We start from the raw sequence: 56,287 nt of genomic DNA, 5'->3' as shown, positions 1-56,287 counted from the left end.
GATGTCGGCGAGCGCACGATGTCCACCGTCTTTAGGCGGCGCGTTGAAGTAGACGCGCGGGTACCAACGGCGGGCGAGTTCCTTGATGGAGGACACGTCGACGTTGCGGTAGTGCAGTCGAGTGTCGAGGCGCGGCATGTAGCGAGCCAGGAATCCGCGGTCCGTGCCGATCGAGTTGCCGGCGAGCGGAGCCTTATGCTCGGCCGGAATGAACCTCAGCAGGTACTCGAGCACCTGGAACTCGGCCTCCGCGGTGCTGACACCGTTCGGAAGCTCGTCGAGGAGTCCCGACGTCGTGTGCATGTTGAGCACGAAGTCGTTCATGTTTTCAAGAGCGGATGCGCTGGGCTTAATGATGATGTCGAGCCCGGGGTCGATGATGTTGAGGTCGAAGTCCGTCACCACGACGGCGATTTCGACCAATTCATCGACTTCCACGTTCAACCCGGTCATCTCGCAGTCAATCCACACCAACCGGTCAGTGCTATTTATCATGCTCCGAGTCTAACCGCGGGCACCGACGGTGGCGTCGGTCGGGGCTTTCGGCGGTGTTGCAGCTGAACCGTAGACTTGCTGCATGGAATTCTTGTTCTTCTCCTCCGCATTCTGCGAACCGTGCATGCAGACCCGTGCCGTATTGGCCCAGGTGAGCGCGCTCGTGCCGCAGGCGATCGTGCGCGAGCTCGACGTGGCGCACGACACGGAAGAGGCCGAGGCCAACGGCATCCGCAACACACCCACGGTCATTGTCAAGAATGCCGAGGGCACCGAGGTCTTTCGTGCCGCCGGTGTGCCGTCTGTGGCCCAGGTTCTCGTCGCGGCCGCCAAGGCGCTGTAGCCCCGCGGCGCAACGCGTCGCACGATTGCGGTGCCAGCGCCCGGGTTTGCTATCCTTGACGAGCGCCGTGAGCCCCCGTAGCTCAGTGGATAGAGCAGCGGCCTTCTAATCCGCTTGTCGTAGGTTCGATTCCTACCGGGGGCACCTGCGCAATTGCTACGCTGCAGTATGCGAGAACAACAGGCGCGAATCATCGCGGAACTCAATGTCTCACCCTCCATCGAACCGGCCGCAGAGATCCGCCGCCGGGTGCAGTTCCTCAAGGATTACCTGATCCGCACCGGGTCGAGTGGTCTGGTACTGGGTATCAGCGGTGGTCAGGATTCGTCCCTCGCCGGTCGGTTGTGCCAACTTGCGATCGACGAACTCGCCGCCGACGGACGCGCTCTGACCTTCATCGCGGTGCGGCTTCCGTATGCCGTGCAGCGGGACGAAGACGATGCCCAGCTCGCGCTGGGCTTCATCGCCCCACAGTCCTCCGTCGTGTTCAACATTGAGCGCGCGGTGCTCGGCTTCGAGGCCGAGTATGCGGACAGTGCGCACGAGCCCCTCAGCGATTTCACCAAGGGCAACGTGAAAGCGCGCTCACGCATGATCGCGCAGTATGCCCTCGCCGGTCAGAAGAATCTGCTGGTCGTGGGCACCGATCATGCCGCAGAGGCCGTGACCGGGTTTTTCACGAAGTATGGCGACGGCGGAACGGACATTCTTCCGCTGACCGGGCTCACCAAACGCCAGGGGCGGGCGCTGCTGATCGAACTCGGCGCCCCGGAACGGCTCTACCTCAAGGCCCCTACGGCCGACCTGCTCGACAACGATCCGGGCCAGACCGACGAAACCAACCTCGGGCTGTTCTACCAGCACATCGACGATTACCTCGAGGGGCTGCCGGTTGACGAGGCCATCGCCGAGACCATTGAAACTCGGTATCTGAACACCGAGCACAAACGCCGGGTACCGGCGTCGCTCTTCGACGACTGGTGGCAGTCAGCGCCCGTCACGGTCTGATCTGCCGCTGTGCACACAAGGGGCGATACTCCGGCGTGAACCGGGTATCGCCCCTGGGGTCGAGCGTGACGCAGAGGTTAGGGGCGCGTGAGTGGCTCCGAGCCGCGCACCTCGAGGGCGTTCACGTCATCGAGCAGCTGTTGGGTCTCCGTCGACGGGTTAGACGGGTTTGCCGGGTACGTCGACGGCAGCTGGCGCGCCGGAGTCGGCGCGAGCGGCGTGAACTCGGGGGCGGCGACAGGGGCGGTGTACTTGTCGTGGTGCTGCTGTGCGACCCAGGCGTCTTGTTCCGCGAGCACGGCCTTGTCCGAGCTGGAACTCTGCAGCTTCCACCGGTCGAGGTCGGCCTGAAAGACCTTGCGGGCTCGGTTCGGCTTGTTCTGCCAGTCGATGAGACGGTCACGAAACTCAATCAGCGCCGGCTCCAGCTGGTAGCCGAAGGTGGCCGAGGTGCGCTTGAGTTCGGCGAGCTGATTAGCCGCCCAGTTCGCCGCGATGCCGGAGCTCTTGACCGGCAGCAGGCGCAGTTGAATGTCGGCCTGTCCCACGGCACGGTCGCTCAGCACCTGTTCGGCCGGCGTCAGGGAGTTCCAGACGGATGCCTCGGTCGCCGCATCGATGAGTGTTCCGATCGCGGCAGCCTTGGTCTCGTGGTCACGCTGAGCCAGCACGCTCCGAACGGTTCCGCGGGAGATCCATGCGGCCAGCACGCTGCCCACGATGATCGCACAGATGAATACGACCGCGCTAAAGATCACGGGCTGGGCGTCGGCTCCAAAGAGCCAGTCTACGAAGTTCGTCAACGACTGCATGAGCGGCACATTACCTGCCCGTTCGGGCGATTCTTGGTACATTCTCGGCGTGCCATGACTTGTCCTCGCGAATCGTGATGCCGAGCCGCCAGCGCGCCACCGTCAGCGTGCTCTCGCCCGAGCGTTCAGCGAAAACAGTCACTCGCGTCTGAGAGGTGCCAGAATTCGCCGACTTCGCGCGTCAGGGTTCCGAAGACCAGCCGCCTGGCGGTAAAGCGGTCACCATTCGAGGTTGAGCGCCGTTCGACGTGCCCGAGGACCGTGCCGCTGCGGGCGGTCACCCGCCAGAGTCCGTCACGCACGGGAATGAGACTGATGCTGTGGGTCAGTTTCGTGGTCATGATTCCTCCGTCAATGGTCGGTGCGGGTGGTGGTTCTGTTTGTCTGCACGGTATCGGCACCCACCGACATTCTCAGCGCCCGACCGGTTGGGGCGGTTACGCTGAAACAATGCAAACTTTTGTGATCGCAGGTGGATGTTTCTGGTGTCTCGATGCCGTCTATCGGGTCTTGCGGGGGGTGAGCGACGTCGTCTCGGGGTACACCGGGGGCACGACGCCCAATCCGAACTACGAGTCGGTCTGCACCGGGCGTACCGGACACGCGGAGGCCGTCGCTGTCACCTTTGACCCCGAGGTCATTCCGGCGAGCGTGATTCTCGATGTGTTCTTCACCCTGCACGACCCGACGCAGCTGAACCGTCAGGGCGCCGACGTGGGCACCCAGTACCGTTCGGCCATGTACTACGCCGACGAGGAGCAGAGAAATCTGTTCGAGACCGCCCGCACCCGCGCCACCGAGTGGTGGGGCGCCGGTATCGTGACCACGATCGAACCACTCGGCGTCTACCACGATGCCGAGGACTACCACCAGGATTTCTTTGCCAAGAACCCCGGCCAGGGTTACTGCATGGCCGTCGCTCTGCCCAAGGTGAACAAAATTCGCAAGTCCTACTCGGAATACCTGATCAGCCAGTAATCGCCCTCCAGCGTTCGCGTGGAGGGACGATCCCTCCACAGGGCGCCCCGGCGAGCAACTCTGCCACCAAGCGGATGTTGCCCGCCCGGTGGGCTCGCGGCTGGTCGACACTCGAAGTGCGCAGCACATCGCCTGCGCACACCGCGAGTGTGGGGAGAGAACGATGATTGACAGCATCACCCTGACCGGGATTGTGGCCACTGACCCGCGCCACATTGTCACGACCGACGGCCTGGCTATCACAACCTTCCGGCTGGCCTCCGGACAGCGACGCTTCGACCGCGCCACGAACTCTTGGGTCGACGCCGGCACCAACTGGTACACCGTGTCGACCTTTCGACTGCTCGCGCGCAATGTGGCGCGGTCGGTTCAGAAGGGGCAGCACGTGATGCTGACGGGCAGGCTGCGGCTGCGGGACTGGAAAAGCGGCGACCGGTCGGGCATGACGATCGAGGTCGCGGCGGAGTCGCTCGGCCACGACCTCAACTGGTGCATGACGACCGCGATCCGCACGGGGATGACCGCGCAGACGCCGCCGAACTCCGGTACCGCCCTCAACCCGGGCCGGGTCGTGGATTCTGATTCCGGTTCAGAGTCCGACGAAGCGGTCGACCGTGCACCGGAACCCGCTGTGCCGGCACCCTTCGGTGCTTCGGCGCTGGCCCCCGTAGACTTCTAGGGTCGGCACGACTGTGCCCACGGGGAGGAACTACGCGTGCGTCGGAACGTTTCCAGCAGGCCAGTGGCCGCGGTCGGCAGCGATCCCGGAAAGATGGTGCGGGCCGTCACCACCACTCTCAGCGTGGGCGTCGCCCTGGGGCTGAGTCTGACACTCGCCGCGTGCACGAACAGCGCGCCGGCCCCGACCGAGGCGCCCGCGGTGACCGAGTCTGCGAGCCCGACCGCGACAGCCGCCCCGGCGCTCGTGCTGGATCCCGACGCCAGCGCCGCCGCTAACTTGGCGTACTTCGATTCGGTTGCGTCGGCCGTGACCGCGATCGACGGGCGGTCGTATGTTGACGCACTCACCGCGGCCGGTTTCGACAAGACCCAGATGGAGGTCACCTTTGATCGCACCGAGGTCGACCTGGCCGCGGACACGATTCAATTCGCCGTGCGCTTCAACGGGGAATGCCTGCTCGGACAGAACGGACCGGCAAGCGGCGGCTATCACAGCGCGGTCACCGCCCCCCTCGCTTCGGGCACGTGTCTCGTGGGCACCACCCGTTCAATAGACTGGTAAGCACTATGGCCGAATTTATTTACTCAATGGTCCGTGCCCGCAAGGCAATCGGCGAAAAACTCATCCTCGACGACGTCACCATGTCGTTCTTCCCCGGCGCCAAGATTGGCGTTGTCGGGCCGAACGGCGCGGGAAAATCCACGATCCTCAAGATCATGGCCGGCCTCGATACACCGAGCAACGGTGAAGCCCGCCTGTCGCCCGGCTACAGCGTCGGCATCCTCATGCAGGAACCGCAGCTCGACGAGACCAAGACGGTGCTGGAAAACGTGCAGGAGGGCGTCGGCCCGATCAAGGCCAAGGTCGATCGTTTCAATGAGATCAGCCTCGCCCTGGCCGAGCCCGACGCCGACTTCGATGCTCTGCTCGAAGAGATGGGTGTTCTTCAGGAGGCCATTGACGCCGCCGATGCCTGGGACCTCGACTCCCAGCTTGAGCAGGCGATGGACGCGCTGCGCACACCGCCGGGAGACTACTCCGTCGCCAACCTGTCGGGTGGTGAGAAGCGCCGCGTGGCGCTGACCAAGCTGCTGCTGCAGAAGCCCGACCTGCTGCTGCTCGACGAGCCCACTAACCACCTCGATGCCGAGAGCGTGCTGTGGCTCGAGCAGCACCTCGCCAAGTACCCGGGCGCCGTGCTCGCCGTCACCCACGACCGGTACTTTCTCGATCACGTCGCCGAGTGGATCGCCGAAATCGACCGAGGTCACCTGTACCCCTACGAGGGCAACTACTCGACCTACCTCGAGAAGAAGCAGGAGCGTCTGCTCGTGCAGGGCAAGAAAGACGCCAAGCTCAGCCGTCGGCTCGCCGACGAGCTCGAGTGGGTGCGCTCCAACGCCAAGGGCCGTCAGGTCAAGTCGAAGGCGCGCCTGGCCCGTTACGAAGAGATGGTCACCGCGGCCGAAAGTACGCGCAAGCTCGACTTCGAAGAGATTCAGATTCCGGTCGGCCCGCGCCTCGGAGCCCAGGTCATCGACGCCACGAAGCTCGAGAAGGGCTTCGACGGTCGCCTGCTGATCAACAACCTGAGCTTCACCCTGCCCCGCAACGGTATCGTCGGCATCATCGGCCCGAACGGTGTCGGTAAGACGACACTGTTCAAGACGATTGTCGGCAAGGAGCCGCTTGACGGCGGCGAGCTGCGCATCGGTGAGACGGTCGACATCTCCTACGTCGACCAAGACCGCGGCGGCATCGACCCGAACAAGACCCTCTGGGAAGTCGTGTCCGACGGGCAGGACTACATTCAGGTCGGCCGCACCGAGATTCCCTCGCGCGCGTACGTGTCGACGTTCGGCTTCAAGGGCCCCGACCAGCAGAAGAAGGCTGGCGTGCTCTCCGGTGGAGAGCGCAACCGCCTCAACCTCGCGCTCACGCTGAAGCAGGGCGGCAACCTGTTGCTGCTCGACGAGCCCACTAACGACCTCGACGTCGAAACCCTGGGTTCGCTCGAAAATGCCCTGCTCGAGTTTCCCGGCTGTGCCGTGGTCATCACTCACGACCGGTGGTTTCTCGACCGCGTCGCCACGCACATCCTCTCCTACGAGGGAACGGATGCCGACCCGGCCAACTGGTACTGGTTTGAGGGCAACTTCGAGTCGTACGAGCAGAACAAGATCGAGCGCCTCGGCCCCGACGCGGCGAAGCCGCACCGGTCCGCGTATCGCAAGCTCACCCGGGACTAGGCCAGCGTGAAGCTGCACGTACCGATCAGCCTGCGCTGGTCAGACCTCGATGCCTACGGGCACGTGAACAACGCCGAGATGCTGCGCCTGCTCGAAGAGGCGCGCATCCAGGCGTTCTGGGTGACCGACGAAGCTGATGCTCCGGCGGTCGGCGCGAGCACGACCGTCGTGAGCACCGCGGTGCTCGATGGGCGACCGGGGGCGGCGACGCTCAGCCTCATCGCACGTCAGGAGATCGAGTACCTGGCGCCGGTGCCGTACCTGCGCCAGCCGCTGGATGTGCGGCTCTGGCTGGGCAAGCTCGGCGGCGCGAGCCTCGATGTCTGCTACGAGGTGTGGAGTCCGGTCGGGGTAGCGCCCGAGCTGCTGTTTGCTCGTGCCAGTACAACGATCGTGCTCGTCGACGCGCACAGCGAGCGCCCCCGCAGGATCAACGATGTCGAGCGTGCCGCCTGGACGCCCTACCTCGATGAACCGGTGGTCTTCGCCCGACGCTGACCGTGACGAAAAGCGGATGGCTTGAGCGTTCGTGAGCGTCGTATCCGCTTGTCGTGACGGGGCCGCGCGAGCGGCTAACCGACGAGCACGGCCTCACCGTCGACCGTCACGGTCACGGCGTCGAGCGCGCGCGGAGCCGGCCCGCCGAGCACGTCACCGGTCGTGCCGTCAAACTTCGACTCGTGGCACGGGCAGTCGAACTCGGCTCCGACCGGGGCGACGACACAGCCCTGGTGCGTGCAGATCGCGCTGAAACCCACGACCGTTCCAGCGGTCGGCTGGGAGAGCACGACGGGCTGCCCGGCAACCATGACCGCGATGCCGCCGCCGACGGGGATCTCCGCGAGCGTGGCGACCTGCTCGGGGGCGCTCGAGGCGCTCGCGTCGGGGGTCTCGGCATCCGTTTCTGAGCCGGAGGGAGCGCACGCCGCCAGGGCGAGGGCTGAACCGGCCCCGCCGAGAACGAGCAGGGATCGGCGGGACAGGTCGGACGTGTTCGTCATGGTGCTCCTCGGGGTCAGCGGATCGGGGGGAAAGCGTACGGCAACACGGTCTCCACGCTATTCAAGAACGATGGGAACGCGCAACATGCCCTCCTGGGCGACGGTCGCCAGCAGCACGCCCTCGCGGCTGAAGATGCTGCCGGTGGCCAGCCCGCGGCCGCCCTGAGCCGAGGGGGAGTCCTGCACGTACAGCAGCCATTCGTCGACCCGGCCGAAACGGTGCCACCACATGGCGTGGTCGAGGCTCGCGACCTTGAGGCCGGGGGAGGACCACGCCACGCCGTGGCGGCGCAGGATCGGCTCCATGATCGAGTAGTCGCTCGCGTAGGCGAGTGCCGCACGGTGCAGGTCGGGATCGTCGGGCATCGGCAGGAACGTCTTCATCCACACGGCCTGCCGTGAGGTGTGTTCCCCGTCGACCTTGAGGTAGATCGGTGACGGCACATGCCGCATGTCGAACGGGCGCTCCGTCGACCAAAAACGGGCCACGCCGTGGTCGATGTGCTTCAGGGACTCCTGTGCGGTCGGCAGCGATTCCGGGTCGGGGACGTCAGCCGGCATCTCGATGTGGTGCTCGAGCCCCTCGTCGGAGTCCTGGAACGACGCGATCATCGACAGAATCGGCACGCCGTTCTGGTAGCACTGGGTGCGCCGCGTGGAAAACGACCGACCGTCGTGGATGCGCTCGACCGAGAAGGTGATCGGGTGGTTGACGTCGCCGGGCCGCAGGAAATAGCCGTGCATCGAGTGCACGTGCCGATCGTCCGGCACGGTGCGCATTGCGGCGACGAGGGACTGTGCGAGTACCTGCCCGCCGAAAACACGGCCGAGCGGCATCCACTGTGAGGGACCCGTGAAAATGTCTTCGTCGGTGCGGGCGCCGGTGTCGGTCAGGTCGAGGGCGGTCAAAAAACCCTGCATTGGAATGTGCATGGAGCCTCCTCAGGCGGGGAATGATCGCGGCCGACAAGAACAGTCACCCTACCTTGGTAGTTTAGATTGCAGATGAGCACCACAATTTCTCTCAGCGATTCCCATGCCCTCAGCGACCTGCAGGTGTACCTCGCCCGCGCCGCCCGCGTCGAGGACGGTTCGGTGCGCCTGATCGCCGCCGACACCGTGCTGCTCGTGTACAGCGCTGTGCTCTACCGGCGTGGGCTGCTCGATTCGAGCCCGACGGTGCTGGGCCTGCGCACCTTCGGGCTCACCGAACCGGTCGTACTCAATACCGTCGTGACCGTGCGCGCGGTGCTCGATCGCATCGCGCACCTGCCGGTGTCGGACCGAGTGACGGATGCCCCGGTGCCCGTTCCGGTGCCGTTCGAGACCACCACGGTCAGCTGGGCGGGTATTTCCCCGCCGCGCTCGGGCTGGGAGCCGCGTGGGCACGCGGATGCCGCCGCCCTCGAGGCCGCCGCCCGTGCTGGAATCGATGAGGTTGCCGCGGTGATCCCCACCGGAACCGGCGAACAGATCGTGCAGCGGGTGCGCTCCGAGGTCTGGGGCCGACCGCTTGAGGGCCTCGGCGACCTGACCGGAGTGCCCGCGGGTGCCGCCTTCGCCGCCTTCAGCCTGGGTTTTCTGAGCGCGGATGAACCCGTGCGGCTCTTTCAGGCCGGGTCCTGGATGCGCCTCAGCACCTCCCGCGGACACGTCCTCGTGAAAAGCTAGGCGGGTTCGGCCGGATCAGTCGTCGAAGGTATTGAGCAGCGACTGCGCGGCGCGGTCGAGGTAGTCCCAGAGCGTCTCCCGCTGAAGCGGCGGTAGGTCGCAGGAATCCACGGCGACGCGCATGTGGGCGAGCCAGTGGTCACGGGCCTTCGGGCTGACCTTGAACCCCTGGTGGCGCTGGCGTAGCCGCGGGTGGCCGCGCTGTTCGCTGTAGGTTCCGGGGCCGCCCCAGTACTGCTCGAGGAACATCACGAGCCGGTTCTCGGCGGGGCCGAGGTCCGCGTCGGGGTACATCGGCCTCAACAGTTCGTCGGTGGCGACGCCCTTGTAGAACTCGTGCACGAGCTTCTCGAAGAACGCCCGCCCGCCGACCTGCTCGTAGAACGTGGTGCCGAGCACGGCGCCGTTCTTGCCGTCGCGGATACGGATCTCGGAAGGTCCGACCGGCGACGCCGGGCTGGTGCTGGGTTCAGGGTTCGATGAAGTCACTCGTCAAGTCTGCCACGCGCAACCTCTAGTCGCCGTCGTCGCCTCTTGTCTGCGGGTCCGGAGCGGACTTGACGACCGGCAGCGGCTTCGCCGGGGTCTTCGGGGCTGGGGTCTTCGGGGCGGGCGCCTCGGCCGGCGCCGTCTTGGACTTGCGCGGGGCACGCGGCTGGCGGCGCACGGGAACCGGCGCGGTGCGTACGTGCGCCACGGCGTCGGGAACGGCCGCGGCGGCCTCTTCGGCGGCGTCGATCGTGCTCGCATCCGGATCGAACTCGGTGCCGGACTCGATGGCGCCGTCGGCGCCGGTCATGATGACGCTGTTGAGCGGGGTGAGCGAGACGCCAACGCCGTCGAGGGCCTTCTTCATGTGCAGGCGCAGGTCTCGAGCGAAGTCCCACTTGGCCGAGACTCGCGTCTTGACGACCAGGCGGGTGACGAGGGCCTCGGCGCTGATTGACTCGAGGCCCCAGATCTCAGGCTTCTCGAGAATGACCGAACGCCACTTGCGGCTCGACGCGAGGGCCGTCGCGACGCGCAGCAGTTCGGTCTGCACGGCCTCCACGTCGGAGCTGTAGGGAATCGCGAGGTCGATGATGACCCGCGCCCAGCCCTGCGACATGTTGCCCACGCGCAGGATCTCGCCGTTGCGCACAAACCAGAGGGTTCCGTCGACATCACGCACCTGGGTGATGCGAATTCCCACGGTCTCGACGACACCGGATGCGAATCCCACGTCGACGATGTCGCCCACGCCGATCTGGTCTTCCACGACCATGAACAGGCCGTTGAGAATGTCCTTGACGATGTTCTGGGCGCCGAAACCGAGACCGGCACCGATCGCCGCCGTCAGCAGCGCGAACGAGCCGAGGATGTCCGGGCTGATGCGCTGCACGATCAGCAGGATCGCGGTGATCAGAATGAAGACGTTGACGATGTTGGCGAGCACCGACCCGAGGGTGCGGGAGCGCTGTACGACCCGTACGGCGGCGAGGGGGGAGACGTTGAGGGCCTGGGTGTCGTCGACCTTTTGGTTCTTCTTGACGCCAGACACGATCTGCTGGACGACGCGCCGAATGACGAACTGCAGCACCCACCGCAGCGCGAAGGCCAGCACGATGATGGCGACAATCGAGAAGAGCGTCTCCCAGATGCCGATCCAGTTGATTTTGGCCAGGTAGGCCTCGAAGTCGGTCCACACGGTATCCCAGTTCATAGTGCTGCCAGTTTAGGCAGACGCTTTCGGTGAAGTCTGGGACAGCACCGGCCGAGGCCCCGCATCCGTTAGGGATGCGGGGCCTCGGCTGTCAGGAAAAGCGGTTCTGGGCTACTGGGCGTCGCGGGCCTGCACGGCGAGCGATCGTTCCACGCCGGCCAGGTTCTCGATCACCAGGCGACGCAGCGCGACCGGCTGGTCGTTCGCGGCCAGCCAGGCCCGGGTCGCGTCAACCAGGGCCTGATTCGACAGCGGTGACGGGTACAGGCCGATCACGAGTGCCTCGGCGATCGAGAAGCTGCGGGCCTCCCACACAGTCTGCAGGGCATCGAAGTACTGGGCGACGAAGGGTTCGAGCAGCGTCTTGTCGTGTGCCCGCAGAAACCCGGCGGCGGTGGTGCGCACGATCGTGTTCGGCGCCGTGTCGACGACGACCAGCGAGTCCCAGGCGGCCTGCTTGCCGGCGGCCGTGGGCAGTGACGCCCGCGCGTTGGCGGCCGACTGGGCACCGGTCGCGGTGTTGTCCGCCGCGAGGGCCGCGTCGATCTGCGCGGTGCCGGCCTGGCCGCCGGCGACGAGGGCGATCAGCAGTTCCCAGGCCAGGTCCGTGTCGATCTCGAGGCCCGCGAGCGGCGCCGAGCCGTCACGCAGGGCCGCGACCGCGGCAAGGTGCGCGTCGGTCGAGGCGACGGAGGCGAAGAACTTCACGAACTGGAACTGGGCGTCGCTGCCGGCCTCCGCCGACGTCGCGAGCGCCCAGAGGGCATCCGCTACCTGCTCGAGGGTGCCGGTGCTGCGCTCCGGGGCCACGTAATAGCTGGCCGTGAGAATGACCTGGCCGAGTACCGTGCGCAGGATCGTCGATTCGGTTTCGGTGCCGATGTTGCCGAGCACGAGCGACACGAAATCGCGCGCCGGGGTTTCGGCGTCGCGGGTCGCGTCCCAGACCGAGCCCCAGACCAGGGCGCGGGTCAGCGGGCTCTCGATCGCGGCGAGGTGCGCGATTGCCGTGGCCTGCGAGACCTCGTCGAGACGGATCTTCGCGTACGCGAGGTCGTCATCGTTGAGCAGCACGAGGGCCGGGCGAGCGCGGCCGACGAGCTCGGGGACATCCGTCGCCGCTCCGTCGACGTCGAGCTCGACGCGGTGGGTGCGCACGAGCTTGTCGCCGTCGAAGTCGTAGAAGCCGATCGCGAGGCGGTGCGGGCGAATCGTGGGGTAGTCCGCCGCGGCGGTCTGCAGCACGGTGAACGCGGTGATGTCACCGAGGTCGTCGACGGTGATCGAGGGGCGCAGTGTGTTGACGCCGGCCGTCTCGAGCCAGAGTGCCGCCCAGTCGCCGAGTTCACGGCCGCTGGCGATCTCCAGTTCCGCGAGCAGGTCGCGCAGTTCGGTGTTGCCCCACTGGTGCTTCTGAAAGTAGGAGCCGACGCCGGTGAAGAAGGCATCGATGCCGACCCAGGCGACGAGCTGCTTGAGCACCGACCCGCCCTTGGCGTAGGTGATGCCGTCGAAGTTGACGAGCACATCGTCGAGGTCGGTGATCGTGGCGACGACCGGGTGGGTCGAGGGCAGCTGGTCCTGCTTGTAGGCCCAGCTCTTCTCCATCACGGCGAAGGTGGTCCAGGCCTCGTGCCATTCGGTGGCCTCGGCGGTCGCGATCGTCGACGCCCACTCGGCGAAGCTCTCGTTGAGCCACAGGTCGTTCCACCACTTCATGGTCACCAGATCGCCGAACCACATGTGGGCCAGCTCGTGCAGAATCGTGACGACGCGGCGCTCGCGCACGGCGTCGGTGACCTTGGAGCGGAAGATGTAGCTCTCGGTGAAGGTGACCGCGCCGGCGTTTTCCATGGCGCCCGCGTTGAACTCGGGCACGAACATCTGGTCGTACTTGTCGAAGGGGTACGCGTACTGAAACTTCTCCTCGTAGTACGCGAAGCCCTGGCGGGTCTTCTCGAGGATGTAGTCGGCGTCGAGGTACTCCGAGAGGCTCTTGCGGCTGAAGACGCCGAGCGGAATGATGCGGCCGTCGCTCGAGGTGAGTTCGCTGCGCACGACGGCGTACGGGCCGGCGACGAGAGCGGTGATGTAGCTCGAGATGGTGTGCGTGGGCGCGAAGGCCCAGGTGCCGCGGGCTTCGCCGGCGGGGCCGGCCGGGGCATCCGTCGGTTCGGGGGTGACGGAGTTGGAGATGACTTCCCACTCGCGCGGTGCGGTCACCGTGAACTGGAAGGTGGCTTTGAGGTCGGGCTGTTCGAAGACCGCGAAGACGCGGCGGGAATCGGGCACCTCGAACTGGCTGTACAGGTATACCTCGTTGTCGACCGGGTCGACGAAACGGTGCAGACCCTCGCCGGTGTTCGTGTACACGGCGTCGGCCACGACGGTCAACTCGTTCTCGGCACTGAGATTCTCGAGCTGAATTCGGATGCCGTCGCTCACGACGGATGCGTCGAGTTCGGTTCCGTTGAGGGTGACGCTGTGCACGTTGCGCGTGATGGCATCGATGAAGGTGGAGGAGCCGACGGTCGCCGCGAACTTCACGGTGGTCGTGCTGGCGAAGAGCTCTGGTCCCGTGGTGAGGTCAAGGTTCACGGCATAGGAGTGAACGCTGACGAGCGCGGCGCGCTCCTGAGCTTCGATCCGGGTGAGGTTTTCTCCTGGCAATAGGTTCTCCATTTCGGTTTCGGTGAGGGGGCGAAACGAGGCGCTTGTGGCGTCTTCGCCCCGGTTTCCAGCCTAACCGGCAAATTGCGGGCACAAGATGAGCGGGCCCCGACACGGGGGAGGTGACAGCGCGCTGATTCTGCCTACGCTGGGCGCATGAGGCTGAACCGATGAGAGCCAGCACCGATCCGAGTGCCGCGACCGGCGAGCGTTACCGCCAGTTCGCCGATGTCGAGGCGCGGGGCCTGAGCGCCTGCTACGAGGAGTGGGCGCGCGGAGTCGCCGATGACCCCGCGACCGTCGCCCTTATCGATCGTCTGCCGCCCACCCAACGTCAACCGAACCTCGTCTTCACCTCGGCGCGCTTCCTCGGGGCGCCGGTGGCGCCTTTTCCCTCCTTCGCGCACTGGCTGGCGGAGCACTGGGAGGCGGTGGAGGGCGTCGCCCTGACGCATGCGACGCAGACGAACGAGGCAGGGCGCTGTGCGGTGCTGCTGCCGGCCCTGGCCGCGCTCGCTGCGGAAAACGGGCCGCTCGCGCTCATCGAGGTCGGGGCATCCGCCGGTCTGTGCCTGCACCCTGACCGCTACAGCTACCGGTATCGGCTGCCCAGCGGTGAGCGGATGCTGCACCCCGCCGACGGTCCCAGCCCGGTCGTGCTCGACTGCGTGGTGACCGGGCGGGCCCCGATCCCCGAACGGCTGCCCGAGGTTCTCTGGCGGGCCGGTATCGACCTGAACCCGCTCGATGTCAACCGCCCCGCGGATGTCGACTGGCTCGACGCCCTGATCTGGCCCGAACACGATGACCGGAGAGCTCGGCTGCAGGCCGCGGTGGGAGTGGCGCGGCGGCATCCGGTGGAGATCGTGCAGGGTGACCTCAGCGTGCAGATCGAGGCACTCGTGGCGCGCGCCCGGGCAGAAACCCCGGTCGGTACGACGATCGTGGTCTTTCATACCGCCGTGCTGCTCTACCTCGACCCGGCCTCGAAAGAACGGTTCGCGGCCCAGATGGAGCGGCTGCCGGTGTGCTGGCTGTCAAACGAAGCACAGGGTGTGGTGCCCGGAGTGCTGCAGCGGCTGTCGGTGACGCCACCCGAAACATCCGCCTTCATACTTGCCCGTGACGGCGAACCCCTCGCGTTCACCCAGCCCCATGGGCGCAGCATCCGCTGGCTGCCCGACAGCGTCAGCTCGCCGCGACCGGCCGGGTGATCGTCGTCAGAAGCCAGGTCACACTGCCGAGCATCACGAGGCCGAGGACGCCGATCGGGGCCAGCAGAATCCAGGCTGGGGTCTGGCCGATCACGGCCTGCACGAATGGCGTCAGCAGGATCGGTATGGCGGTAAAGACCATGAAGACCAGAAAAGCGGCAGTGGCCGGGTACGCGAATGAGCGCCCTCGCAGCAGCCCGGTGCCCACGATGATCGCCGAGGGCAGAAAGAAGATGTAGTCGAGGGTGTGCACCGGGTTCGTGGGAACGTCCATATCGACCGAGCTTGGCTGAGGAGTTCCGGCGAATAAAGCGGGCACATCTTCGGACAACCAGATCACGGCGAACAGCGCTGCGACGACCAGCAACACCCACGCGGCGACCCGGGCCGCGCGTTCGCTGCGGAATCGCGACGCGATCGACTCGCCGGGCCGGGTTCCGGGCACGGGGAGGGTGCGGAGCCCGCCGATGAACGCGAACAGGCTCAGGCCCAGCACGGCCGTCCAGAGCGGATACAGCTCACCGAACGGAATCGAGAACACGTAGATCACGTAGTTGTAGACCGTGAACGCGAGCACTCCGAGCCAGATCAGATGAGCACGGGCCGACCCGCGCAGAGCCAGGATCGCACAGACAATAAGTGTGGGAGCGGCGAGAGCCAGGTTGGCCACGTCCTGGGCGATGGCCTGGGGGAGAAAGGCCTGGGTGAGGGCGCCGTAGGTGCCCTCGACGGCAAGTGCGAGCACGCTCCCTGCCCCGGCCAGCACGGCGGCGGCGATCGACAGCCACAGCCAGCGGCGGGCCGGGATCGGCTGAACGGCTCGGGCCGCGGTCAGGGCCGGAGCCACGGACAAATCGACGGACGAATCGACGGACATGGGGTCTCCTCCGGGGCCCGAGAAAAGTTCGCCCCGGCGCTCCTGCAACCCATTATTCTGCGGGTGAGGGTGGATCGTCAGGGCCGTTGGACCCCCGTTACACCCTGGGCCCCTACGCGGTGTTCGCCTCCAAGGCGGGTGCGCCCACGAACCCGCCGCACCAGAAGCGTGACCTCTCACTCCGATATCTCACTTGAGTCATTTACCAGTAACGTCAGGAACCGTCCGATAACGCGCTGGTGAGCGTGTGCCGGAGCAGCACCCTGTCCGTCACAGCGCAGCAGACGGTGCCCGCTGGACGTTAGCGGGCTTGGGCGATGATGGCCTCGGCGACGGCTGCCGCGTCGGTTCGCGAGTCGACCTGGTAGGCAGACTGGCCGAGCGAGAAGATCACCGTGCAATACGACGAGGTGTCGGTGCAGATCTGCACGGCGGCTTCACCGTCGATGGCTCCCTCCAGCGCGATCTGCCGCAGGGCAGTCGACGTATCCGGCTGGGAGACCATGGTGTCGACGATCCCGGCCAGGTCGTAGCCGACCGTGATCGAGGCGCCAGCCCCGTCTGCGCTCTGGGCGGAGCAGGTGAACAGTCCGGCGCGCTGAGCAACGAATTTGTCAAACCAGATCGGGCCGTCGCTTGACGAGTCGAAGACTTCATACTCGATGGAGTCGACGCCGAGCGCCGAGGCAATGCCCTGCGACTTCAGCGCGCCGGTGCAGGCCGGTTCTCGCGGGGTCAGGTCCACCCCGGTCCAGACCAATTGGCCGGGTTCGGCCTTGGTCAGGGCGGTGAAAACGGATGCCGCGAACGGCTCCATCTGCGCCAGGATCGCGTCGCTCGTCATGCCGCCGAAATGGCCTTCACTGATGCCGAAGAAGATGGTACTCATCGTGATTTCGACCCAGGCATCACCGACCGGTGCCGAGATGAAGCAGCCCGGGTCGCCGCATCCGGTAGCGGATTCGATTCCGCCGATCGTCGTGAGCGTGTCGGCGGGGCCATCGCCGAGGGCGTGCGGCGCCCACGAATCGGCGCCGCCCGGCACGACCTTGACGCTCAGGTAGGCCCAGTCGGAATCTGCCGGGTAGTCCAGCGGGCTGCCGGCCGCCTTTCCTACCCGCCAGGAGCAGTCCAGACCTCCGAGCGCGGTCACGGCGTAGTCGGAGAGGGTCATCGCCGGCTGCGTCGCGACCACCGGTATCGGCATCGGGCCGTCAGCGGGGGCCAACGCGCCGGCCACGGCATCGAGGGTCGCCAGGTGAGGACAGGTGTAGGTGCTGCCCTCAACCGAAGCCTGACCGGTCGGCGTAGCGCTGGCTGACCCGGACGGCCCGGCGACGGGTTCGATCGCGCACCCGCTGAGGGCAACGAGGGCGAGAAAAATGGTCGGCGTGATCAGGCTTCGGCGCAACATGCGGTCAGCCTAGCAGGGGGCGTTTTTACCCTTTGACCTGTGCTTTCCTCGACAACCACGCCATCCAGGCCGACGAAGGCACTACCAGGCGCCGGGAACGTAGTCCTTGAGGAACACGCCGCAGAGGTCTTCGCCGGCCTCGCCGCGAACGATCGGGTCGTAGACGCGCGCGGCGCCGTCGACGAGGTCGAGCGGGGCGTGAAAACCCTCCTCGGCGAGGCGCACCTTGGTCGGGTGCGGGCGCTCATCGGTGATCCAGCCGGTGTCGACGCTCGTCATGAGAATGCCGTCGCCGAGCATCTCCTTCGCGCTCGTGCGGGTCAGCATGTTGAGCGCTGCCTTGGCCATATTGGTATGCGGGTGGCCGGGGCCCTTATAGCCGCGGCCGAACACGCCCTCCATCGCCGACACGTTGACGATATACGTGCGCCGGGCAGCGGATGTTGCGAGCGACTCCCGCAGGCGGCTGACCAGCAAAAACGGTGCGGTCGTGTTGCACAACTGCACCTCGAGCATCTCGAGCGGATCGACGTCTTCAACGTTGGCAGTCCAGCTGTTCACGTCATGCAGGTCGGGCACCAGCCCACCGGCGTCGATCGCGGTGCCGGCGGCGAGCTTCGTAAGCGACGAGGAGCCGGCGGCCAGGGCAAGGCGGGTGAGGTCATCCGCTGTCAGACTGCCCGCACCAGCGGCTGACGCCAGCAGCGGATGCCCGGATACCGACGCCGCGAGGGCCAGCGGATGCGCGTCGTTGGTGTGCCCGAACGAGACGATCTCGGGCAGCGGGCCGTCGGGCAGGGGAGAGTCCTCGGCCTCGACGAGGGGCGAGTACGAGCCGCGCGACCGTCGCACGGTCTGCGCCGCGTTGTTGATGAGAATGTCGAGAGGGCCCTGGGCCGCGACGGAATCCGCGAGGGCGATGACCTGGGCCGGATCCCGCAGGTCGATGCCGACGATGCGCAGACGGTGCAGCCAGTCCTTCGAGTCGTCCATCGCGGCGAATCGGCGCACCGCGTCGCGGGGAAAACGTGTCGTGACCGTGGTGTGGGCGCCGTCGCGCAGCAGGCGCAGCGCAATGTACATGCCGATCTTGGCCCGGCCGCCGGTGAGCAGCGCGCGCTTACCGGTGAGGTCGGTGCGGGCATCCCGTTTCGCATGGCTCATCAGCGCGCAGCTCGGGCAGAGCTGGTGGTAGAAGGCGTCGACGACGGTGTACTTCTGCTTGCAGATGTAGCAGGCGCGGGGCACGAGCAGCTCGCCTGCGCTCGCCGCGGTCGTTCCGATTGAGAGCTGCGCGCCCCTGGTTTCGTCGTCGATGCGGGTGGGGGCGCCCGTCGCGGTCGCGGCGATCACGGTGCGGTCTGCTTCGGCGATGATCTGCCGCTTCTCGGTGCGGCGCACCATCTTGACCGACTTGAACATTTTGGCCGTCGCCTGGCGCACGGTGACGAAGTTGGGGTCGTTGGGGTCGATGTCGCTCAGGGAGGCGAGCACGCGCAGTGTGACCTCGAGATCGTGCGGGTCAATGCTCGGTGCGGGCGCGGTAGTCATCCGTAAATTCTACGCGGGCCACCTGAGGCCGCACTGCTGCCGCCGAACCGTGAGTTGAGCATCCGTTTCAGCCGAAAATGGATGCTCAACTCACGGTTCGACGGACTCTAGCGGTTTACCTGAATCGGGATGGACGATGTCGGAAGCTCATAGGAGCTGTCGAAGGGCATCTCGTCGTGGTCGAGCAGGGGGTTGTCGTCCTGCGTCTTGACCAGTTCGTGTGCCTCTTCATCGGTGTTCACGCTCGGCATCGACCCCGGGAGCGGGCGGTTCGCCGACTCCTTGAGGAAGAAGATCGCGATCGCACCGATCAGCGAGGTGCCCATCAGGTAGAACGCCGGCATCATGTCGTTACCGGTGCCCACGATGAGCGCGGCAATGATGAACGGCGTGGTGCCGCCGAAGATGGCCACCGCGAAGTTGTACGAGATGCCCATCGCGCCGTACCGGCTCGCCGTCGGAAACAGCGCCGGCAGAGCGGATGCGAGGTTGGAAACGTAGAACGTGACGGGGAACGCGATGAGCGCGAGGCCCAGCAGTGTCGACCAGATGTCGCCGATCCCAATCAGCAGAAAGGCCGGGTAAGACAGTACGACCGTGCTGATCGCGCCGATCCACAGCACCGGGCGACGCCCGATGCGGTCGGACAGCCGACCGGCGAGCGGGATGCACAGGGCCATGACAACGAGGATCGGAATCGTCAGCGCGGTGCCGTGCAGCTCGTCGTAGCCCTTGTTCTCGGTGAGGTAGGTCGGCATATACGAGGTGAGGGCGTAGCCGACCGTGTTCGCGGCGGCGACAAGGATCATTGCGATGATGATGTTGCGCCAGTAGGCCTTGAAGATGGCGATCGGGCCCTTGGGCGTTTCCGCCGTGGCTCCGACCGGGTTCTTCTGTGCTTCCTCCTGCGCGTCGAGGGTGGCCTGGAAGGCCGGTGATTCGTCGATCTTCATGCGGAAGTAGATCGCGACGAGGCCCAGAGGGCCGGCGATCAAAAACGGGATGCGCCAGCCCCAGTCCTCCATGACCTGCTGGCCGAGGGTGAGCTGCAGAACCGAGACGAGCGAGGCACCGATGGCGAAGCCGAGGTAGCTGCCCATGTCCAGAAAGCTCGCGAAATAGCCGCGCTGCTTGTCGGGTGCGTGCTCGCTCACGAACGTCGTGGCGCCGGCGTACTCGCCGCCGGTCGAGAATCCCTGCACGAGCTTGACGAAGACGAGCAGCACCGCTGCCCAGACACCGATCTGCGCGTAGCCGGGCAACAACCCGACCGCGAAGGTCGAGGCGGCCATCAGGATCAGCGTCGTGGCGAGCACCTTTTGGCGGCCGATGCGGTCGCCGAGCCAGCCGAAGAACACTCCGCCCAGGGGGCGGGCGAAGAATGTCGCGGCGAAGGTCCCGAGCAGAAAGAGCGTCTGAACGGATGCATCCGCTTCCGGCAGAAAGACCGGCCCCATGGTCGTGATGAGGTAGCCGAAAATACCTACGTCGTACCATTCCATGGTGTTTCCGACGATGGTGCCGCCGAGGGCGCGCTTCATGATTGGTTTGTCGACGACGTTGACGTCGGAGACCGTGAGGCGGCGCTTCAGCAGCGGCCTTCTGAACTTTCCCGCGGTGCTGGTGGCACTCGGCTGGGAGTTGGACATGCTTCGGTCAGTGGGCATTTGGGTTTCTCCAAGGAGATATTTGCTACGACGAACGTGTCGTACCGCGTGTCGAACTGCGCGAGCAGATTTTTTCAACTTGACTACAATACCCGAACGGGGGGTAGACCGCTAATCACAGGTGGATGTTTTAGTCTGTGAGGCATGCCCAATCCCACTCAATCCGTCGTGTCCACCCCCGTTGATTTCTGGTTCGATCCCTCCTGCCCGTGGGCCTGGATGGCCAGCCGCTGGGTAGACGAGGTCGCCCGGCTGCGTGACCTCGACGTGACCTGGCACGTGATGAGCCTCGCCGTACTCAATGAGCACACCGACGTGTCCGAGGAGTATCGGGCCTTCTTCCCCCGGGCGTTGCGGTATACCCGCCTCGTCGCGGCGGTTCAGCAGTTGCACGGTCAGGCGATGGTCAAGGCGCTCTACGACGCGCTGGGCGAGCGCATCCACCCCGGCGGCAACAGCAACGCCGACGAGGTCATCCCCGAAGCGCTCGCCGAAATCGGTCTGCCCTCCGCGTTCGCCGCCCACGCCGACAGCGACGCGTTCGACCCCCAGATGCGGGCAAGCCACTTCGATGGCATCAACCGGGTCGGCCAGGACGTGGGCACCCCCGTGATCGCGGTCAATGGCATCGCCTTCTTCGGGCCCGTCATCTCGCCCGCACCGATGGGCGATCAGGCCCTCGCCCTGTGGGACGGCGTGCTCGCCGTTGCGGCCTTCGACGGTTTCTTCGAGCTCAAGCGCAGCCGCACCCGCGAACCTGTCTTCGCGGAACGCACCACCGTCTGAGGGTGAGGCTGAGCGTGCCGCCGGGGCGGTGACCGGGCTGTGCCCCATACGGGGCGCGGCCCGTTCGCGCAAATTCGAGTCTGGCCTGCGGCCGATCTAATCTCAGATGAGTATCAGCCAGCGATCAAGGAGCTTCACGACGATGACGTCTGTTCATCCCCCGACCCGCCCGCCCGCGCGCATGTCCTCGACCTCGGACGACACCACGGCACCCGGCCTGCTCGACAGCCCGGAACCACCCCGGGTGGTCACCCGCAAACGACTCGGGCTGCTCGCCGGCCTCGTCATGGGCGGCATCGTGTTTGCGATCATGCCGGCCGACCTCGACCAGACCGCCCGCCTGACCGCGGCGATCGCCGTGCTCATGGCGTTGTGGTGGATGACAGAAGCCATCCCTCTCGCGGCCACCGCCCTCGTACCGCTGGTCGCTTTCCCCATGCTGAACGTGGCGCCCATCGGCGAGGTCGCCCCGCCATACGCAAACCCGATCATCTTCCTCTTCATGGGCGGATTCCTGCTGGCGCTCGCCCTGCAGCGCTGGAACCTGCACCGCCGCATCGCCCTCCTGACCGTGCTGCTGATCGGCACCAAGCCACGGCAGCTCATCGGCGGCTTCATGATCACCACCGGTTTTTTGAGCATGTGGGTCTCCAACACCGCAACCGCCGTCATGATGCTGCCGATCGGCGTGTCGGTGCTCGTGCTCGTGGCCAAGATGGACAAGGGCGGAAAACCGCCCAAGAACTTCGGCATCGCACTCATGCTCGGCATCGCCTACTCGGCCTCGATCGGGTCACTCGGCACCATCATCGGCACCCCACCCAACGCCCTCCTCGTGGGCTACATGGCCGAAACGCACGGCGTGACCATCGGCTTCGGCCAGTGGATGCTCGTCGGCGTGCCGATGGCGATCGTGTTCATGGCGATCACCTGGTTTCTGCTGACGTTCGTGTTCTTCAAGCCCGAGATCACCGAAATTCCGGGTGGCCGGGCCATGATCCAGGAGGAATACAGCAAGCTCGGCAAGGCAAACACCGGCGAGAAGCTCGTGCTGGTGATCTTCATACTGGCCGCCGCGGCCTGGATCAGTGTGCCGCTGCTGTGGCCAGGGTCGAATGTCGCCGACGCCGTGATCGCGATGGCCGTTGCCCTCATCCTGTTTCTCACTCCCGCGAACCTGCGCACGGGTGTGCCGCTGCTGACCTGGGGCAGCGCTCGCGCGCTGCCGTGGGACATTCTCATTCTCTTCGGCGGTGGCCTCTCGCTGTCGGCGCAGTTCACCGCAACCGGGCTCAGCGCCTGGGTCGGCGAACAGGTCACCTCGCTGCAGGTGTTGCCGCTCGTGCTGATCATCGCCGCCATCGCCGCGATCGTGCTGCTGCTGACCGAGCTGACGAGCAACACGGCAACGGCCGCTGCGTTCCTGCCGCTCATCGGCGGTGTGGCCCTCGGGCTCGGTCTCGACCCGATGCTGCTCGTGATTCCGGTTGCGATCGCCGCGACCTGCGCGTTCATGCTGCCGGTGGCGACTCCTCCGAACGCGATCGCCTTTTCGTCGGGCTACATCGAGATCGCCGACATGATCAAGGGTGGTCTCTGGCTCAACCTGATCGCGCTCGTGCTGACCACGATCACCACGATGACACTCGCGGCGTGGGTCTTCGGCCTCGTCTATTAGTCCGCGGAACTAATTAGGATGGGTTCATGCGCATCCATATCGCCACCGACCATGCCGGTCTGGACCTCAGTCACCACCTCATCCGACACCTGCGGGCGAACGGCCATGAGGTCATCGATCACGGGCCGCAGAGTTACGACCCGCTCGACGACTATCCCGCGTTCTGCATCAACGCCGCGCAGGCCACCATCGACGACCGGGACGCCGGCATCGACGCCCTCGGCGTCGTCTTCGGCGGCTCGGGCAACGGCGAGCAGATGGCGGCCAACAAGGTCGTCGGAGCCCGGGCTGCCCTGGTCTGGAACCTCAGCACGGCCAGGCTCGCGCGCGAGCACAACGACGCGAACGTCATCTCGATCGGTGCTCGCGAGCACACGATCGCCGAGGCGACCGAGTTCATCGATGCCTTCATCGCCGAACCGTTCAGCGATGAAGAACGCCACGCCCGTCGCATCAATCAGCTCGCGGAGTACGAGACGACCCGCACGATCGCCGGCCAGAACATCGATCAGTAGTCGTGCCAGAGGGTCATTCGGTCCACCGAATCGCACGTCAGTTCCAGCGCAATTTCGTCGGTAGTCGGGTCGCGGTCTCGAGCCCGCAGGGGCGGTTTGCCGAGGGCGCGGCACGACTCGATGGCCGAGTCATCACCGCGGCTCACGCCGTGGGCAAGCAGATGTTCCTCGAGTTCGACGACGGACTCTGGCTGCGCATCCACCTGGGCCTGTACGGGGCGTGGGAGTTCGCCGGTGACATTCTGATGGGCCTGCCGGAGGCATCCGTTCTCGACTCGGACGGCGAGAATTCGCTGCGCAGCATCGGCGCGCCCCGTCGTGCGCGGCTGCGCATGTCCGAAGAGGAGAAGGTGACGGATGCCCCGGTCGTCTTTCCGGCGCCACCCGTCGGTCAGGTGCGGGTGCGGCTGCTGAGCGACACAGTCGTCGCCGATCTGCGGGGACCGACCGCGTGTGAGGTGCTCGACCCGCAACAGGTCGAGACGGTCATGCTGCGGCTCGGGCCCGATCCGGAACTCGACGGCAGTGAGGCGGCGCGCGACCGGTTCACGAGCGTCGTGCGACGCAAACCCACTCCGATCGGTCGGCTGCTGATGGACCAAAGTGTTGTCAGCGGCATCGGCAACGTCTACCGGGCGGAGATGCTGTTTCGGGCCCGCCTGAATCCGCACACGCCCGGCAAGGCCCTCGGCCTGTCGACGGTTCACGCCCTCTGGGCGGACTGGGCCTACCTGCTGCACATCGGTATCGAAACCGGGCAGATGATGACGCGCGACAACCTCACCGGCCCCGAGCTGGCCCGGGCGATGAAAAACCGGGTCGACCGGCACTGGGTGTATAAGCGTGAGGGGCTGCCGTGCCGGGTGTGCGGCACCCACATCGTGCTCGAGGAAATGGCCGCCCGCAAGCTGTACTGGTGCCCACGGTGTCAGTCGTGACCACGATTCATCGAGAGACGAGTTCCTAATGCGACACACACCGAGTTTTGCCCTGACCGAGGTCGCCGCTATCAAACGCCTCATTCGTGAGAACCCGTGGGCGACTCTCGTCAGTCACACCGATTCGGGCGAACTCGTCGCCTCGCACTATCCGGTGATTCTCGAGGAGAGCGGCGAGGGTGCCTCTGACGGGGCCGCCGAGGACATTGTGCTGGTCAGTCACGTCGGGCGACCCGACGAGCAGTTGCACGAACTCGGCCGGCATGAGTTGCTTCTGATCATCCAGGGGCCGCACGGCTATATCTCACCGGGCTGGTACGACGCCAAGCCTGCCGTTCCGACCTGGAATTTCGTGACCGCGCACCTCACCGGCACCCCCGAACTGCTCAGCGACGACGAGAACCTGCGGGTGCTTGACCGGCTCGTCGACAACTTCGAAGACCGGATGCGCGAACCCCGACGCCTCAACGCAACCGTGGCCAATAGCGAGTACGCGGCCCGGATCGTGCAGGGCACGGTCGGCTTTCGGCTGCGGGTGACCCGGTTCACGGCGAAGAACAAGATGAGCCAGAACCGGCCAGTCGAGACCGTCGAACGCATCATCGGCGAGCTTGAGGGCAGCGGGCCCTACGCGAGCCCGACGCTCGCCGCCGAAATGCGACGCGTGCACGGCGCAGGTCCGGCTGACGGCACTCCGGTCGGCATCCCGGCGCGAGGCGGCGCCGAGTGACTCGTGGTCGGCCGGTCACCGTACCTGCGACCGGGCGTGCGGGCGCGGGTGCGCTCGTGCTGCGCAATGCCCGCTTGCCGGGCAGTGACGATCTCGTCGACGTGCGCATTGATGACGGCGTCATCACCCACCTCGGTTACCTCGACCCCGAATCGCCGAGCGGCCCGCGTGGTGTGCCGGGCGAGCCGATCGAGGTCGTCGACCTCGGGGAACGCTGGCTGATCCCGGGGCTCTGGGACAATCACGTTCATTTCACGCAGTGGGCGCAGACCGCGCGCCGCCTCGATGTGTCGGGGGCGGCATCCGCGGTACACGCCGCTGCGTTCGTCGCTGCTCGTATCGCGGCCAGGGCCACGTTCACCCCCGCCGGCGATACCCTGATCGGCTACGGTTTTCGCGACGCGCTCTGGGCGGATGCCCCCACCCGCGCCGTTCTGGACGCCGCGTCGGCGTCGGCGCTCGGCCCGATTCCCGTGGTGCTCGTGAGCGGTGACCTGCACAGCTGCTGGCTGAACTCCGCTGCCCTCGCCCGCTACGGGCTGCCGGAGCACCCGACCGGTTTACTGCGCGAGACCGACGCGTTTCGTGTCGCCCAGCTGCTGGATACCGTCGCGGACGAGGTCGTCGACGGTTGGGTGGATGACGCCGCTCGCGCCGCCGCGGCCCGCGGAGTGGTCGGGGTCGTCGACATGGAGATGACCTGGAACCTCGACGTCTGGCGGCGGCGCATCGCCGCGGGTACGACCTGCCTGCGGGTGGAATTCGGCGTCTACAGCCAGCACCTGCAGCGCGCGGTCGATCGGGGGCTGCGGGGCGGGGCGCTCATCGACGGCACCGGCGGGCTGCTCACGGTGGGTCCGTTCAAGGTCATCACCGACGGCTCCCTCAACACCCGCACGGCATATTGCCTCGACGCGTACCCGGGGTTGACCGGCGCCGCTGCGCACGGCCAACTCAACGTCGAGCCGGCCGAGCTGCTGCCGCTGTTGCGTCTCGCGGCCGGAGTCGGCATGCGCGCGGCCGTACACGCCATCGGCGACCATGCCAACCGGCTGGCCCTCGACGCCTTCGAACTGCTCGCGGCCGACGGCGAGGCCCCCGGCATGGCCCTCCGGCACAGCATCGAACACGCCCAGCTGCTGAGCGACGACGACGTGCACCGGTTCGCCCGGCTCGGCATCGTGGCGAGCGTGCAGCCCGAGCATGCCCTCGACGATCGCGACGTCGCCGACCGGCTGTGGGCCGGCCGTACCGAGCGGGCTTTTCCTCTCGCGAGCCTCATCGCCGCCGGTGTCGAGCTCGCGTTCGGCTCCGATGCGCCGGTCGCACCGCTTGATCCGTGGGTGGCGATGGCCGCCGCGGTCGGGCGCAGCCGAGACGGCGACGACCCGTGGCATCCCGAACAGTCGGTGCCGCGCCAGGCGGCCCTGGCGGCTTCGGCGCGCGGTCGGCACCGCGTCAGCGTGGGGGATGTCGCTGACCTCGCGGTCTGCGAAATCGACCCGCTCGTGGCATCCGTTGCCGATCTGCGACGGATGCCGGTGGCCGCGACGCTGCTCGCCGGCCGCTTCACGCACCGGGCGCTGTAGGGCGCTTGAGGCCCGTTTCTCATCCCCGCACTGGGGGTGGAGGGGGTCGTGTTGTGCCGGCCGTTTTCTCACCTGCCGAGATTTGCTGACGGCCATCTTGGCAGGGGGGCCGGTTGCTGGCGACCCCCCGTAGGGGGTCTCGGTGAGCATTCCTCAGCGCGCATACACTGCGGGCACCCGATCGGCCTCCCCGGCTGGTTTCTCACAGAACGGAATCCCGAAATGAAGTTCTACGCTCACGTTCACGCGTACCTCAATAGCCTCCGCCGCGACGAAGAAGGAGCTACCGCGGTGGAATACGGCCTCATGGTCTCGCTCATCGCCGTCGTGGTGATCACTGCGGTCGCTCTGATCGGTACCAACCTCGACAAAATCTTCGACTTGGTCGGCTTGAAGCTCGCGCTACCCACGACTTAGCCCCGACCGGAAGTCTGTCTGAGATGAAGTCTTACGCCCAGGTGCTTGCCCTGCTCAACGGGCTGCGCAGCGCCGATGATGGAGCCGCGGCGGTGGAATACGGCCTGATGCTATCGCTCATCGCGGTGGTGATCATCGCCGCGGTCGCCGCCGTCGGCCTCAACCTCAACACCGCTTTTCTCTTCATGGGCGGCAAGCTCGGAGAATTCGCGCCCTAGAAGCACCTGGGGTCGGCCGTTCGGCCGGCTCCTCATCGGCGACGGCCGTCGAACCCTCGACGGCCGCCGCCGACCACCCGGAAGGCCCCGACATGATGCGTTGGCGACGTGGGCGCAACCCAGAAGCCGTTTGCGGTGAACGAAGCGTGCGCGGCGAACGCGGAGCCGCCGCCGTCGAGTTCGCGCTCGTGCTGCCCGTGATCATTCTTCTCGTCTTCGGCGGCTTCGAGTTCGGCCGCGTCTACAACGTACAAATCTCCCTCAGCAATGCCGCGCGGGAGGGGGCCCGTTACATGGCCATTCACCACCACGATGTCGGAGCGGTCGCCGCCACGAAGTCCAAGACCCGCGATGCGGCCCCGTCGATTGCCCCCGTGCTGACCGACGCGGAGATCACGGTCAGCACCACCTGCACGGCGGGCACGAACATCACGGTGACGATCACCCGCGACGTTCAACTGATGACCGGCTACTTCGGCGCCAGTCTCACACTGACCGGCAAGGGAGTGATGTCATGCGGTGGCTGAGACGACGGCTTCTCTCGGTGCTCGGTCACGAGCAACGCGGTCAGACCGACACCGGTCGCACCGAGCGCGGCGCGACCGCCGTCATGGTTGCCGTGCTGATGGTGCCCCTGATCGGTTTTCTGGCGATCTCGGTCGACGTCGGGGCGCTCTACGCCGAACGAGCCCAGCTGCAGAACGGAGCGGATGCCGCCGCGCTCGCGGTTGCCGAAGACTGCGCCGACGGCACCTGCACCGCCGCCGCGGCGCTCGCCACGGCCATGGCCAACGCCAACGCCAACGACGGGGCCGCGGCCGCGACCTTCGCGTACCCCACGAGCCGGAGTGTCACGGTGACGACCACTTCCGCGTCTATGGAGCATCCGTTTGCTTCGGCGCTATCCGTTCTGCTCGACGGCAGCGACACACTCACGACGGTTGAAGCCAGGGCGACGGCAACGTGGGGCGCTCCGAAATCAGGGCCGGCCGTCTTGCCTTTGGCCCTCTCATTCTGCGAATTTGAGGACTTCGGATCGCTCAATGACTCGGTGGGCATCACGATTCGCTACGACGAGAATAGGTCCTGTTCCAAGAGCGGCCCCACTATTCCAGGCGGGTTCGGGTGGCTCCAACAGCAACCCGGCACGTGTCAGGTACAGGTCACGCTCTCGAACCTGATGGCCGACACGATCGACAACCGGCCGGGAAACAGCGCCCCCACCGACTGCACGGCGACGCTCGGCGCCATCGAGAACACGACAATTCTGATTCCGGTCTTCGACAGCAGCACCGGCTCCGGGGTGAACGGCAAATTTCACATCTACGCCTTCGCCGCCTTTCACATCACCGGATGGAAGTTTGCCGGCAACGGAGTCGGCGGAAATCTGGTGAACGTTGATCCGAGCATCACCTGCGGCAGCTGCAACGCCGGCAACGCCCGTTTCATCCAGGGGTACTTCGAGAAGTGGGTCTCCGTTAGCGACGCCTTCGAACTGGGCGGCCCCGAACTCAACGGCTACAACGTCAAACTCACGAACTAGGAGAAGTAATGAAGACTCGACTCATCGGCGCGATCCTCGCGATCGTTCTCGCCGTGGCCGGCACGGTCGTGCTCACGGGATATGTGGGCGGCGCCGACAGCCGGGCGGCGCGGGGCGCCGAACTGGTCTCCGTTTACGTTGTCACCGCTGAAGTCCCCGCCGGAACCGAGGCCGAAGCGCTCGGTGACTTCATCGAACAGAAGAAGATCCCGGCCCTCGCGGTGGTCCCGGGACACGTGACGAAACTCAGCGCACTGACCGGGCTCGTCGCCGAATCGGCCCTCAAGCCCGGTGAACAGCTCATCACATCCCGCTGGGTTGATGCGAGCACACTGTCTGTTCGCGGCGCCGTCGGGCTGCCCGATGGTATGCAGGCCGTGACCCTGGCCCTGTCGGTCGACCGCGTCGTGGGCGGCACCGTCCGGGCCGGGGACACCGTCGGAGTGGTGATCACGGCGACCGCCCAGGCCCCGGGCAGCGACGACGAGGTCGCCATCAGCAAGCAGGTCTTTCACAAGGTTCTGGTCACCGCGGTGCAGGACGGAGTTCTGACTCCGGTCGACAAGGGCGATGCGCCGGCCGAGGCCGTCGCCGCCGTGATGGTGACCCTCGCCCGCACGACGCCGGATATCGAGAAGCTGGTCTGGGGTCAACAGTTCGGCTCCGTGTGGCTCACGATCGAGCCCGACGCCGCCGATGAAACCGGCTCGCGAGTCGTTGACGGAAGCGTCGTGTTTCAGTGAGACGCCTGCTGCAGCTCGGCTGCTCCCATGAGTTCGAGACCCGGATGCATAGCCTCCTGGGCCGCAACGCCCAGATTCCGACCGCCCCCTTGCTCGCCTTCGGCCCGAGCGCCGTCGTGGGCCGGCTTCGCGCGGTCGACCGTCCCGCCGCGGCACTGCTCGGCCCGCACCTCACGCTCGGGCAGCTGCACAGCCTCTCCACCGGCCTGGACCGGCTCTACCCGGGGCTGTCGGTGATCCACGTCGGTCGGCAGAGCCACGTCGAACGGCAGAGCCATGTCGAACGGCAGAGCCACGCGGGCAAGACGAGCAATAGAGGAGTATCCGATATGAACGTGCGTTTCATGCTGGGCCTGACCGCGGGCAGTCTGCGTCACCGTGACGACTTCACCGGCGTCACCGGGTGGTTGGAACACCCCCGCGAGCGATCGGTAGCGGATGTACCGGCCCCCGCGGTCGTGAGCGTACCTGTTCCCGAGATGGCGGCCACCGAGCTGCCTGAACTCGAGCTGCCTGAACTCGAGCTGCCTGACCCCGAGTTGGCCGAGCCCGCACCGGAACAGTCCGCGCTCGACGCGCAAGAGTGGATCTCGCCGTCGGCGGCCGACGCCGTCGCGACCGAGCTGGGCATCGACGCTCGCATCATCGCCGTCGTTGCACCCAAGGGCGGTCTCGGCAAGACCACGGTCGCCACGAACCTGGCCGTGGGCCTGGCCCGGTTGGCCCCCCTGTCCGTTGTGCTCATCGATGCCGATATGCAGTTTGGCGACGTCGCGACGGCACTCGGCCTCAACCCGACCTATGCCCTTCCCGACATGGTCACCGGTGCCGCCGCGGCCGATACTTTGATCCTCAAGGCCTTCCTCGCGTCCCATCCGAGCGGCTTCTACACCGTCTGCGGCGCGGAACTGCCATCGGAGGGCGACCGGGTCAGCGGCGAGCAGCTCAGCCATCTCATCACCCAGCTCGCCGAAGTCTTTCGTTTCGTGATCATCGACACGGCGCCCGGGCTCGGTGAGCACGCTCTCGCGGCGCTTGAATTGGCAACGGACGCGGTCTTTCTCTGCGACATGTCGGTGCCGAGCGCACGCGGCCTGCGCAAGGAACTCGCCGTGCTGAACAGCATCGGCATCATGCCGCCGATGCGCCACGTCGTACTCAATCTGGCCGATCACAAGAGCGGGCTGACCGTGCGCGACATCGAGGCCACCATCGGGGTGCCCGTCGATGTCGCTATCCCGCGAGCGAGCATCGTCGCCCTGTCGACCAACCGCGGAATTCCCCTGCTGCAGGACAGCGGTCGAAACCCGGCCGCACAGGCCCTCAAGGGTCTGGTGCAGCGCTTCGACTCCGGCAGGGTCGTGAAACGTGGTCATCTGCACCGAAGGGTGGTTGTCGCATGAGGCTCAACGAGCGAGTAGACGCCCTCGAGGCCGGAGAACCCCGGCCCTATCGGGATCGTCGCGTACCCAGCGTCGGTGCCGGTGCCGGTGCCGGTGCCGGTGCCGGTGCCGGTGCCCCGGCCGCTCGACCGGCTGCGGTCGTGCACGCGGTCGTGTCGGCGCGGGGCCCCGTCGATGACGTTCCAGCGGATCCGTTTGCGCAGATCAAGGAACGCGTCGCCGAAGAACTTTTCTCGCGGGTGGGCACACGTTTGAACGACCCCACCCTGAGCGAGGAGCAGCTGCACGCGTACGCGCGCGCCGAGCTCGGCCAGATCGTGTCCGACGAGCAAGTGCCACTGTCAGCGGGCGAGCGTTCTCGGCTGATTACCGAGATTGGCGCTGCCGTTCTCGGTTTCGGCCCCCTGGAAGCGCTCCTCAGCGACGACACCGTCACGGAGATCATGGTGAACGGCCACGACCAGATCTTCGTCGAGCGTCACGGGCAGTTGAGCCTGCACGAGTCGCGCTTTTCCAGCGAGGCTCAGCTGCGTCGGGTGATCGAGCGCATCGTGGCGAAGGTGGGTCGTCGGATCGATGAATCCTCGCCCCTCGTCGATGCCCGACTCGCCGACGGTTCCCGGGTGAACGCCATCATTCCACCGTTGGCCGTGGACGGATCCCTGCTCACGATTCGCAAGTTCGCGCGGGAACCCTTCACGGTCGGTGACCTCGTGGGCATGGGCACGATGAGCGGTGACATGGCTGCCGTGCTCGATGCCTGTGTCAAGGCGCGCCTCAATATCATCGTCTCGGGCGGTACCGGCACGGGAAAGACCACGCTGCTCAACGTCTTGTCCGGATTCATCCCGCCCGACGAGCGCATCATCACCATCGAGGACGCCGTCGAGCTGCAGTTGCAGCAGCAACACGTCATCCGTCTCGAATCACGCCCCGCCAACATAGAGGGCAAGGGCGAGATCACGATTCGCGACCTCGTTCGCAACTCGCTGCGGATGCGCCCCGACCGTATCGTCATTGGCGAGTGTCGCGGCGGTGAGACCCTCGACATGCTGCAGGCCATGAACACCGGCCACGAGGGGTCGATCTCCACGGTTCACTCGAATGCACCGCGCGACGCGGTGGCTCGTCTGGAGACGCTGGTACTGATGGCGGGCATGGACCTGCCGTTGCGGGCCATCCGTGAGCAGATCGCTTCGGCCGTCGACGTCATCATTCAGATCAGCAGGCTGAAGGACGGCACCAGACGGGTGACGCACGTGACCGAGGTGCAGGGAATGGAGGGCGACGTCGTGACCCTGCAGGACGCCTTCGTCTTCGATTACAGCGCGGGGGTCGACCCGGCGGGGCGGGTGCTCGGCCATGCGGTCGCGACCGGTGTTCGCCCCCGGTTTGCCGACAAGTTTCGCGACCTGGGCATTCCGCTGTCGCCGACCGTGTTCCACGCCGATCTCGTCACGCGGGGTCAGCGGTGACGGCGCTGGTGGTCGGCACCGGCGTCGGCTTGACGCTCGGCGCGCTGCTGCTTCTGGTCTTCATGGTCATTGCGCCGCCCGACCGACGAGTGTCCTTCGAACGCCGTCATGCCCCCGGTGCTGTCGAGATCTCGACGCTCACGAAGGTCACCGACCGGTTCGTGACTTCCATCGACGCGGTCATCCGCCGTCGCGGCAAGGCACCGTTCAGCGCGGCCGAACTCGAGCAGGCCAGCATCCGTCTGCAGCCCTCCGGATTCACTCTGCTGGTGATCGCCGCCGCTGTCGTGCTGGCCGTTCTGGGCTTCGCGGCCGGTCTCGGCACGCCGTGGGCGATTGCGCTCATGATCGTCGGGGCGGTGAGCGCCCCGCTGGGTGCCAAACTGCTGCTCTCGGTACGCGCGAGCCGTCGCCGTTCTAAATTCGCCGATCAGCTCGATGAATCGCTCGGGCTTCTGGCCGGGAGTCTTCGTGCCGGGCACAGTCTGCTGCGAGCGGTCGACGCCGCATCGCAGGAGACCGAGGCACCGATCTCGGAGGAACTGGCCCGGGTCGTGAACGAGACCCGAATCGGCCGCGACCTCGGCGACGCACTTGACAACACGGCAACGCGCATGCGCAGCGACGATTTTCGCTGGGTCGCGCAGGCGATTGCCATTAATCGGGAGGTCGGCGGCAACCTGTCGCAGGTGCTTGACCAGGTCGGCCACACGATTCGGGAACGCAACGAAATTCGTCGCCAGGTGCGGGCCCTCGCCGCGGAAGGAAAGATTTCCGCCTGGGTGCTCATCCTTCTCCCCATCGGGGTGTTCACGTTTCTGGTCCTGACCCAGGCGAACTACTTCACCGGCTTCTTCAGCAGCCTGCTGGGGATTGCGGCGTTGGTGGCCGCGCTGATCCTGCTGATACTCGGTTCGCTGTGGATGATGGTCGTCGTCAAAGTGAAGTTTTAGGAGAAGAACATGCCCGAATTCAGCGCCATTCTCGCCGCTCTTGCCGTTGCCGGTGGGTTCGGCGCTCTCATCGGCATCCTCGTGGGAGGTCGCGCGAGGCAGCCGATAGCTGTCGTGGGCGACCAGCCGACTGCCAGTCCCGAACCGCGCGTGCCGCTGCTTGCCCGTGGCCGCGAGCTCGTGCCGAAAGGATACCTGGGCATGCTCGATCACCGCCTCGCCCTCGCGGGGCGGCCGGCGGCCTGGACCATCGACAAGATCCTGATCGCGAAACCGCTCGCGGCGGCAGCAGGCATCCTCTTCGCGATCTGGTGGGTGAGTCTGGACCCGGCCATGATCCGGGTCATCTTTGCCGCTGCCGTTGTCATCGTGAGCTTCTTTGTGCCGGAACTGTTGCTCTGGAGCCGCGGTAAGGAGCGCCAGGAGCAGATCCAGAACGCGCTCGCCGATACCCTCGACCAGATGACCATTGCCGTGGAGGCCGGGCTCGGCTTCGAGGGAGCCATGGCGAAGGCCGCGACCAACGGCAAGGGTGCGCTCGCCGAAGAACTCATCCGTACCCTGCAGGACATGAGCATCGGCCAGGCTCGCAAAGACGCGTACCAGTCGCTCGCCGACCGCACCTCGTCGACGGAACTGCGTCGCTTCACGCGTTCGGTGATCCAGGCCGATACCTACGGCATCGCCATTGCCGACGTGTTGCGAGTGCAGGCCGCGGAAATGCGCCTCCGGCGTCGCCAGCGCGCCGAGGAGAAGGCCATGAAGGTTCCAGTCAAGGTGCTTTTTCCCCTGATCTTCTGCATTCTGCCCGTGCTGTTCATCGTGCTGCTGACCCCCGCCGTGCTGAGCATCGTCAAGGCGTTCTCGCTCTGAGCCGGGCCGACTATCGGTACTCGTCGGTGCGACGAGCAGAGGTCTCTCACCCGGCCCCGAGCTCGACGCACGTTCGATGGAGGGATTGCTGTGAACCCTGTCACGGCCTGGGTCAGGGCTGGGCTCGCGGCCTGGCAAGGGGCGTTTGTTGGAGCCTCGCTCACGACAAACCAACAAACGCCCCATGACCCGCCCAGCACGAGAGAAGCCAAGAAGCGCCCCTTGAATCGACTTCAAAGGGCGTTTCTTGGCTTCTCGTTGCGCCCTTCACCGGCTCAAGGGGCCGTCGTTGGCGTTTCGCTCAGGAGAAGCCAGCAGGTACCACTTGTCCGCGCTTTGAGCGCGCTCGATCCCATAGCCGCTTGTCACCGTCGATCCCACGACGTGCTGCGTGGGGAACAGGCGCGAGGAATAGGCGTCAGGTCAGGCGCGCGGGGAACGCGGGGGCGCGGTGGGGGCGGGCGAGTTGTGGGCGAGGCGTCGCCGAACCGAACTAGGGGCAGGTGGGCCTGCGGTTGCCGCCGTTTCCAGCGATGTTCACGGTCAACGGTGTCGCGGAGGCGGGCCAGTTCGTGAAGTGATTCGCCGTCACTGTGACCGTATAGCTGTTGACGGCGAGGCTGGCGGCGGCAAATGTCACCGAGACTTTGCCAGAGTTCGACGCTTGTGTGGGGCTTGCCGTTGGTCCGCCCGAGACAGCGTAGCTTGTCGGAGGGAGCGTGGTTGTCGGGACGGACCACGTAATCGTCAAATCTCGGCTACCTGGCCCAGTGGCGGTACACGTCACGGCCGACGGCTTAAACGATGAATCGAGTGACGAGGCGAGGGTAGCGGAGGTGGCCCGGGTCTCATCGGTAAACGCGGCCTGGGTGTCGGTTGGCTGACCAGCGAACAGTCCGCCCACGAGAGCCAGGGCAAGTAGCACCGCTGCGGAGGTTTTCACCACGACGCCGGCTGCGGGCCGCGCGGTCGGTATCGGAGCGGTGGCGACATCATCCGTTCCGAAGATGCCGATGCCGTCGAACTCGGGCGGATCGGTGGGCGCGCCATCGTCAGTCGGTTCAGTCGGGTCGTTCGGTGATTCTGCGCCGTCCGTTGCCTGGCGTGCGGCTCGGCGGTAACGCACCGAGAAGACGAGCAGCGCGCCGACGAGGCTCCCGAGCGCGAATATGTAGGGCGGCTTCTGGGCCTCCTGCACGACAAAGCCGAGACCGTCGAGGTGCCAGACGACTCGGTCTGTGCTCGTGACGATGTAGCGCTCGGGATCCGCGACCTCGTTCGCGTCGCCGCGCATCGTGAGGGCGTAGCTTCCGCTGCCTCGGGCCGAGACTCCCTCGACCCGGTGCGTCACTCGGGTGCCTTGCGGGTTGATCGCACTCACGATGTCGCCGACACGGATGTCCGCGCCCGGCACCTCCTGCGCGAGGGCGAGGGCACCGGTGCTGATCGCGGGGGACATCGACCCGGAGCGGAAAATCAGGGGCGTCACCCCGAAGAAGACCGCGGAGAGCGTAGCCAGAATGCAGATCACCCCGAGAACAGCGCCGAGAGTGAGCAGAATCTCCTGGGAGACCGTGGCAATTCGATTCATGGGATCAGGCCTGTACTGCCGTCACGCGGATGTGCACCCGCATGTCGACGTTGAGTGCTGCGAGGGGAGCGTTGGATACCGTGCTGGGAATGTTGACCTTGAGGCAGAAAGTGGCCGTCGTGCCGGGCGTCAATGTCGGCAGACCACTCGACACGGTGGCGGACGTGGGGGTCAGCGTTCCATCGCCGGTCATGAACGCGGCGTTGCAGACCTGGCTGCCGGAATATGGCACGACCTTGAGCCGGGCCAACTGGCCCAGCGCGGTCGTTCCGGAGTCGTTGGCGATGCCGCCGGAGTTGGTGGTCGTGAAGATGAGCCCCGACACGGTGAGAGGCAGTTGGCCGTTGTTCTTCACGTGCAACTCGGCGAGTCCGGCGGGGCCGCCGGGGTACATGCCCGTGGCGCTCAGCTGCGTCAGGCTGAGCGCGGTCGGGTCGCCCGGTACGAACGACCCGGTGGCGCCGGCGACGGCGAGCTCGAGGGTTCCGGTCTGGAAGGAAGCCCTGACGAATGAGGCATCCGTGAAGGATGCGCTCGTGCCGTACGCTCCGATGCCCAGCAGGGCACAGAGCGCCAGCACGAGACGCACCTTCACGGTGTGGGGGCGCGTCGATTTCGACGTTGAGGGTTGGTCGACGTCGAGCACGATGTGTCCCCTATTCGGTGGTGATGGTCGGGACTAGGGCTGCTGCGTCGCGGCGAAGGCGAAGGTCGCCGTCGTGCTGAGGTCCTGCATCGCGTTGTCGTTCGAACCGCTCGGCAGTTCGACCTTGAAGCACAGCACCTCGCTGGTTTGTGCATTCAGAGAGCGCCCGCTCAGCGCAGTGCTTCCGAGATCGGTGCCTGTTTGGATCGCTGGCGTGAAAGTCGTCGTGGCGTTGCACGCGCCAGCTGTGGCAGGTGCGCCGAGGCTCACGACGGTGACGCGCAGGCCAGAGGCGAGGGCCGCGCCACCGGTGGTCGTCGTCGACATGGTGTAGTCGAACGGCAGGGTCCCACTGTTGTTCACCGTGAGTGGCGCGATCGTGGAGGACCCGATCTTGCCGACTGTAAAGCCGAGCTGGGTCGTGTGCGGGGCGCCGATCGGGCCGTCCGCTTCGGACGCGTCGAAGGTGATGTCGACCGTGCCGGTGCTGAATGTCGACGCGACATAGCCCTCGTCGGTGAACGACGCGAAGGTCAGAACGGCGCCCAGGCCCAGAACCGCACCGGCCGCAAGCACGGCACGAGCACGAATCGGGGACTTCTTAGGCAAAAAACTCAGGTGCTTCATTTCGGGTTGCGCCTTTCGTTATGGGGAAATGCGGAAGATCCGAGAAGTCGGTCCCCCTTTAGGAGGACTGTGTCAGCTGAGCAGATCTCACGATAGGGTCAGGCGCCCCCAACGCCGGGGGAGACGAGGCCCCTGCTCACCCCCAGCACGGGGGCATCCGCTGGGGAGATTCGGCGACGGCGAAACTGGGCAGGACTCGCAGCCAGACCTGCGAAACTGGGGGTATGCAACACGCTCGCACCACCCGTTCCCGTCGACCCGTCGCCACGTTCGTGAGCGCCGGTGTTGCCGGGGCTGTCGCGCTCGTGCTGGGCCTGACGGCCTGCGCGAGCGACCAGGGCGGCGGAGTCATCGACACCGTCGGCGCGGTGGATTTCGTCACGCCGCTCGCGATTCCGCCGCTGGCCGAGTCGACGATTGCGGCCAACGGCGACCGGGTCTTCGACCTGACCGCCGCCGCGTCGAGCACCGAATTCACGCCCGGGGTGGCCACCGACACCTGGGGCTACAACGGCAGCTATCTCGGACCGACCCTCGTCGCAGAGCAGGGCGAGAACGTGAAGGTCAATGTCACCAACGAACTCGATGAGGTCACGACCGTGCACTGGCACGGCATGCACCTGCCCGCCGAGATGGATGGCGGCCCGCACTCGGTGATCGAGCCCGGAGCCCTCTGGCAGCCGGAGTGGACCATCGACCAGCCCGCCGCCACGCTCTGGTACCACCCGCACCCGCACGAGCAGTCCGAGCAGCAGACCGAGAACGGCCTCGCCGGTATGTTCATCCTGCAGGACGACGCGGAGGCGGCCCTCAACCTGCCGCGCAGCTACGGTGTCGACGACATTCCCGTGGTGGTGCAGGACCGCCGCTTCGACGACGACGGCCAGTTCGACATCGGCGTGCGCGGCTACATCGGCGCGATCGGCGATGAAGTGCTCGTGAACGGCACGCTCGGGCCGTATCTCGAGGTGACGACGGATGTCGTACGCCTGCGGCTGCTGAACGGCTCGACCGCCCGCACCTACGATTTCGGCTTCGATGACGGGCGCGAGTTCGACCTGATCGGTACCGATGGCGGACTGCTGGAGGCCCCGGTCGCGATGGACGGCATCCGTCTGTCTGCCGGAGAACGCGCCGAGGTACTCGTGCGCGTGACACCCGGTGAGACCGTGACTCTGCGCTCCAACCCGCCCGAACTCGGTACCTCGGCCAGCGCCGCCGAACGCAATGCCGGCGCCGACACCCTCGACGTGCTCGAGCTGCGCGTCGCCGACAGCCTGACCTCGATCGGCGCCACTCCCACGGCACTGGTCGAATCCGAGCGGCTCGACGCCGACGATGCCACCGTCGACCGCAGCTTCACGCTCAACGGCACCTCGATCAACAACCGCCAGATGGAACTGTCCCGCATCGACGAGACCGTCGAGGCGGGTGCGACCGAAATCTGGACCGTCGACAACGCCATGCCGCTGCCGCACAACTTTCACGTGCACGGTGTGCACTTTCAGGTGCTGCGGGTCGGCACCGACGAGCCAACGGCCGAACTGCGCGGGTGGAAGGACACCATCTACCTCGAGCCCGGCAAGCGCTACGAGCTGATCATGCGTTTCGGCGAGTACACCGACGCCGACTTTCCGTACATGTATCACTGCCACATGCTCGCCCACGAAGACGACGGCATGATGGGGCAGTTCGTCGTGGTCGAGCCGGGGGAGACGGCCGGAACGCCGCCGACCGCGCACCAGGCACAGCAAATCGACGACACGGCCGCCGCGGGCAGCGGCCCGCGCGTGCTCTCGACCGGGCACTCCACGCACGAATCGGATTAGTTCGCCCGAATCTGCGCCGGATCCCGGCAACGAGCGTACTGTCCTCTGTGCAAATTGCTTTACGCAAACACCAGAGAGGACGGCTCATGACAAGCCAAGTGGAAATCTATTCGGTATTACCAGCCAAGGATCTGCAGCGTGCACGCCAGTTCTACAGCGACGCATTCGGCATGGAACCCGATCAGGACATGCCAGAGGGACTGATCTATCGCACAGCCGGTGGGGCAATGATTCTGATCTACGAGACCCCGTTTGCCGGCACCAACCAGGCCACCGCGATCGGGCTGGTGACCGACACCTTCGATACTGACATGGCGGATCTGCGCGCGAAGGGTGTGAAATTCGAGGAGTACGACCTTCCCGGGTTGAAGACCGAGAACGGCGTGGTCGAGATGGAGGGTGCGAAGGGGGCCTGGTTCAAGGACACCGAGGGCAACATCGTCTCGCTGTCGGAGGATCTATTCGCCCTTCGCGCTCGGTCCGCCGCGCAGTCGCAGCGCAAAGAGGGGGCTTCGGACATCGACTGATATCGAAGTATCAACGGTTCGAGGTATCTACGATTCGAGGGACAGCGACGCATCGACTGGTGCCGGCGTTCGGCGTTATCCCCCGCTGATGCCGGTGACGGTCGTCGCGTCGAGGTCGTCGTCGTGGTGGATGCTCGCGGTCAGGCCGCTGCGCAGGAAGATGTCGGCAGCGGCCTCCGCCTGCTGCTCGCTGGTCTCAATCAGCAGGGTGCCGCCGGGCGCTAGCCAGCGGCGTGCCTCGGCGGCGACCCGACGGTGCAGGTCGAGTCCATCGACTCCGCCGTCGAGCGCGAGTTGTGGTTCGTGCAGGCGAGCCTCCGTGGGCAAGAGGCGCAGGGCATCCGTCGGCACGTAAGGTGCATTCGCGAGCAGGATACCGATGGTGCCGCGCAGCGTTGTCGGCAGTGCAGCGTACAGGTCGCCCTCGAAGACCTGACCGCGGCCGTCGGCCAGATTGCGGCGGGCGCAGGCGACCGCCACGGGATCGATGTCGGCCGCGTACAGGTCCACCGTGGGTGCACCGTCGACGAGGGTTGCGGCGACGAGTGCGGCGCCGACCGCGCCAGAGCCGCAGCAGAGGTCGAGCGCACGGGCGTTCGGGTGAGCGGTAGCGAGCGCTAGGGCCTGGTCGACGAGAAACTCGGTGCGGCGGCGGGGCACGAACACACCAGGGGTAACCCACACGCGCAGGCCGTGAAATTGGGCCCAACCGAGCACGTATTCAAGCGGATGCCCGGCCACCCGCCGCGCGACGAGCGCGTCGAGTGCCACGCGGCTGGGGGCGGCCTCGATCAACAGGCGTGCTTCGTCCTCGGCGAGCACGCATCCGGCCGAGCGCAGGCGCGCCACGAGATCAGCGCTGAGAGCGTGATCGGTGTTCTGCACGAGCGCCTCCTCGATCGGCTGGGCGTCTTCTCAGCAGGTTAGTCGGCCCGGAAGCGGTCAGGATCGTGCGCGCAGCGACTCGAGCAGCGCGGCGGGCAGCTCAGGCTCCCTGATCGACACGGCGAACACCCTGCCGTTGCGCAGGGTGACGACGAGGCCGGGGCCGGCGCGCAGGATGACCGCTGACCGGCCGGGCAGGAGGCGGTAGCCCCAGCCACCCCAACGCAGCGGTTCGAGATAGTCCGCGTGAGCGTCGACGATCTGAGTGAGCGCGATGACCTTGAGGGGCAAGCCCAGAATCGCCGACCGCACCGACAGGCCGCGAGCGTCGATGCGAATCCGGATGCGCGCACACAGCACGATGAGCGCGAGGGCGAACACCAGCGCAGCGAAAAGCAGCGTACCCATCGCGGCGAAGCCATCACGCAGGGTCGGCAGTACGGTGACGCCGGCCGCTCCGACCACGGCCGCGACTGCCAGGCCGGTGAAGAGGGGTGAGGAGATGCTGGTCGTGTACTCCGTGCGCGCAGCCGCCTGGGCGGCGACGGATGCTGCGCGTCGGGCAGTCTCGGAATCGGCCGGCTCGGCCGCCGCGACATCAGGGTCGGTTGGCGGGTAGACCCACGAGTGGGCGAGAAAATACGCAATGGCGCCATAGCCGGCGAAGGCGACGGCCAGCAGCGGCCATCCGCCCGGATCCTGCGGATCGGCGCCCGGCACGATCGTGATGCCGGCGCTGAACAGCCAGATGCTGCCGGCCAGGCCCGCGACGAACCCCGCTGCCAGAAAGATCACCCGGCGATTGGGAGCGGCGCCGGCCGCCAGTGCGAAGCCCGCACCGAGAGCCGCCGTGCCCGTCAGGCCGGCCAGAATGCCGAACATCAGCCCGGTTGGTGACGTTGAGGCGATGCCGTCTGCGTTCCACTGCCGAGGAAGCGCTTCGGGCAGGTCGCCCCACCAGAGCGCAGCGGTCACCAGCACGGCACCGAGCGGAACCCACAGCGTGACCCACGCGATGACATCGCGTGGTCGTGCGCGCCCTGTCGGTGTCGGTGTCGGTGTCGGTGTCGGCGCTGCGGCGTCTCGTGACATAAAACTGGTCCCCCCGTTTGCGTTCCCTTCACCCTACGCGAGTTGATGGATGCCTCCTGAGACCGCGGGGGCGCAAGGTCGGATCCGTTGTGACGAAGCCAGCGGTTCGACGTAGACTCGATTAGGCCTTTACGGGGGAGTAGCTGTGGTGTGGGACTGGATCCGCCGAGTGCGTGGCATTGGTGCCGAATCCACCGACGACACGTCGGGCACGGGCGTGCTCTCCGAAGATCGCATCGTCGATGAGGGACTGCTGATTTCACTCTCCGCGGTGCGGATGGCGGTCAAGAACCACATTCTCGTCGGTGCGCTGCGTGAACACCTCGATTTCGAGGGCGCCGACTATTCCGCCACTGCTCGGCACGAGCTCGACGTACTCGCCCGCCAGAATGAAGAGTATGGAGTGCGCGTCACCGAGATGCGCGACGAGCTCGTCAAGGCGCGCTGGAAGCTCGAGCTCACCCGTGACCAGCGGGCCGACGTCAAGCAGTTCGCCCTGCGGCGCCGCGTGCACGATCGACTCACCGCCGAACTCGATGCGGTGTCTCAAGACGATGCTCAGGTTTCGACGATCGTCGAAAAGGCCAGGGAAGATGCCAGCCACGAATTCGCCCAGGCACTGGCCGCCAAGCTCATTCGCCAGAACGTCGACGGCACCGAACCCGACTACGAGCGCAAGCTCGCCGAACGGCGCTCGGCCTTCGTGCGAATCGACCTCGCCAAGCTGCTGGCCTACGACAACGAGTACTGACGAACACTCCGGGCAACCGAACCCCGGCCTGCCGGGAGTTGCGCGGGTAGTACGCCGCTGCGCGGGAGGCGTGCCACCCGCGTAGCGGCGCAGCACCCGCGCAGCTCGACATACGGGGCCGCACAGGGTGCCACCCACGAAAAAGGACCGGAGCCAGTGGCTCCGGTCCTGCGTTTCACTGAGGGGACGACGGGAATCGAACCCGCGTCATAGGTTTGGAAAACCCAGGCTCTGCCATTAAGCTACGTCCCCAGGCCCGCAAATTCCGGGCACTTGAATACCTTAGTACAGGAATCAGGGTGCCGCGTGCCACGTCACGGGGCTCCCAGATTCGGTGCACTAGACTTGACGAGGTCAATCCGCATGTCGCAAGCTTTCGCCTGCGCCGGCGCTTTGACTCCCCAGCATTTCATTACCAGCGGATCGTCAGATCCGGGGCGTAGCTCAGCTTGGTAGAGCGCTCGTTTTGGGGGCGAGAAGTCGCAGGTTCAATTCCTGTCGCCCCGACATTACCCGCAGTACATCGTTCAAAACCACAGGAGAGTCCCGAGTGAAGTCCACGGTCGAAAAACTGAGCCCCACGCGCGCCAAGCTCACCATCACGGTGAGCCCGGACGAGCTGAAGCCAGCCATCACCCACGCCTACGGCCACATTGCCGAAGACATCAATATCCCCGGCTTCCGTAAGGGCAAAGTACCGCCGCCCATCATCGACCAGCGCGTCGGCAAGTCCGCCGTACTCGAGCACGCCGTGAACGAGGGCCTCGACGGCTTCTACCGTTCCGCCGTCGACGAGCACAAGCTGCGCCCGCTCGGTCGCCCCGAGGCCGACATCGTCGAGTGGCCCAGCGACCAGGACTTCTCCGGAGATCTGCTGCTCGCCATCGAGGTCGACGTGCGCCCCGAGATCGACCTGCCGACCTACGACGGCCTCAACGTCACCGTTGACGCTGTCGATGTCACCGACGACGAGGTCGTCGAAGAGCTCGACAAGCTGCGCAGCCGTTTCGGCACGCTCATCACCGTTGACCGCCCGGCCAAGACGGGCGACTTCGCCCAGATCGACCTGCGCGCCACCATCGAGGGCGACGAAGTCGACAGTGCGACCGGCATCTCCTACGAGGTCGGCTCCGGCGACCTTATCGCCGGCATCGACGAGGCCCTCGACGCGCTCAGCGCCGGCGAGACCACCACGTTCAACTCCGATCTGCTCGGTGGCGACCACGAGGGCGAAACCGCCGAGATCACCATCTCGGTCATCGCCATCAAGGAGCGCGAGCTTCCCGCCGCCGATGACGACTTCGCCCAGATCTCGAGCGAGTTCGACACCATCGGCGAGCTGACCGAGAGCCTCAAGGTTCAGGTCGAGCGTTCCAAGGCCGCTGGCCAGGGCACGCAGGCCCGTGAGCGTCTCATCGAGACCCTTCTCGGCACGGTCGATGTTCCGATTCCCGCCGCAATCATCCTCGACGAGGTCAACCGTCACCTCGAGGGCGAAAAGCGTCTCGACGACGACACTCACCGCGCCGAGGTCACCGAAGCGAGCGAGAAGACGTTCCGTCAGCAGATCCTGCTCGACACGATCGCCGAAGCCGAAAAGGTGCAGGTCAGCCAGGACGAGCTCACCCAGTACCTGATTCAGGGTGCAAGCCAGTACGGCATGGACCCGAGCGAGTTCGTTCAGGCCCTCAACACCAACGGTCAGATTCCGTCGATGGTCGCCGAGGTTGCCCGCAACAAGGCCCTCGCGATTGCCCTCGGCAAGGCGACCGTCGTTGATTCCAACGGCAAGGCCGTCGACCTCGCCGAGTTCACGGCTCCGTCCGCCACTGACGAGATTGCCGACCTCATCGCATCCGCTGACGCTGCTGCCGATGATGCCGAGGCGACGGATGCTGCCGCTGGCTCCGACGCATCCGCCGACGAAGACGTCGTTGTCGTCGAGGAGAAGCCGAAGAAGAAGAAAGCCGCTGCCAAGAAGTAGCAGCACACTGCGGTCATAGCACCGCGCAGTAACTGAAGGGCCGGATGTCATCGACATCCGGCCCTTCAGTTGGTATCCGCTGCTTTCGGGCGCCATCAGGGGTCCGGCGGGCCCCGCTAAATCTGCCGAGGGCGAACAGAGCCGTTTTGGCTCCCGCGCTCCGATAGATTCATTGAGAACGACAACTGAAACGGAGCACGACATGGCCGACCCGACACCCACCAATGGTGTATTTGACCGACTGCTGAAGGACCGCATCATCTGGCTCGGCTCAGAGGTCCGCGACGAAAACGCCAACGAGATCTGCGCGAAGATCCTGTTGCTGGCAGCCGAAGACTCGAACCGCGACATTTACCTCTACATCAACTCTCCCGGCGGATCGATCACGGCCGGCATGGCGATCTACGACACGATGCAGTTCGTACCCAACGACATCGTCACCGTCGGCATTGGCATGGCGGCTTCGATGGGCCAGTTCCTGCTCACCTCCGGCACCAAGGGCAAGCGTTACATCACGCCGAACGCCCGCGTGCTGCTGCACCAGCCGTCCGGCGGATTCGGTGGTACGGCCGCCGATATCCAGACCCAGGCTCGCCTCATCCTCGACATGAAGCAGCGCCTGTCCGAGATCACGGCTGCGCAGACCGGCAAGACCCCCGAGCAGATCAACGCCGACGGTGACCGCGACAACTGGTTCAGTGCTCAGGAAGCCCTCGAGTATGGCTTCGTCGACCACCTTCGCGCATCCGCTTCGGATGTCATCGGTGGCGGCGGAACCGACACCGACGCCACCAACTAGTCCGCCGACACTGAACAGGAAGAAATCATGACTATCCCCACATTCGGTGGAACGGCCTACAGCTCGATGGGCGGCTCAACCAAGAACGTGTCCAATTCCGGCATGCCCGAGTCCCGCTATATCCTCCCCACCTTCGAAGAGCGCACGGCCTACGGCTACAAGCGCCAGGACCCGTACGCCAAGCTGTTCGAGGACCGCATCATCTTTCTCGGCGTGCAGGTCGACGACGCCTCCGCCGATGACGTCATGGCCCAGCTGCTCGTACTCGAGAGCCAGGACCCGGACCGCGACATCGTGATGTACATCAACTCTCCCGGTGGCTCCTTCACCGCGATGACGGCGATCTACGACACGATGCAGTACATCCGTCCGCACGTGATGACCGTCTGCCTCGGCCAGGCGGCGTCTGCCGCGGCCGTGCTGCTGGCCGGCGGAACCGCGGGCAAGCGCCTCGCCTTGCCGAACGCGCGCATCCTCATCCACCAGCCCTCGGTCGGTGGCCAGGGTGGCGGCCAGGCTTCGGACATCGAGATTCAGGCCGCCGAGATTCTGCGTATGCGCGTCTGGCTCGAGGAGACCCTGTCGCACCACTCCAACCGCAGCGTGGAGCAGGTCAACAAGGACATCGACCGCGACAAGATCATGAGCGCAGCGGATGCCCTCGAGTACGGTCTGATCGACCAGGTTCTCACGAGCCGCAAGAACCTTCCCACGCTCGTCAAGTAGGCCTGCGCTTCACGAGAACACCGCACGTCGGCGCGTCGTCTTCGGGCGACGCGCCGTTTGCCTTGCGTACCGTTGATATTTCGGCGACACCTGCGCGCATCTGTCACAGGCACAGGATAGGCTCGAGGCAGCACAACCGATGGAGGAGGCTGGTATGGCCCGAATAGGCGAAAGCGCCGACCTGCTCAAATGCTCATTCTGTGGAAAGAGCCAGAAGCAGGTACAGCAGCTCATTGCGGGCCCTGGCGTGTACATCTGCGACGAGTGCGTCGAGTTGTGCAACGAGATCATTGAAGAACGCCTCGCCGAAGCCGGCACCGAAGAGGGCGTCAGCGAGTTCGACCTCCCCAAGCCGAAAGAGATCTTCGGCTTTCTCGAAGAGTACGTCATCGGCCAGGAGGCCGCTAAGCGTGCCCTCGCCGTCGCGGTCTACAATCACTACAAGCGCGTGCGTTCCCGCGCCACGATCACCGCGGCCGAAGCGATCCACGACGACGTCGAAATCGCCAAGTCCAACATTCTGCTGATCGGCCCGACCGGCTGTGGTAAGACCTATCTGGCCCAGACCCTCGCCAAGCGCCTGAACGTGCCGTTCGCCGTCGCCGACGCGACCGCGCTGACCGAGGCCGGCTACGTCGGTGAAGACGTCGAGAACATTCTGCTCAAGCTGATTCAGGCCGCCGACTACGACGTGAAGCGTGCCGAGACCGGCATTATCTACATCGATGAGATCGACAAGATCGCCCGCAAGGCAGAGAACCCCTCCATCACCCGCGACGTGTCGGGCGAGGGCGTGCAGCAGGCACTGCTGAAGATTCTGGAAGGCACGATCGCGTCGGTTCCCCCGCAGGGCGGGCGCAAGCATCCGCACCAGGAATTCATTCAGATCGACACCACCAACGTGCTCTTCATCGTCGCGGGGGCCTTCGCCGGTCTCGACGACATCATCTCCTCCCGGGCCGGCAAGAAGGGCATCGGTTTCGGCGCGCCCCTGCACAGCAAGGGCGACGACGTGAATCTCTTCAGCGAGGTGCTGCCCGAAGACCTGCACAAGTTCGGTCTGATTCCCGAGTTCATCGGGCGTCTGCCGGTCGTGGCGACGGTCACCCAGCTCGACCAGTCCGCCCTGATGCAGATTCTGACCGTGCCTAAAAACGCCCTCGTGCGCCAGTACCAGCGCATGTTCGAGATCGACAACGTCGACCTCGAGTTTGAGCAGGAGGCACTCGAAGCCATCGCAGACCTCGCCGTGCTGCGCAAGATCGGTGCTCGCGGCCTGCGCTCGATCATCGAAGAGGTGCTCGGCCCGATCATGTTCGAGGTGCCCTCGGCGACGGATGTCGCGCGCGTCATCATCACGAAGGCCTGCGTTCTCGACAACGCTCCGCCCACCATGATTTTGCACAAGGCCCGCCGCCAGGTCAAGTCCGCCTAAGCCGCGCCGCCTGCCGGCGTGCAGCCCGAGCGGCTGTCGTCGGCAGGCTCATGAAGCTTCGACTGAGCGTATGCACCTGCCTGGGCTGTCACGCTGATGCGCCCGAAAGCTGCACCTGCATCGGAAACCTGCAGCTGCACCGGTAACCTGCAGCCCGATTAGGCCATGCGCCGTAAAACTGCTCGTGCGCCTGGCAAGCCACGGGCACGAGCAGTTTTTGGGCGCACGCGAGCTGAGGAGAGCGGATTTCCGGCGCACGTGCAGGTTTGGGCGCATGGCCTCGTGCAGTTGTCGGACGCACGAGCAGTTATGAGGCGCACGTGCATCGTACGGGCGCCTGGCTACATCGAGTTTTCTGGCGCGCGTGCAGCTTCGAGGCGCACGAGCAGCGTGCTGGCGCATGGCAGGTTGCTGGCTTCGGCGCGCGTGCAGCTGCAGGGCGCACACAGACCCAGTTGAGGCCCCGCTGAGTTGAGACCGCGCTTAGTTGAGACCTCGGCGGTCGAGCAGGGGCTGGATCAGTGCGTCGCGGCCGCGAAAGTCGCGGTAGGCCTCAAGCGGGTCCTTGCTGCCGCCGACGCCCAGCAGGCGCTGGCGGAATCGGTCGCCGTTGGCGCGCGTCAGCCCACCGTTCTCGGTGAACCACTGCACGGTGTCGGCATCGAGCACCTCGCTCCAGATATACGAGTAGTAACCGGCGTCATAGCCACCCGCGAAGGTGTGCGCGAAGTAGGTGCTCGCGTAGCGGGTCGGCACTGCCGGGTTGTCGAGGCCGACCGAGGCGAGGGCCGAGGCCTCGAAGGCGGCGACATCCGTCACCGTGGTATCGGCGTCGATGCGGTGCCAGGCCTGATCGAGCAGCGCTGCGGCCAGGTACTCGCTCGTCAGGAATCCTTCGTTGAACGCGCTCGAGGCCTGGATGCGTTCCACGATCTCGGGCGGCAGGGCTTCGCCGGTCTCGTAGTGTCGGGCGAAGTTGGTGAGCACCTCGGGCCAGAGCATCCACATCTCGTTGACCTGGCTCGGAAACTCAACAAAGTCGCGATACACGTTGGTGCCGGCGAACTTCGGGTAGGTCACCTGCGCGAACAGTCCGTGCAAGGCATGCCCGAACTCGTGGAACAGGGTGGTGACCTGGTCGAAGGTCAGCAGCGTCGCCTCGCCGGCAGCGGGCTTAGCGACGTTGAGGTTGTTGCAGACCACGGTGGGGGAGCCCAGCAGGGTCGACTGCGATGTGAGCGGGTTCATCCAGGCACCGCCGCGCTTGGAATCGCGCGTGTAGTAATCGCCGATGAAGAGGCCGACGGGGGAGCCGTCGGCGTTCAGAACCTCGAATACCCGCGCTTCGGGGTGCCAGCCGACCAGATCCGCTCGCTCGGTGAAGGTCACGCCGTACAGCGCGGTGGCGGCGAAGAAGATGCCATCGTGCAACACCCGCTCGAGCTCAAAATACGGACGCAGCGCGGCGGTATCGACATCGTAGGTCGCCGCGCGCACCTTCTCGGTATAGAACGCCCAGTCCCAGGCCTCGAGGGCAAACGGATCGGGTTCGGCGTCGATGATCTTCTGCAACTCGGCCTGCTCGTCCAGGGCGTTCCGGGCGGCCGCCGGCGCGAGGCGTTCGAGCAGCTCGGCGACGGCCTCCGGGGTCTTCGCGGTCTCGTCAGCGGTCACGGCGGCCGCGTGGTTCAAGAAACCGAGCAGGCGGGCGCGCCGGGCGCGCAGCGCGGTGATCTGCAGCACGAGATCCCGGTTGTCGTTTTCCCCGCCACGGATGCCCCGGGAGCGCGACGCCGTCAGCACGCGTTCGCGCACACCCCGGTTGGTGAGACTGGCGAGGTACGGGTGAGAGGTCGGCAACACCAGGGTGATCAGGTACTTGCCCTCGAGGCCGCGTTCCCGGGCCGCTTCGGCCGCGGCGGAGACTTCGCCGGCGCCGAGGCCGTCGAGCTCGGCGACGTCGTCGATGACGACCGCGAGTTCGTTGGTATCGGCGAGCAGGTTCTTTTCGAACCGGGTCGTGAGCGTGGACAGCTGCATGTTGAAGTCGCGCAGGGCGGCCTTGTCGGCGTCGTCGAGCCCGGCTCCGGCGAGGGTGAACTCGGTGAAGTAGCGCTCGACGAGGTAGATCGATTCGGGGTCGAGCGCAGAGGACACGTCGTGTCGGGTCTCGTGCACCGCGGCGATGCGCTGGTAGAAGGCCGGGTCCAGGCGTATCGCGTCGGAGTGGGCGGCCAGCACCGGCGCGAGCTCTTCTTCGAGCTCGGTCGTGAACTCGTCCGCATCTGAGGAGCTTCGGTTGAAGAAGACCTCGGCGACCCGGTTCAGTGTCTGCCCGCTCAGTTCCAGCGGAATGAAGGTGTTCGCGAAGGTCGGGACCTGCGCGTCACCGGTGATCGCCTCGATCTCGGCCAGCTGCTCGGCCAGGCCGCGCGCGAACGCGGGGCGGTAGTGCTCGTCGCGAATTCTGCCAAACGGCGGCAACTGATACGGGAGGGTGCTCGGAGCGAAAAAGGGATTCACGGAATCGGCCATGGTCCCACCCTACTTGCGGCATGGCTCTAGGCTCTGGTCATGACCGACGACACCGACCGGCAGCAACCCGTCTCGACGGAACAGGCCCCGCCCGAGCCCTCGACGGCCCGTGGCGCCTATCTTCATGGCCACCACGAGAGCGTGCTGCGCTCGCACACCTGGCGTACGGTCGCCAATTCCGCCGCGTACCTGGTGCCCGAGCTCGGGGCGGGGCAACGGGTGCTGGACGTGGGCTGCGGCCCGGGCACGATCACCGTCGACCTGGCCCGACGGGTAGCTCCGGGCGAGGTGATCGGCATCGACGCCTCGGCCGACATCGTGCGGCAGGCCGAGGGGCTCGCCTTTGATGAGGGGGTACACAACGTACGGTTTCGGGTCGGCGACGTGTACGCGATCGACCTGCCCGACGCATCCGTCGACGTGGTGCACGCGCACCAGTTCATGCAGCACCTCAGTGACCCCGTGAGCGCGATGCGGGAGATACGGCGGGTGCTGCGCCCCGGGGGAGTCTTCGCCGCGCGCGACGTGGACTATGGCGGCGTCATGGTCTACCCCGCGCTGCCCGGCCTCACCGCCTGGCAGCGGGTGTACCGCCAGGTGCACCGCTGGAACGGCGGCGAACCCGATGCCGGCCGTCACCTCACGGCCTGGGCGCGGGCGGCCGGCTTCACCGACGTACGCTCGAGCGCATCGATCTGGTGCTTCGCAACGGATGTCGAACGCGAGTGGTGGGGGCAGTCCTGGGCCGTGCGCGCCCTCGAGTCGAGGTTCGCCGCGCACGCGATCGAAGCGGATGCCGCCACCCTCGCGGACCTGCACGAGATGGCTCACGCGTGGCGCGAATGGGCGGGGCACCCGGATGGTTGGTTCGGCATGCCGCACGGCGAGATTCTCGCCCGGCTGTGAGCGGGACAGGGTGGCGGGCCGCCGGAAGACCGTAGGCTGGCCTGACCATGCCGTTCCTCAACCAGCTGCAGCACTGGGCCGCCGTGCGGCCCGACGCGATTGCCGTCGACGTGGCGACCGAGGCGGGTCCGCAGCGGATCAGCTACCGCGACTTGCGGGACCGCGCCACGGCTCGGCTCGGGGCACTGAGCGCACGACCGTTGACGGTGCTGTGCGAGCCGAACGGCATCGACTGTGTCGTGGGGCTGGCCGCCGCGATCGCCGCCGGCCGCAGCTGCGCGGTGCTCGACCCTGGCTGGCCCGCAACGCAGCGCGCGGCGGTCGAGGCACGGCTCAGGGACCTGCCCGAACTGCCCGAGCCGCGCGAACGGCCGGCGACAATTCTGCGTGACGGACCGCCGGACTCGGTGTTTCTCTACGGCTTCACCTCGGGCACCACCTCGGTTCCGAAGGCCTTCAGCCGCACCCGGGGATCGTGGCCACTCATGACGACCGCCGCGTATTTTCAGGTCACCGAGGCCGACGTCACCCTCGCGCCCGGCCCGCTCTCGGCCGGGCTCAGCCTCTACGCCCTCGCCGAAAGCCTGGCGGTGGGCGGTCGTTTCGTGACGCTGCCACACCTCGACGTTGCCGCGGCGGTCGCCGCCGTGCGTGACCGCGGCGTGACCCGGCTCGTCGCGGTACCCGCCGTACTGCGGCTGATCGTCGCGCGGGCGGAAGCGAGCGGCGTCTGCGGCGACGCTGTCACCGGCATCGTCAGCGGCGGAGCCCTGCTCGACCCCGCTGTGCGGGCCCAGCTGCGCGCCTGGGCGCCGAACGCCACACTGCACGAATACTACGGCGCCGCCGAGCTGAGCTTCGTCTCGGTGTCCGTGCTGCGCCCGGGCGACTCGGCACCCGACGCTGCCGCCGCATCCGCCGTCGGTCGCGCGTTCCCCGGCGTGACGGTTCGGATTCGCTCCGAGTCTGAGCCCGATCGGCACATCGCTTTGGGCCGAACAGCCGGCACGATCTACGTGCGCAGCCCGCTCGTCAGCTCGGGCTACGTCTGGGGCGACGACGGAACGGCCTTCGAGCGAGACGGCGACTGGTGCACGGTCGGTGATCAGGGATTTCTCGATTCCAACGGGGTGCTGCACTATCTGGGACGCCGCGCCGACATGATCGTGACCGCCGGCGGCAACGTGTATCCACAGGCGGTCGAAGCCGCCCTGGCCGGCGTGCCCGGCGTCGACACGGTCGTGGCGACCGGGCTGACGGACGCCGCGCGCGGCACGCGCCTGGTCGTCGCCGTTCTCGCAAATTCTGCTGAGGCAACCCTGCCGCGCGCGACCCTCCGCGCGGCGGCGACCGCGCTGCTCGCCGAGCCGCACCGCCCGCGCGGCTACTATCGGCTCACGGAACTGCCGCTGACCCCGGCCGGCAAGCTCAGCCGGCAGCTGCTGTGCCGGTGGATTGAGGAGGGTGACGACCGTGTCAGCACGCTCGAGTAGCCCCGCGCCCGCTCACCTTCCCGGCCCTGATCCCGACCGGGACCCCGTCATCGTGCTCGGTCGACGCACCGCCTTCGGTCGTAAAAACGGTGTCTTCGGCCGCGTCAGCGCCGAAAATCTGCTCGCCCCGGTGCTCGCCGCCGTCGTTGCCGACGCCCAGCTGCCGCCGGACAGCGTCGATGACGTGATCATTGGCAATGCGGTCGGCGGCGGCGGCAACGTCGCCCGGTTGGCCGCTCTTCTGGCTGGTCTGCCGCGCAGCGTGCCCGGGCTGACCGTCGACCGCCAGTGCGGTTCGGGGCTTGAGGCAATCGTGCTCGCCTGCCGACTCGTGGCCGCGGGTGCGGGCAACGCCTACCTCGCCGGCGGCGTCGAGAGCACGAGCACCGCGCCGCTGCGTGCGCACCGGCTCACCTCAACCCCCGACCGCCCCGATTTCTTCGACCGGGTGCGCTTTGCTCCGGACAGCTGCGGTGACCCCGGCATGGGCGAGGCGGCCGAGAATGTGGCCGAACGCTTCGGAATCAGCCGTGCCCGGCAAGACGCGTTCGCCCTGCGCAGTCATCGGCTCGCCCTCGCGGCGACGGATGCGCACGCTTTCGCCGCCGAGATCGTCAGCGGCCCGATCGCCCTCGACCCGATCGCCGTCGACACTGTTCAGATCGGCCCCGCTGCGCTCGGCCCCGCTGTGCTCGGCCCTGTTGTGCTCGGCACTGTTGTGCCCGACGCCGTCACGGCCGATGAGGGACCGCGGCGCAGTCTCTCCGCGCCTCTCCTGGCCCGGTTTCCGCCGGTGTTTCGGGCCGGCGGCACCGTCACGGCCGGCAACAGTTGCGCCGACGCCGATGGCGCCGCGGTGGTGCTGGTGCTCAGCCGCACCCGGGCTGTCGAACTCGGTTTCTCCGCCGGCCTCGGGTTCGTCGATGCGACCGTGCAGGGTACCGACCCGACCCTGCTGGGCGTGGCGGGCGGGCAGGCCGCCGGCACGCTGCTCGCCCGGCACGGCGTCGACCCCGCCACGCTCGCACGGGTCGAGTTCGTCGAGGCCTTCGCCGCCCAGGTGCTCGCCTCGCTCGACCTGATCGGCGTCAGCGAGCAGCGGGTCAACCGGCAGGGTGGGGCGCTGGCCGTGGGGCATCCGTTTGGCGCATCTGGCGCCCTTCTGGTGCTGAACCTGCTGCGCCAGAGCGCACCTGCCGCGAACGACATACGCCCGGCGGCTCCCGAGCTGAGCCTCAGCGCGGTGAGCATCGCGGGTGGCCTCGGCATCGCCGCCCTCTGGCAGAGCAGGGGTTAGATCCAGTCCTCGTCGTCTTCAACCTCGGTCGCCGGCTGCGTGATGGTCGCGCTGTCGTCGGTCGGGTTGTAGCGGATGAACGTGCCGTCGTCGAGCTCGATGACCGGCTTGCCCTCGAGCCAGGTCAGGGTCCAGCGCCAGCCGCTCGTGTCGGTGTCGACCCCCGTGAGGTCTTCTTCGACGGCTTTCACGGCGATCTCGACGACCTGCGGCAGACCGGTCGGCAACGTTCCGCCGAGGGCCCAGCGAGTACCGAGCTGCATGCTAGACGCCGATTTCGTAGGTGACCCAGTCGGTGCGGGTACCGACCGTGTCGTACAGCGCCTGCGCGGTCTCGTTGTCGGCCGCGGTGATCAGGCTGATCTGCGTGAGGCCACGCTCGGCGGCATAGCCCTTGGTGAAGGCGATCAGGGCGTGTCCGACGCCGGCACCGCGGGCATCCGGTGCCACGAACAGGTCGTCGAGGTAGAGGCCCATGGTGGCGCTCAGGGTGCGCGTGACGGTGCGGTAGTGCGCGAGACCGACGAAGTCGCCCGCCTCGTTGACCGCGACGGCACCGTCGAGGCTGTTGTTCTTGTCGATGATCCAGCTCCAGACCTGCAGAGCCTTCTGATCGGTCAGTTCGTTCTCATAGAACTCGCTGTAGCCCTCGAAAAGTCCGAGCCATGCAAAAAAATCCTTGCCGCCAAGTGGGCGTACCTGTACAGACATCTGGTTTCTCCTAACTTGCCGACACTACGGTCAGTACGATATCGGACACAGCGAGTTCGCTGCCCTCGACAAACGTCAATTCTTCAATTCGGCCGACGGCCTTCAAGTCTTCGGAGGCCTGCGCGAGCAGGGCGATCTCCGGAGCCGTTCCGCTAATTACAGCAGATGTGACCGGGGATTTCTGGGAGGCCTTGGCATCGGTCTTGGCGCGCCGGATGCCGGTGAGGGCTCGGCTCGACAAATCGAGCAGTGCGCTGTTGCCGGTCGAGCCGGCCGCGAGCTCGCTCGCGACGGGCCACGAAGCCAGGTGAACCGAGGTCTCGTTCGACCATGACCAGGCCTCTTCGGTCGCGAACGGCACGAACGGGGCGAAGAGCCGCAACAGGGTCGCGAGCGCGGTGCGCAGCGCGGCGACAGCGGATGCCTGCCCGTCACCGGTCTCACCGTAGGCGCGTTCCTTGACCAGTTCGAGGTAGTCGTCGCAGAATGTCCAGAAGAAGCTCTCGGTGACTTCGAGCGCCCGGGCGTGGTCGTAATTCTCAAACGCCGTGGTGGCCTGGCCGACCACGGTGCTGAGGGCGGCCAGCATGCTCTGGTCGAGTTTCTCGGTGACGGCCGCATCGGCGGCGCCCTCGAAGCCCAGGATGAACTTCGACGCGTTCAGAATCTTGATCGCCAGGCGGCGACCGATCTTGATCTGGGTCGGGTTCTGCGGGTCGAAGGCCGCGTCGGTTCCAAGGCGTGATGACGCCGCCCAGTAACGCACCGCGTCGGAGCCGTGCTGCTCGAGCATGCCGGCGGGGGTGACCACGTTGCCCTTGGACTTGCTCATCTTCTTGCGGTCGGGGTCGACGATGAAACCTGAGAGTGCGGCGTGCGCCCAGGGCGACTTGCCGTGCTGCTGTTCGGAGCGCAGCATCGTCGAGAACAGCCAGGTACGGATGATGTCCTGGCCCTGCGGGCGCAACGAGTACGGGTAGACGAGGTCGAAGAGTTCAGGGTCGCGCTCCCAGCCGCCGGCGAGCTGCGGGGTGAGTGACGACGTGGCCCAGGTGTCCATCACGTCGACCTCGCCGACGAAGCCGCCGGCCTGGCCGCGCTGGTCTTCGGTGTAGCCGGGGGCGGCATCCGATGACGGGTCAACGGGCAGCAGATCGCGGGTGGCCACGATGGGCTCGCCGTGCACGGCGTTGCCGTCGGCGTCGAGCGGGTACCAGATCGGCAGCGGAACGCCGAAGAAGCGCTGGCGGCTGATGAGCCAGTCACCGGTGAGGCCGTTCACCCAGTTTTCGTAGCGCACCTTCATGAACTCGGGGTGCCACTGCAGCTCGTTGCCGTGCTGGATCAGTCGGGCGCGCAGGGTCTCGTCGCGGGCGCCGTTGCGGATGTACCACTGGCGGGTCGAGACGATTTCGAGCGGGCGGTCGCCCTTTTCGAAGAACTTCACGGCGTGGGTGATTGGGCGGATGTCGCCGATCAGGTCGCCACTCGCGCGCAGCAATTCGACGATGGTCTGCTTGGCCGAGAAGACGGTCTTGCCGGCGAGCTGCGCGTACGCGGCCTGCCCGTCGGCCGACACGATGGCGTCGGGGGCCTCGTCGATGAGGCGCCCGTCGAAACCCATGATGGCGCGGTTGGGCAGGTCGAGTTCGCGCCACCAGACCACGTCGGTCACGTCGCCGAAGGTGCAGATCATGGCGATTCCCGAGCCCTTGTCCTTCTGGGCGAGGTGGTGGGCCAGCACGGGCACCTCCACGTCGAACAGCGGGGTGCGCACGGTCGTGCCGAACAGGTGCTGGTAGCGCTCGTCATCGGGGTGCGCGACGAGGGCGACGCAGGCCGCCAACAGCTCGGGGCGGGTCGTCTCGATCTCGATCGTGGAGCCGTCGGGCTTCGCAAACGAGACTCGGTGGTACGCGGCGGATACCTCTTTGTCTTCGAGTTCGGCCTGCGCGACGGCGGTGCGGAAGGTGACGTCCCAGAGGGTCGGCGCCATGGCCTGGTACGCCTCTCCGCGTTCCACGTTGCCGAGGAACGCGAGCTGCGAGGTGAAGAGGGCCTCGCTGCCGATGGTGCGGTAGGTCTGGGTCCAGTCGACGCTGAGGCCGAGGGTGCGCCAGAGGGCTTCGAACTGCTTTTCGTCTTCTTTCGTCAGCATCTCGCACAGCTCGATGAAGTTGCGGCGGCTGATCGGCAGCTGGTCGGCGGCCTTGCTGCTCTTGCCGTCGCCGCCCTCGAAGGGCGGCACGAAGTCGTCG

General features: G+C 66.3%; 55 protein-coding genes and 3 tRNA genes (2 of these 58 only partly in view). 36 read left to right on the top strand and 22 right to left on the bottom strand.

The window, feature by feature from the left end; genetic code table 11:
- Positions 1-495: the 5' portion of an oligoribonuclease gene (gene orn, locus E3T55_RS01910; RefSeq protein ID WP_134517882.1), read on the bottom strand. Its footprint begins 126 nt before the window's first position; the window shows 495 of its 621 coding nt (coding positions 1-495); its start codon is at positions 493-495; the stop codon falls past the left edge of the window.
- A gap of 82 nt (positions 496-577) precedes the next feature.
- On the opposite strand from orn, the gene E3T55_RS01905 reads away from it, so the two are divergent.
- From E3T55_RS01905 to nadE, 3 genes are all read left to right on the top strand, one after another.
- On the top strand, positions 578-838 hold the full coding sequence (locus tag E3T55_RS01905; protein ID WP_134517881.1) for a thioredoxin family protein: 261 nt from the start codon (positions 578-580) through the stop codon (positions 836-838).
- 71 nt (positions 839-909) lie between these two features.
- Positions 910-982 (top strand) — tRNA-Arg (locus E3T55_RS01900).
- Positions 983-1,006: 24 nt separating this feature from the next.
- Entirely contained in the window at positions 1,007-1,846 is an 840-nt protein-coding gene (gene nadE / locus E3T55_RS01895; protein WP_134517880.1) for an ammonia-dependent NAD(+) synthetase, read from the top strand.
- Positions 1,847-1,923: 77 nt separating this feature from the next.
- Here nadE and E3T55_RS01890 read toward each other — a convergent pair whose 3' ends face one another.
- Positions 1,924-2,658, bottom strand: a complete 735-nt coding sequence (locus E3T55_RS01890) for a hypothetical protein (RefSeq protein WP_134517879.1) — start codon at positions 2,656-2,658, stop codon at positions 1,924-1,926.
- 125 nt (positions 2,659-2,783) lie between these two features.
- Positions 2,784-2,999: a hypothetical protein gene (locus tag E3T55_RS01885; RefSeq protein WP_134517878.1), complete on the bottom strand. Its 216-nt coding sequence runs from the start codon at positions 2,997-2,999 to the stop codon at positions 2,784-2,786.
- A gap of 109 nt (positions 3,000-3,108) precedes the next feature.
- Between E3T55_RS01885 and msrA the strand changes: the two genes are divergently transcribed.
- From msrA to E3T55_RS01860, 5 genes are all read left to right on the top strand, one after another.
- On the top strand, positions 3,109-3,636 hold the full coding sequence (gene msrA, locus E3T55_RS01880) for a peptide-methionine (S)-S-oxide reductase MsrA (protein WP_134517877.1): 528 nt from the start codon (positions 3,109-3,111) through the stop codon (positions 3,634-3,636).
- Positions 3,637-3,799: 163 nt separating this feature from the next.
- Complete coding sequence (locus E3T55_RS01875; RefSeq protein ID WP_134517876.1) at positions 3,800-4,315, top strand: single-stranded DNA-binding protein; 516 nt, start codon at positions 3,800-3,802, stop codon at positions 4,313-4,315.
- A 36-nt stretch (positions 4,316-4,351) separates the two neighbouring features.
- A complete protein-coding gene (locus tag E3T55_RS01870) occupies positions 4,352-4,879 on the top strand; it encodes a DUF6993 domain-containing protein (protein ID WP_241992788.1) in 528 nt (175 codons plus the stop codon).
- A gap of 5 nt (positions 4,880-4,884) precedes the next feature.
- Entirely contained in the window at positions 4,885-6,567 is a 1,683-nt protein-coding gene (ettA, locus tag E3T55_RS01865) for an energy-dependent translational throttle protein EttA (RefSeq protein ID WP_134517875.1), read from the top strand.
- 6 nt (positions 6,568-6,573) lie between these two features.
- A complete protein-coding gene (locus E3T55_RS01860; RefSeq protein ID WP_134517874.1) occupies positions 6,574-7,065 on the top strand; it encodes an acyl-CoA thioesterase in 492 nt (163 codons plus the stop codon).
- Between the two features lie 74 nt (positions 7,066-7,139).
- On the opposite strand, the gene E3T55_RS01855 is transcribed toward E3T55_RS01860, so the two are convergent.
- Positions 7,140-7,568: a QcrA and Rieske domain-containing protein gene (locus tag E3T55_RS01855; RefSeq protein ID WP_134517873.1), complete on the bottom strand. Its 429-nt coding sequence runs from the start codon at positions 7,566-7,568 to the stop codon at positions 7,140-7,142.
- Between the two features lie 57 nt (positions 7,569-7,625).
- Positions 7,626-8,501, bottom strand: a complete 876-nt coding sequence (locus E3T55_RS01850; RefSeq protein ID WP_241992787.1) for an acyl-CoA thioesterase — start codon at positions 8,499-8,501, stop codon at positions 7,626-7,628.
- Between the two features lie 72 nt (positions 8,502-8,573).
- Between E3T55_RS01850 and E3T55_RS01845 the strand changes: the two genes are divergently transcribed.
- Entirely contained in the window at positions 8,574-9,239 is a 666-nt protein-coding gene (locus E3T55_RS01845; protein ID WP_134517872.1) for a DUF8185 domain-containing protein, read from the top strand.
- 15 nt (positions 9,240-9,254) lie between these two features.
- On the opposite strand, the gene E3T55_RS01840 is transcribed toward E3T55_RS01845, so the two are convergent.
- The 3 genes from E3T55_RS01840 to pepN all read right to left on the bottom strand — a co-directional run bounded on the left by E3T55_RS01840 (position 9,255) and on the right by pepN (position 13,611).
- Positions 9,255-9,662, bottom strand: coding sequence for a globin (locus tag E3T55_RS01840; protein ID WP_420897958.1), 408 nt, complete (start codon positions 9,660-9,662; stop codon positions 9,255-9,257).
- A 91-nt stretch (positions 9,663-9,753) separates the two neighbouring features.
- On the bottom strand, positions 9,754-10,941 hold the full coding sequence (locus E3T55_RS01835) for a mechanosensitive ion channel domain-containing protein (protein WP_134517871.1): 1,188 nt from the start codon (positions 10,939-10,941) through the stop codon (positions 9,754-9,756).
- Positions 10,942-11,052: 111 nt separating this feature from the next.
- Positions 11,053-13,611 (bottom strand): aminopeptidase N, encoded by a 2,559-nt coding sequence (gene pepN, locus E3T55_RS01830; RefSeq protein ID WP_134517870.1) that lies wholly within the window; start codon positions 13,609-13,611, stop codon positions 11,053-11,055.
- A gap of 170 nt (positions 13,612-13,781) precedes the next feature.
- Here pepN and E3T55_RS01825 point away from each other — a divergent pair, with 170 nt between their 5' ends.
- Positions 13,782-14,825, top strand: coding sequence for a DUF2332 domain-containing protein (locus tag E3T55_RS01825; protein ID WP_134517869.1), 1,044 nt, complete (start codon positions 13,782-13,784; stop codon positions 14,823-14,825).
- On the opposite strand, the gene E3T55_RS01820 is transcribed toward E3T55_RS01825, so the two are convergent.
- The 4 genes from E3T55_RS01820 to E3T55_RS01805 form a co-directional block, all read right to left on the bottom strand.
- Positions 14,800-15,702: a hypothetical protein gene (locus E3T55_RS01820; RefSeq protein ID WP_134517868.1), complete on the bottom strand. Its 903-nt coding sequence runs from the start codon at positions 15,700-15,702 to the stop codon at positions 14,800-14,802. The genes E3T55_RS01825 and E3T55_RS01820 overlap by 26 nt on opposite strands.
- 301 nt (positions 15,703-16,003) lie before the next feature.
- Positions 16,004-17,116 (bottom strand): hypothetical protein, encoded by a 1,113-nt coding sequence (locus E3T55_RS01815; protein ID WP_134517867.1) that lies wholly within the window; start codon positions 17,114-17,116, stop codon positions 16,004-16,006.
- A gap of 81 nt (positions 17,117-17,197) precedes the next feature.
- A complete protein-coding gene (locus E3T55_RS01810) occupies positions 17,198-18,667 on the bottom strand; it encodes an SDR family NAD(P)-dependent oxidoreductase (RefSeq protein ID WP_134517866.1) in 1,470 nt (489 codons plus the stop codon).
- A gap of 107 nt (positions 18,668-18,774) precedes the next feature.
- Complete coding sequence (locus E3T55_RS01805; RefSeq protein WP_134517865.1) at positions 18,775-20,334, bottom strand: MFS transporter; 1,560 nt, start codon at positions 20,332-20,334, stop codon at positions 18,775-18,777.
- A 144-nt stretch (positions 20,335-20,478) separates the two neighbouring features.
- Here E3T55_RS01805 and E3T55_RS01800 point away from each other — a divergent pair, with 144 nt between their 5' ends.
- The 15 genes from E3T55_RS01800 (at position 20,479) to E3T55_RS01730 (ending at position 34,195) form a co-directional block, all read left to right on the top strand.
- A complete protein-coding gene (locus E3T55_RS01800) occupies positions 20,479-21,120 on the top strand; it encodes a mycothiol-dependent nitroreductase Rv2466c family protein (RefSeq protein ID WP_134517864.1) in 642 nt (213 codons plus the stop codon).
- Between the two features lie 142 nt (positions 21,121-21,262).
- Positions 21,263-22,798 carry an SLC13 family permease gene (locus E3T55_RS01795; RefSeq protein WP_241992786.1) on the top strand — a complete coding sequence of 512 codons (1,536 nt, stop codon included), beginning with the start codon at positions 21,263-21,265 and terminating at the stop codon, positions 22,796-22,798.
- Between the two features lie 26 nt (positions 22,799-22,824).
- Positions 22,825-23,313, top strand: a complete 489-nt coding sequence (locus tag E3T55_RS01790; RefSeq protein WP_134517862.1) for a ribose-5-phosphate isomerase — start codon at positions 22,825-22,827, stop codon at positions 23,311-23,313.
- Between the two features lie 2 nt (positions 23,314-23,315).
- Positions 23,316-24,251, top strand: coding sequence for an Fpg/Nei family DNA glycosylase (locus tag E3T55_RS01785; protein ID WP_134517861.1), 936 nt, complete (start codon positions 23,316-23,318; stop codon positions 24,249-24,251).
- 28 nt (positions 24,252-24,279) lie between these two features.
- On the top strand, positions 24,280-24,981 hold the full coding sequence (locus E3T55_RS01780; protein WP_134517860.1) for an FMN-binding negative transcriptional regulator: 702 nt from the start codon (positions 24,280-24,282) through the stop codon (positions 24,979-24,981).
- Positions 24,978-26,570: an amidohydrolase gene (locus E3T55_RS01775; RefSeq protein WP_134517859.1), complete on the top strand. Its 1,593-nt coding sequence runs from the start codon at positions 24,978-24,980 to the stop codon at positions 26,568-26,570. The genes E3T55_RS01780 and E3T55_RS01775 overlap by 4 nt, the downstream gene beginning before the upstream one ends.
- Positions 26,571-26,792: 222 nt before the next feature.
- The gene (locus E3T55_RS01770; protein ID WP_134517858.1) at positions 26,793-26,987 is read left to right on the top strand and encodes a Flp family type IVb pilin; all 195 of its coding nucleotides are present in this window, start codon (positions 26,793-26,795) and stop codon (positions 26,985-26,987) included.
- 23 nt (positions 26,988-27,010) lie between these two features.
- Positions 27,011-27,205: a Flp family type IVb pilin gene (locus E3T55_RS01765; protein WP_134517857.1), complete on the top strand. Its 195-nt coding sequence runs from the start codon at positions 27,011-27,013 to the stop codon at positions 27,203-27,205.
- A gap of 146 nt (positions 27,206-27,351) precedes the next feature.
- Entirely contained in the window at positions 27,352-27,732 is a 381-nt protein-coding gene (locus E3T55_RS01760) for a TadE/TadG family type IV pilus assembly protein (protein WP_241992785.1), read from the top strand.
- Positions 27,720-28,748 (top strand): pilus assembly protein TadG-related protein, encoded by a 1,029-nt coding sequence (locus E3T55_RS01755; RefSeq protein ID WP_134517856.1) that lies wholly within the window; start codon positions 27,720-27,722, stop codon positions 28,746-28,748. The genes E3T55_RS01760 and E3T55_RS01755 overlap by 13 nt, the downstream gene beginning before the upstream one ends.
- An 8-nt stretch (positions 28,749-28,756) precedes the next feature.
- Positions 28,757-29,491, top strand: coding sequence for a Flp pilus assembly protein CpaB (gene cpaB, locus E3T55_RS01750; protein ID WP_134517855.1), 735 nt, complete (start codon positions 28,757-28,759; stop codon positions 29,489-29,491).
- A gap of 44 nt (positions 29,492-29,535) precedes the next feature.
- A complete protein-coding gene (locus E3T55_RS01745; RefSeq protein ID WP_134517854.1) occupies positions 29,536-30,894 on the top strand; it encodes a CpaE/TadZ family protein in 1,359 nt (452 codons plus the stop codon).
- A complete protein-coding gene (locus E3T55_RS01740; RefSeq protein ID WP_134517853.1) occupies positions 30,891-32,369 on the top strand; it encodes a TadA family conjugal transfer-associated ATPase in 1,479 nt (492 codons plus the stop codon). The genes E3T55_RS01745 and E3T55_RS01740 overlap by 4 nt, the downstream gene beginning before the upstream one ends.
- On the top strand, positions 32,366-33,322 hold the full coding sequence (locus tag E3T55_RS01735) for a type II secretion system F family protein (RefSeq protein WP_198418490.1): 957 nt from the start codon (positions 32,366-32,368) through the stop codon (positions 33,320-33,322). The genes E3T55_RS01740 and E3T55_RS01735 overlap by 4 nt, the downstream gene beginning before the upstream one ends.
- Positions 33,323-33,331: 9 nt before the next feature.
- Positions 33,332-34,195: a type II secretion system F family protein gene (locus tag E3T55_RS01730; RefSeq protein WP_134517852.1), complete on the top strand. Its 864-nt coding sequence runs from the start codon at positions 33,332-33,334 to the stop codon at positions 34,193-34,195.
- Between the two features lie 493 nt (positions 34,196-34,688).
- On the opposite strand, the gene E3T55_RS01725 is transcribed toward E3T55_RS01730, so the two are convergent.
- Genes E3T55_RS01725 through E3T55_RS01715 form a run of 3 tightly spaced genes read right to left on the bottom strand, consistent with a single transcriptional unit; the run spans position 34,689 to position 37,059 of the window.
- Positions 34,689-35,786 (bottom strand): signal peptidase I, encoded by a 1,098-nt coding sequence (locus E3T55_RS01725; RefSeq protein ID WP_134517851.1) that lies wholly within the window; start codon positions 35,784-35,786, stop codon positions 34,689-34,691.
- Positions 35,787-35,790: 4 nt separating this feature from the next.
- Positions 35,791-36,432, bottom strand: a complete 642-nt coding sequence (locus E3T55_RS01720) for a SipW-dependent-type signal peptide-containing protein (RefSeq protein ID WP_166791642.1) — start codon at positions 36,430-36,432, stop codon at positions 35,791-35,793.
- Positions 36,433-36,465: 33 nt separating this feature from the next.
- A complete protein-coding gene (locus E3T55_RS01715) occupies positions 36,466-37,059 on the bottom strand; it encodes a hypothetical protein (RefSeq protein WP_134517849.1) in 594 nt (197 codons plus the stop codon).
- 224 nt (positions 37,060-37,283) lie between these two features.
- Here E3T55_RS01715 and E3T55_RS01710 point away from each other — a divergent pair, with 224 nt between their 5' ends.
- The gene (locus E3T55_RS01710) at positions 37,284-38,888 is read left to right on the top strand and encodes a multicopper oxidase family protein (protein WP_134517848.1); all 1,605 of its coding nucleotides are present in this window, start codon (positions 37,284-37,286) and stop codon (positions 38,886-38,888) included.
- A gap of 86 nt (positions 38,889-38,974) precedes the next feature.
- Positions 38,975-39,415, top strand: coding sequence for a VOC family protein (locus tag E3T55_RS01705; protein ID WP_174775413.1), 441 nt, complete (start codon positions 38,975-38,977; stop codon positions 39,413-39,415).
- Positions 39,416-39,490: 75 nt separating this feature from the next.
- Here the strand turns inward: E3T55_RS01705 and E3T55_RS01700 are convergent, their stop codons facing one another.
- Positions 39,491-40,300 (bottom strand): putative protein N(5)-glutamine methyltransferase, encoded by an 810-nt coding sequence (locus E3T55_RS01700; protein ID WP_134517847.1) that lies wholly within the window; start codon positions 40,298-40,300, stop codon positions 39,491-39,493.
- A 57-nt stretch (positions 40,301-40,357) separates the two neighbouring features.
- The gene (locus tag E3T55_RS01695; RefSeq protein ID WP_134517846.1) at positions 40,358-41,392 is read right to left on the bottom strand and encodes a hypothetical protein; all 1,035 of its coding nucleotides are present in this window, start codon (positions 41,390-41,392) and stop codon (positions 40,358-40,360) included.
- A gap of 145 nt (positions 41,393-41,537) precedes the next feature.
- Here E3T55_RS01695 and E3T55_RS01690 point away from each other — a divergent pair, with 145 nt between their 5' ends.
- Positions 41,538-42,143, top strand: coding sequence for a hypothetical protein (locus tag E3T55_RS01690; protein WP_134517845.1), 606 nt, complete (start codon positions 41,538-41,540; stop codon positions 42,141-42,143).
- A 181-nt stretch (positions 42,144-42,324) separates the two neighbouring features.
- On the opposite strand, the gene E3T55_RS01685 is transcribed toward E3T55_RS01690, so the two are convergent.
- Positions 42,325-42,395, bottom strand: a tRNA-Gly gene (locus tag E3T55_RS01685).
- A gap of 181 nt (positions 42,396-42,576) precedes the next feature.
- Between E3T55_RS01685 and E3T55_RS01680 the strand changes: the two genes are divergently transcribed.
- The 5 genes from E3T55_RS01680 to clpX all read left to right on the top strand — a co-directional run bounded on the left by E3T55_RS01680 (position 42,577) and on the right by clpX (position 47,087).
- Positions 42,577-42,650: transfer RNA gene (locus E3T55_RS01680), tRNA-Pro, on the top strand.
- Positions 42,651-42,693: 43 nt separating this feature from the next.
- The gene (gene tig / locus E3T55_RS01675) at positions 42,694-44,127 is read left to right on the top strand and encodes a trigger factor (RefSeq protein WP_166791641.1); all 1,434 of its coding nucleotides are present in this window, start codon (positions 42,694-42,696) and stop codon (positions 44,125-44,127) included.
- A 172-nt stretch (positions 44,128-44,299) separates the two neighbouring features.
- Positions 44,300-44,926, top strand: a complete 627-nt coding sequence (locus E3T55_RS01670; RefSeq protein ID WP_255455368.1) for an ATP-dependent Clp protease proteolytic subunit — start codon at positions 44,300-44,302, stop codon at positions 44,924-44,926.
- A 66-nt stretch (positions 44,927-44,992) separates the two neighbouring features.
- Complete coding sequence (locus E3T55_RS01665; protein WP_241992800.1) at positions 44,993-45,652, top strand: ATP-dependent Clp protease proteolytic subunit; 660 nt, start codon at positions 44,993-44,995, stop codon at positions 45,650-45,652.
- A gap of 154 nt (positions 45,653-45,806) precedes the next feature.
- Positions 45,807-47,087: an ATP-dependent Clp protease ATP-binding subunit ClpX gene (clpX, locus tag E3T55_RS01660; protein WP_134517842.1), complete on the top strand. Its 1,281-nt coding sequence runs from the start codon at positions 45,807-45,809 to the stop codon at positions 47,085-47,087.
- A 483-nt stretch (positions 47,088-47,570) separates the two neighbouring features.
- On the opposite strand, the gene E3T55_RS01655 is transcribed toward clpX, so the two are convergent.
- Complete coding sequence (locus E3T55_RS01655; protein ID WP_134517841.1) at positions 47,571-49,622, bottom strand: M3 family metallopeptidase; 2,052 nt, start codon at positions 49,620-49,622, stop codon at positions 47,571-47,573.
- Between the two features lie 39 nt (positions 49,623-49,661).
- On the opposite strand from E3T55_RS01655, the gene E3T55_RS01650 reads away from it, so the two are divergent.
- The 3 genes from E3T55_RS01650 to E3T55_RS01640 are packed head-to-tail and all read left to right on the top strand — an operon-like array spanning position 49,662 to position 53,318.
- Positions 49,662-50,528 carry a methyltransferase domain-containing protein gene (locus E3T55_RS01650; protein ID WP_134517840.1) on the top strand — a complete coding sequence of 289 codons (867 nt, stop codon included), beginning with the start codon at positions 49,662-49,664 and terminating at the stop codon, positions 50,526-50,528.
- A 47-nt stretch (positions 50,529-50,575) separates the two neighbouring features.
- Positions 50,576-52,021 (top strand): class I adenylate-forming enzyme family protein, encoded by a 1,446-nt coding sequence (locus tag E3T55_RS01645; protein ID WP_134517839.1) that lies wholly within the window; start codon positions 50,576-50,578, stop codon positions 52,019-52,021.
- Positions 52,002-53,318, top strand: a complete 1,317-nt coding sequence (locus E3T55_RS01640; protein ID WP_134517838.1) for a thiolase family protein — start codon at positions 52,002-52,004, stop codon at positions 53,316-53,318. Before E3T55_RS01645 ends, E3T55_RS01640 begins: the two co-directional genes overlap by 20 nt.
- Here the strand turns inward: E3T55_RS01640 and E3T55_RS01635 are convergent.
- The 3 genes in view from E3T55_RS01635 to valS are tightly spaced (at most 10 nt apart) and all read right to left on the bottom strand, a layout consistent with a single transcriptional unit that may run on beyond the window.
- Complete coding sequence (locus tag E3T55_RS01635) at positions 53,315-53,581, bottom strand: hypothetical protein (protein WP_134517837.1); 267 nt, start codon at positions 53,579-53,581, stop codon at positions 53,315-53,317. The genes E3T55_RS01640 and E3T55_RS01635 overlap by 4 nt on opposite strands.
- A gap of 1 nt (position 53,582) precedes the next feature.
- Positions 53,583-54,029: a GNAT family N-acetyltransferase gene (locus E3T55_RS01630; RefSeq protein ID WP_134517836.1), complete on the bottom strand. Its 447-nt coding sequence runs from the start codon at positions 54,027-54,029 to the stop codon at positions 53,583-53,585.
- A gap of 10 nt (positions 54,030-54,039) precedes the next feature.
- Positions 54,040-56,287 carry the 3' portion of a valine--tRNA ligase gene (gene valS, locus E3T55_RS01625; RefSeq protein WP_134517835.1) on the bottom strand. The gene runs 335 nt beyond the window's last position, so the window shows 2,248 of its 2,583 coding nt (coding positions 336-2,583); its start codon lies beyond the right edge, outside the window — the gene reads right to left on this strand; its stop codon occupies positions 54,040-54,042.

Source organism: Cryobacterium frigoriphilum (assembly GCF_004403305.1).
Taxonomy (GTDB): domain Bacteria; phylum Actinomycetota; class Actinomycetes; order Actinomycetales; family Microbacteriaceae; genus Cryobacterium; species Cryobacterium frigoriphilum.
The sequence above is the reverse complement of the archived record's forward strand: the minus strand, read 5'-3'. Positions and strand labels throughout refer to the sequence as shown.

Coding starts and splice junctions, on each gene's coding strand:
- E3T55_RS01905 (WP_134517881.1), top strand. CDS start 578: ATGGAATTCTTGTTCTTCTCCTCCGCATTCTGCGAACCGTGCATGCAG.
- E3T55_RS01645 (WP_134517839.1), top strand. CDS start 50,576: ATGCCGTTCCTCAACCAGCTGCAGCACTGGGCCGCCGTGCGGCCCGAC.
- E3T55_RS01800 (WP_134517864.1), top strand. CDS start 20,479: ATGCCCAATCCCACTCAATCCGTCGTGTCCACCCCCGTTGATTTCTGG.
- E3T55_RS01740 (WP_134517853.1), top strand. CDS start 30,891: ATGAGGCTCAACGAGCGAGTAGACGCCCTCGAGGCCGGAGAACCCCGG.
- clpX (WP_134517842.1), top strand. CDS start 45,807: ATGGCCCGAATAGGCGAAAGCGCCGACCTGCTCAAATGCTCATTCTGT.
- E3T55_RS01765 (WP_134517857.1), top strand. CDS start 27,011: ATGAAGTCTTACGCCCAGGTGCTTGCCCTGCTCAACGGGCTGCGCAGC.
- E3T55_RS01745 (WP_134517854.1), top strand. CDS start 29,536: ATGCATAGCCTCCTGGGCCGCAACGCCCAGATTCCGACCGCCCCCTTG.
- E3T55_RS01885 (WP_134517878.1), bottom strand. CDS start 2,999: ATGACCACGAAACTGACCCACAGCATCAGTCTCATTCCCGTGCGTGAC.
- E3T55_RS01630 (WP_134517836.1), bottom strand. CDS start 54,029: ATGTCTGTACAGGTACGCCCACTTGGCGGCAAGGATTTTTTTGCATGG.
- E3T55_RS01725 (WP_134517851.1), bottom strand. CDS start 35,786: ATGAATCGAATTGCCACGGTCTCCCAGGAGATTCTGCTCACTCTCGGC.
- nadE (WP_134517880.1), top strand. CDS start 1,007: ATGCGAGAACAACAGGCGCGAATCATCGCGGAACTCAATGTCTCACCC.
- E3T55_RS01815 (WP_134517867.1), bottom strand. CDS start 17,116: ATGTTGCGCCGAAGCCTGATCACGCCGACCATTTTTCTCGCCCTCGTT.
- E3T55_RS01820 (WP_134517868.1), bottom strand. CDS start 15,702: ATGTCCGTCGATTCGTCCGTCGATTTGTCCGTGGCTCCGGCCCTGACC.
- E3T55_RS01635 (WP_134517837.1), bottom strand. CDS start 53,581: ATGCAGCTCGGTACTCGCTGGGCCCTCGGCGGAACGTTGCCGACCGGT.
- E3T55_RS01705 (WP_174775413.1), top strand. CDS start 38,975: ATGACAAGCCAAGTGGAAATCTATTCGGTATTACCAGCCAAGGATCTG.
- E3T55_RS01805 (WP_134517865.1), bottom strand. CDS start 20,334: ATGCCCACTGACCGAAGCATGTCCAACTCCCAGCCGAGTGCCACCAGC.
- E3T55_RS01825 (WP_134517869.1), top strand. CDS start 13,782: ATGAGAGCCAGCACCGATCCGAGTGCCGCGACCGGCGAGCGTTACCGC.
- E3T55_RS01835 (WP_134517871.1), bottom strand. CDS start 10,941: ATGAACTGGGATACCGTGTGGACCGACTTCGAGGCCTACCTGGCCAAA.
- msrA (WP_134517877.1), top strand. CDS start 3,109: ATGCAAACTTTTGTGATCGCAGGTGGATGTTTCTGGTGTCTCGATGCC.
- E3T55_RS01770 (WP_134517858.1), top strand. CDS start 26,793: ATGAAGTTCTACGCTCACGTTCACGCGTACCTCAATAGCCTCCGCCGC.
- E3T55_RS01780 (WP_134517860.1), top strand. CDS start 24,280: ATGCGACACACACCGAGTTTTGCCCTGACCGAGGTCGCCGCTATCAAA.
- E3T55_RS01790 (WP_134517862.1), top strand. CDS start 22,825: ATGCGCATCCATATCGCCACCGACCATGCCGGTCTGGACCTCAGTCAC.
- ettA (WP_134517875.1), top strand. CDS start 4,885: ATGGCCGAATTTATTTACTCAATGGTCCGTGCCCGCAAGGCAATCGGC.
- E3T55_RS01695 (WP_134517846.1), bottom strand. CDS start 41,392: ATGTCACGAGACGCCGCAGCGCCGACACCGACACCGACACCGACACCG.
- E3T55_RS01650 (WP_134517840.1), top strand. CDS start 49,662: ATGACCGACGACACCGACCGGCAGCAACCCGTCTCGACGGAACAGGCC.
- E3T55_RS01850 (WP_241992787.1), bottom strand. CDS start 8,501: ATGCACATTCCAATGCAGGGTTTTTTGACCGCCCTCGACCTGACCGAC.
- E3T55_RS01655 (WP_134517841.1), bottom strand. CDS start 49,622: ATGGCCGATTCCGTGAATCCCTTTTTCGCTCCGAGCACCCTCCCGTAT.
- E3T55_RS01665 (WP_241992800.1), top strand. CDS start 44,993: ATGGGCGGCTCAACCAAGAACGTGTCCAATTCCGGCATGCCCGAGTCC.
- E3T55_RS01810 (WP_134517866.1), bottom strand. CDS start 18,667: ATGACTACCGCGCCCGCACCGAGCATTGACCCGCACGATCTCGAGGTC.
- E3T55_RS01845 (WP_134517872.1), top strand. CDS start 8,574: ATGAGCACCACAATTTCTCTCAGCGATTCCCATGCCCTCAGCGACCTG.
- E3T55_RS01755 (WP_134517856.1), top strand. CDS start 27,720: ATGCGGTGGCTGAGACGACGGCTTCTCTCGGTGCTCGGTCACGAGCAA.
- E3T55_RS01795 (WP_241992786.1), top strand. CDS start 21,263: ATGACGTCTGTTCATCCCCCGACCCGCCCGCCCGCGCGCATGTCCTCG.
- cpaB (WP_134517855.1), top strand. CDS start 28,757: ATGAAGACTCGACTCATCGGCGCGATCCTCGCGATCGTTCTCGCCGTG.
- E3T55_RS01715 (WP_134517849.1), bottom strand. CDS start 37,059: ATGAAGCACCTGAGTTTTTTGCCTAAGAAGTCCCCGATTCGTGCTCGT.
- E3T55_RS01710 (WP_134517848.1), top strand. CDS start 37,284: ATGCAACACGCTCGCACCACCCGTTCCCGTCGACCCGTCGCCACGTTC.
- E3T55_RS01875 (WP_134517876.1), top strand. CDS start 3,800: ATGATTGACAGCATCACCCTGACCGGGATTGTGGCCACTGACCCGCGC.
- E3T55_RS01730 (WP_134517852.1), top strand. CDS start 33,332: ATGCCCGAATTCAGCGCCATTCTCGCCGCTCTTGCCGTTGCCGGTGGG.
- E3T55_RS01890 (WP_134517879.1), bottom strand. CDS start 2,658: ATGCAGTCGTTGACGAACTTCGTAGACTGGCTCTTTGGAGCCGACGCC.
- E3T55_RS01855 (WP_134517873.1), bottom strand. CDS start 7,568: ATGACGAACACGTCCGACCTGTCCCGCCGATCCCTGCTCGTTCTCGGC.